Origin of the sequence: Staphylococcus delphini (genome assembly GCF_900636325.1) — a bacterium.
In the GTDB taxonomy this organism is placed as follows: Bacteria; Bacillota; Bacilli; order Staphylococcales; family Staphylococcaceae; genus Staphylococcus; species Staphylococcus delphini.
Genome location: NZ_LR134263.1, coordinates 346,030 through 403,700, shown reverse-complemented (window position 1 = coordinate 403,700; position 57,671 = coordinate 346,030). Strand labels below are relative to the sequence as shown.

Below are 57,671 nucleotides of genomic sequence, written 5' to 3'. Positions count from 1 at the left end.
ACAGCACCTCTTCTCTTTGAACTCGGCCATCCAAAATGTGAATGACACGATCCGCTTGTGCAGCGACTTTTGGATCATGCGTCACGACAATCATCGTTGTGCCTTGCTCTTGATTCAACTCCATAAACAACGCCATAATATCTTCAGACGTTTTCGAATCGAGTGCCCCAGTTGGCTCATCCGCAATAATAAATCGTGGACGGTTCACAATCGCTCTAGCAATCGCCACACGCTGCTGTTGCCCGCCTGATAATTTGTTGGGCACTAAATTTTCTTTATCATACAATCCGACACGGTGTAAAATATCCAACACACGTTGATTGCGTTCAGCTGGTCGCATTCCCGCATACAATAACGGCACACTGACATTTTCTAAAATCGTGTTGTTTTGTATGAGTTTAAAGTTTTGAAATACAAACCCTACTGTCCGGTTACGAATCGCTGCCAATTCATTATCTGACGTTTTTTGGTAATTCTCACCGTTAAACAAATAGTCGCCTTTATAACCGCGATCGATAAAACCTAAAATATTGATAAGTGTACTTTTACCTGATCCTGAAGGGCCCATAATTGCGACAAATTCACCTTGTTCAATCCGCAACTCGATATCTTTTAAAATGTGATTGGTTTCGTTCCCATTTTTAAAATGACGATTGATCCCCTTCAGTTCAATCATTTGGCCACCTCAACTTTCTCACCATCTTTAATTTTAGCGTCAGGATGGTTGATGATACGATCGCCTTTTTTAACACCTTTTTTCACGATTAATTCGCCATTCTTTTCGTCATACGTAATTTTTGTACGATGTGCTACACCAGATTGATCCACAACATACACATGATGATCTTTCGTTAGCACAGATTTTGGAATTTTGAGTGTCTCTAACGGAATCGTCGCCTCTATGGAATAACCGTTACGCGCATCAAGATCAAGTTCACCAATAGTAATTTTATATTTTGACGTTTCTTTATCGCTTTCACCTGTTGGATGTGATTGTACAGGATTATTCGTTGTTAATGAATCAGCGCCTTCACTCGCTTCACCTGCAACGGGTGCACTACCAGCAGCTTCTCCTTTAGCATCTTGTTGATAGCTCGTCGGAAGTTGTGAAATGTGCGTAATTTTCCCTTTACCTTTTTTGCCGGTACTTGTCACTTTAATATTGACCGTATCGCCGACTTTAATTTTCTCTAAATCAAATTCCGAAATCGTTGACTGAATTTCTAACTCATTCGCAATTAATTTCAAAATCGGTTCACCTTCACCGACCTGACCGTTATCAACGAAAGATACTGTTCCGTTAAATGTCGCATTCACACTGTTATACACTTGTCCGTCATAACGATTCAGTTGTTTCCAAGCCTGGTTAATCGCTTGTTGGTCTCCACTTTGTTGCGCGTCCGTCAATTGTTTGACTAACTTTTGGCGTTGCGTTGGGTCAATATCATAATTCAATAATGGCGTGCCTTGAGTGACGGTTTGTCCATCTTTCACTTGAACATTTAAAAAATTCCCCAGTTGTGCATTATTTAAATATGTTTTAATCGTTTCCGGAGAGACCTTCCCCGTCACACGTAGCGGTTTTTCAGTTTTTACAGTATATGTATCGTAAGCATCTTCATTTTTTTGGCCTCCGACATCACCAAATGTTTTCACTAAAAACGCTATTCCTACAAGTAAGATAATGCCAATCACTGATGACACAATCAAAGTTTTTTTCTTCAAAATAAAAATCCTCCTTAATGGCATAAGATACTTTGGTTGTATTATACCATTAAGAAGGATAAATTTTCTTTAATAAATCAATAAATTTTTATATATAGCAGACCGTTTACAATTCTCCAGCCAAGCTGAGGATCGTGTCTTCTAAAGCCGCTGAACCTAACGCAAGTAATATCGTTAATGCGATGGTTAACAAACCTAAAGCTAAAGATTCACGCAAAGACAAACGACTTGTCGCATAATAAACGATAAATGTCACATAGCCTTTGAATATCGTTTGTACATCAAAAGCAGCTAGGTACATATTCCCAGGTAGAAAAATATTCAGGCTTGTGATGTTATATGTAGGAAATGGTAAATGAAAGATCAGTTGAATACATACAAATACTAAAGCAACCGACGTCACAATAAGCGAATGACTGAACGAGGCAGATAATATCGTTTGGGCCGAAACATCGGAATGCAACAGTTTAGAAAACATCATAAATACAACAAATGTAAACAAAAAACTAATCAATACCCCCATCAAACTACTCATCGTATCAGCGAACCAATGAATTTGATGGAACTCTTCAATATCTTCTTTTGAATAACCAAAGCCTTCTAACAGTGTTGTATTATCCGTGTCAATTTTTAACAAAAACGCATGAATGAGTGTGACAACCATCATCAATACTGCTTTCACCTTCCAAGTGGGATGGTTGCGTAAGTCTTCAAAATGTTGGAATAGAGGTAGATTTGTCTTGACCAACTTTGTTTGCCTCCTCAAAAAGATTATCTTAATATTATCACATTGTTAGAGGCTTTTTTATATTTCAAGTAAAAATTCTAAAATATGACAAAAGCTTACACAAATATCGTGATTAAAGTATAAAATTATATTATTTAATGCTATACTATTTTTAATACTTTTATGGGAGGCAGATTTATGACATTTTCGAAACCGTTATATATAGAAGCTTTTAACAGAGATAGAACACACCCTCATTTATGGAAGAAAATTTTATTGTTTTTAGTTTTAATTATTGTCCAAGCTGCACTCGCTGCTTTCACAGTAGATTACACCCAAGAGCTCACTAAACAAGGGTTAACGGATGCACAAGCACAACAAGCCTCACCTATTGTCATGGTGCTCGGCATCATTGGGGTCATCATCGGGAGCATTATTTTTGTCGGTATCACTTTCCTCATCACACTGATCATTTATAAGATTTTCAAGAAAACCCTCTCTAAAAAAGGGATATTCGGTGGTGTATTACGTTACTATAACACGGTATTATGTGCCACGATTATTATCAGTGCCATTCAAGTGTTATTCCATTTAGATATGGCAACAGTCAAAATTGATTCACTTAATATTTTCGCACCCGGAAACACACGATTAAGTGCATTGAGTTTAACCAATGTGTTAGGCGGTTGGCTATTCGCGGTTATGCTTCATTCCAACGGGCATTTGTCTGCTAAGTGGTCTTGGATATTAGGCACTGTGATGTTCATCATATGTGTCGTATTGACCGTAGTCGCTGCATAATACATCAAATTAAAAAGTAAGAGGCTGGGAACTTAAATTCTCAGCCTCTTTTCTTAACTTTATTATGCTTGATTTCGTTTAAACACATGGACGATGCGTGTGATGAGTGTCAATCCGATGACGAGATACGCGAGCCACATGAGCCAAAACGGTATCCCTTCTTTGCCATTTATCGTACCAATCAGATACACCATGTAAAGCACCCACACCGTCAACTGTACGATAACTAAAATGAACAAAACATCTCGACGTTGTGACTGACTTTTTTCAACGGCTTTCCCTTGAATAGTGTGTTCCCATATTGGCGCATAGTGTAGCAACAGAGATAGAAAAGCCCAGATAACCAAAAATATTATCGGTACAATCCACAAATGACTTTTCGAACCCCAAGCGTCTACTTCGCCATTTAAATTCAAATGTGTGCCCACTCGCTCAGGAAGTTGCGCATAAAATAGAGCTAATATGACTATAGAAACGCCCCACAAAACTGGCATCAATCGATTAATTTGCTTCATCTACAATTTCCTCCATCGTTGTTCTGACACTACCTAAATACATCGTACCAAATTTAACCAAATGGACAAGCAACAAATACAACTCGTAAAAGCGAATGCGTAACGTCGCGCCTTCATCTAAAGGATAAGCGGCATCATACGCTTCATAAAATGATGGACTGAATCCACCAAAAACTTTCGTTGCGCCTAAGTCAAATTCGCGGTCGCCGTATAAAGGTGCGGGATCAAACAGCGCGGGACGACCATCTGTTAAAAACATATAATTACCTGCCCATAAATCTCCGTGTAACAAAGACGGTGCACTCTCATGTTGGGCTAACGTGTCTTCCATTAAACCATATACTTTTTCAAATAACGCATCATCCGAATCAGACCACAATTGTCGTTGACGAATCACCTCAGCAAGTGGGTCCATCCGTTGTTTTAAAAATAAGGTTTGCCAATCGTCTGCCCACGTATTATCGAATTGAATATCTCCACCTTCATAAGGCAAATGAAATCCAAATCGACCTTCTCGTTCATGTGTGTGATGTAGTTGCGCAACCAATTTTCCGAGCGCTTCTTGACTACCACTTTGTCCTTCATCTAAATAGCTCAGTAATAAATAGGCATCATGATCGACCTGTCCTTGATCAATCACTCTCGGTGCCGTCACACCCGCTGCTTCAAACGCTTCGAGGCCCGCGACTTCTGCATCGTAAAATGACGCTTCACGACCGGGTTGAATCAGCAAAAAGTAAGACCCATCATTCGTATTGACACGAAAAGCTTGATTGACATCACCCCCGCTGACCGGTTCAATCGATTGGATATCGTCGAGTGGTAATGTGTGATACCATTTTTCATTCATGACATTCAACCCCTTTTCTCTTTTGAAATTGAATCCAAACAAACTATTTTAACGTCGATTTAAAGTCATCTATACTATAATTGTATGACACTACTTAAAGGAGTTGCAACAAATGGAAGATAAACGCCAAATGTTACTAGATACATTTAACTATCGCTTTGCTACAAAACGTTTTGATGCAAATCGTAAAATTGACGACGCTGATTTCGATACAATTTTAGAAACAGGACGCCTGTCACCAAGCTCACTGGGTCTTGAACCTTGGAAATTTTTAGTTATTCAAGATCCTGAAATGCGTGAAGCTCTCAAACCGATGAGCTGGGGCGCTCAAGGACAATTAGAAACAGCGAGTCACTTCGTAATAATTTTAGCACGTAAAAATGTACGTCCAGAAAATGAATACGTTCAAAAATTATTACGTGATGTGAAACAAATGGATACGGACATGATTGAACAAATGAGCGAAAAAACATCCGCATTCCAAAACGACAACTTACATCTTTACGAAAGCGATCGTGCATTATGGGACTGGGCGAGCAAACAAACCTATATTGCGCTTGGAAATATGATGACCTCTGCAGCATTTTTAGGCATCGATTCATGTCCAATTGAAGGTTTCCAATACGATGAAGTATCACGTATTTTAACTGAAAAAGGCTATTTCGATGATGCAGAGTACGCACCATCAGTTATGGTGGCATTTGGTTATCGCGAGGAAGATCCAAAACGTGCCAAAACACGCCGTAGCAAAGAAGAAGTGATTGATTGGGTTTAAGCACCATCAATAACGCACGAGGAATGACTTGTATCAAGATTTACAGCGTTGACAAATATGTATTGACAGCTTAATATTTGTTTATAAGGAATCCAACATAATAAACACCAATCCCCTCACTATTTTTGCGGTTAGTGAGGGGATTCTTATTGTCATCAATTTCTCCTCATACGCTTTTATACAACACGCTTTTATTATTAAAAGCTGCTACCCCATATTCTTTCAAACTTTGATTGATAAGCAAATCCAAAATGATGTTGACAACAGTATATCATTTGAATCCAACCTCTCTAATTCTGAATATTATGATAAAATATAACTAATTGTCACATACAAAGGGGGTATGGAGTTATGCGAAAACTCGTGACATGTTTCATGGGCCTTGTGCTCATTTTGGCAGCTTGTACGAATAACGATAAAGACGACAAACCTCAGACGTCAAGTAGCCAAAAATTTCCTAATCGCACAATAGAGATTATTGCACCTGCTTCACCTGGTGGGGGCTGGGATGCGACTGCACGCGCTATCCAAAAAATTATGCAAGACGAAAAATTGACTGACCAGAATATTACAGTCGTCAATAAGCCAGGGGGTGGTGGCGAGGTGGGCTGGCAATATCTTAGTGAACGCCAACCGACATCGATCGCAATTAATTCAAGTTTGTTACTTTCCAACCACGAACTCGGATTAAGTGATTTGCGTCACCAAGATTTTACACCGATTGCCATTTTAGCAACGGAATGGATCAGTTTATCCGCTTCTAATCAATCTCATCTGTCTTCTGCTAAAGAAGTAATGGAAAAATTGAAAGCCGATCCGAAGTCATTAACGATTGGTGTGGCGCCTGGTTTAGGGAATAACGACCATCTTGCTTTTGTACAAGCCGCAAAAGCATATGGCGTCGACGTGAAAAATTTAGACTTTCTCGTTTATAAAAGTGGCGGTGATTTAGAAACTGCGCTCCTCGGCGGCCATGTGGATATCGCTTCAACAGCCGTTTCTGAAGTGAAAACGCAACATCAAGCAGGCAAGCTTAAAGTGTTGGCAACCACTTCTGATCAACGTGTGAAAGGTTTAGAAGATGTTCCCACATGGAAAGAACAAGGTTTAAACATGGTCTTCCCACATTGGCGCGGCGTGATGGGACCTAAAAATATGACAAAAGAAGAGCGCGCTTATTGGAATGACACCATGAAAAAAGTCGTTCAATCAAAACAATGGGAGACCATTCGCAAAAACAAAAACTGGGATGCATTTTACAAAGACAGCTATGAATCAGAAAAGTTTTTAAACGAACAACAGAAAAAATATGAACAACTGATTCAAGACGCTGGTTTTTAAACAAAGGGGGAATCAAAAATGGTACGACTTATTGCGCCTATCGTTTGTTTCATTGTTGGCGTCATCTACTTACTCCTCTCTCTCAATTTACCGATTTCTAGAATTGGTGATCCGCAAAGTCCAAAATATTTTCCAATTCTTATCGCGAGTTTATTGATTGTGATGAGTATCATTTACTTTTTTCAAATGCTACGTGATAAAAATGTGTCGTTCAATGAATTTAAAGCATTTTTAACACCACTTGTTCTGAAACGCATTGGTCTGACATGTTTATTTATCCTTATTTATACAGTCATTTTTGAACGTATCGGCTTCTTAATTTCAACAGTATTATTTCTCGCAGCAGTGATGTTTCTCGTCAATGGCTTTCAACATTGGCTGAAAAATTTAATCGTCGCTATCGTCTTTTCAGGTGTCGCATGGTATACCTTTGCCCAGCTGTTAGACGTTAGTTTGCCATAAGGAGGCGGTCGTATGGGTATCGATATCAATAGTTTCTGGGAAGGCCTCTCGACTGCCTTCCAACCGATGAATTTATTGTGGATTTTAATTGGCGGCTTTCTTGGCACAGTCGTAGGGATGCTACCTGGTTTAGGGCCTGCGACGGCGGTAGCTGTGCTCATACCAGTGACGTTCGGCATGAATCCAGTCAGTGCGTTGATTTTGATGATTTCGATTTACTATGGGGCAATGTATGGCGGCTCCAGAAGTTCGATTTTGCTGAATACACCGGGAGACGGTTCTGCCATTGCTGCGACATTTGATGGTTATCCGATGACACTCAATCATCAAGCCGGTAAAGCTTTGACCATTTCTGCAGTGGCTTCACTATTCGGCGGCCTCTTTTCAGTCATTGGTTTTATTCTTCTAGCTAAACCACTATCCGAATTTGCCTTGCACTTTGGACCACGTGAATATTTCGTCTTGTTCTTATTCACATTGTCCATGGTTGTCACATTGTCGCTCGGTAAAATGGTCAAAGGGTTTATCGCCATGTCTATCGGTTTAATGATGAGTACGATTGGCGTCGACCTACAAACCAGCGTATATCGTTTCACTTTTGATGTGACGCATTTAAGTGAAGGCGTTGACTTTCTCGTGATTATTATCGGCGTCTATGCTGTCGCTGAAGTTTTGTACAACTACATGCATTTAGATACATTAGCGCCTCCGAAAAGTGATTTAGGCTCGATGAAATTAACGAAAGAAGATTGGAAACGGACGCGCTGGACGATGTTAAGACAAAGTCCTATTGGTTTCCTTATCGGGGTTTTACCTGGTGCGGGCGGATCAGTGGCTTCCCTACTCAGTTATGCGACTGAAAAACAATTTTCTAAAAATGGTAAACAGTTTGGTAAAGGGGCGATTGAAGGGGTGGCAGCACCTGAAGCTTCGAATAATGCCGCTTCAGTCGGTTCACTCATTCCGCTATTAACGATGGGTGTACCCGGTTCAGGAACAACAGCCGTAATTCTCGGTGCAGTCGTGATGCTTGGTTTGCAACCTGGGCCACTCCTATTCGAGAAACAACCCGAAATGGTATGGACCCTTGTCAATAGTATGTTTATCGGCAATATTTTCTTAGTTATTATTAATATTGCGATGATTGGTCTGTTGTTGAAAATCTTAAAAACACCACCGAAAACACTTTATCCAATCATTTTAGTACTCGCCTTTCTCGGCACGTACACCTTGAGTTATAGTGTTATTGACTTCTACATTTTATTAATTTTCGGCATTATTGGCCTATTATTAAAATTACTAGATTTTCCAATTGCACCACTCATTTTAGCATCCATTATCGGATCAGATATGGAACAAAACTTTCGTAAAAGCTTAATTACAAGTCACAACCATATCAGTGACATTTTCTTTGGTTCGCCGATTACGATTGTTTTAACAATCATGACAGTATTAGCACTGTTTTATCCATTAATCATGAAATTGTTGAAGAGAAAAGCATCTTCAAATTGATGTTAGATTGAAAAAAGAGGGCACTCATTGTGAGTTCACCCTCTTTTATTCATGCATTTAACGCTCTAGTAACGAATAAAACTCTTGGATGGTTTCTTCATTGTATGCAACGGCATCAAACTTCGCATAATCTTTGTTCGTACCGTTAATAAATTGCTCTAATCCTTTAGCAATATGAGCTTCATTCTTTTCTACTAACATCCCATACTTCTCATCTTCAAGCACATAGCGGTTAGCGATAATGTCTGATGCGAGTACGTTGGTCCCTACAGTTAACGCTTCTAAAATCACCATCGATTGTCCTTCGTAATGAGAAGTGAGTGCAAAGACATCTGCGCGTTTCACAATATAAAATGGATTACGACGTTGTCCCAAGAAGTAGACATGATTTTGTAAACCAAGCTGCTCGACAAGGCTTTTCAACGTCCCCTTCAATGGGCCATCTCCTAGAATGTATAACTTCAACTGTGGGTATTTCGGAGCCAACTCAGCAACCGCTTTAATGAGTAAATCAAACCCTTTTTCTGGTGATAAACGACCTACCGATACAATTTTGAAGTCATCTTGAGAAAATTCAATCGCTTCCATGCCCTTCTCTGTTAATGTTGGCAATACAGATTTCCCATTTTTTTCAAACAAGTCACCATCATCATCAACGAGCTGATTAATCTTGTCAATATTGATCGTATTTCTTGAAGCAATATGACGGTTTTTCAACTTCAGACCACCAAAGTTTGACTGATTAAGTTTTTTTGTTGCTTCTGAAACACTCACCAATTTATCAAAATAAGGATAAAGTGAAATAACACCTTTCAAATTTTGATAATGTGGACGCTTCCCTTTCACTGTTCTTTCCATATCCGACTTAATATCACTATGCAATAAGATATATTTCTTTTTAGCACCACTCGCTAAAATAAGATTCGACCAAAACATCGCATAGCCACTGTAATCAATCGCATAATCAAATTGAGAGTCTCCAAATATTTTTCTAAATTCACGTTCAAAAAGTGTTTTCGGGTAGATACGTTGTTCAAAAGATTTGTAAACCCCTCTTTGTCGAATAAACTCATTTTGATAAAGCTCTTTAAACGTAGCAATCATCGGCCCTCTTCTTAACACAATCCGTACATTGTCATTTAAACTCTGTAAGTTATTTAGCTGTTCAACGTTATTCGTGTTATTCGTAAACACTGTCACATCATACTTGTCATAGTCGATATTTGCTAATAAGTTAATGACAGAAGTCGTAATACCATTATGTTTCATTCCACCTGGATACAGTAATATTTTTTCTTTTTGATGATGACTAGCATTTTTATATGATGTGTCTTGTTGATTTAAAAACACGCTTTCGATTAAACGTTCCGTCACCGAGCCATTTTCACAACTTACAAAGTCACGCTTAAATTTTGCATATTTTTCTTGAACATCCGCATTTTTGTAACTTTCATTACTAATCAATGTCATCACGTCTTGAATATTATCCGCGACAGGCCCCGGTAATGCGGATGGGTCAATATAAACACCACGCTCATTTTGATACTTGTCTAAATCCGGTACATAAAAGACAATCGGTTTATCTGTTACGAGAAAGTCGAAAAATATACTTGAATAATCAGTAATCATCAAATCAACAGCTGGTATCAATTGATTCGTATCTAAAAAGTCCGGTACTAAATAAGGTTTAAGCGCTTGTATTTCCTGAGCTTGACTATAAATAAACGGATGAACTTTAACTAAAATTTGATAAGGTAATGATTGCTTTAATAATTGAATCTCTTCATAAATATGGGACAGACTATCTTCAGGGTGATTTACATCTGTTCCACGCCATGTCGGACAGTAAAGTAAAATAGGTGCTTCTTTCACATTTAAATGTTCAGATAAATAGTTTCGCGCTTCATTTGCCGACGTATTGATCGTTAAATCTATTCGCGGATAACCGATTTCTAAAATTTCACCGCTATATAAACCATCTAATTTAAAGGCATGCTTAAAAATATGCGTCGTATGCGCATTAGGACTAATCATATAATCTGATGCTAAAAAGTTTTTCATCGTATTTTGAGAACCTTTTAAATTATTTTTAACATCAAATCCCATATGTTTGAGTGGTGTCCCATGCCACGTGTTAATATAGATTTGTTGTGACTTTTTAGTGAAATAAGCAGGGAAAGTCGCATTATTAATCAAAAACTTACTTTCGGTTAACGCTTTAAGGTATTCATTCGATTCCTTAATCACAAACGAGACATTTTGAAACGCTTTAAATTTTTCCTGATAGAAAGTTAAAGTATCGGGTTGATCGACCACCCAAATATGATGGTAATTGGAAAACCCCTCATTTGCATTTAATCCTAGAAAAATTGCGTAAGGACTATCCGTGATGCTTTTACCGTCTCTCACTTGATACAAAATTTGATGCGGTTTGATTGAAGTCGAATGATACAATTGCGCATATTGATTCACTTTTTTCTGATATTTTGACTTAGCCCTTTTTAAAATAGGTGACGCTACAAATTTATATTTTCTAGATAATTGATTCGATAATATTGCCTTGACACTCTTTTTCATCATCTTTTCTCCTTTAAGTAAAATTGTGAATACTGACTATGAGTTACGACAATCCAAACCCATCACGCCTGGCATACAAAAATTCATAAATTGTGATGACTGTCACAGACAAACTGTGCTTCAATAAAAATCAGCCTTAACATTGTAGTTAGGACTGATAAATCACAATTTGATAATCTTATCTACAAATTTATAGAAACGATACTTATGATGATGGATGGTGCATTTCATAATTTAAATATTCTTTAAGTCCCTCTTTTAATGAATACTGCGTTGAAAATCCCAATTGTTTTAACGGTTCAATATCCGCATATGAATACTTCACATCGCCTTCTCTTGGATCTGCAAATTGCGTTGGAATTTCTTTTTGATATAAATGTTTAAAAACTTCATATATCGATAATAAAGATGTTGGATGTGAGGTCCCTACATTGTATACAGCACCATGTGAAGCATGTTGTTGAATCACAATTTGAATAGCTTGAACGATATCTTTAACATAAACAAAATCTCTTGTTTGTTCACCATCGCCAAAGAAGGTAAATGTTTCATCTTGATCAAAACAGTGTTTCATAATGGAGAGTACCCCTGAATATTGAGATTGAGGATCTTGTTTTGGACCGTAAACATTAAAAAATCGGAGTGACGTCGTCGGTAAATGATACAAGTCATGATACAACTTTACATATTGCTCACCACTATATTTTTGAATCGCATATGGAGATTCAGGTTGAATATGACTCGCGATACTTTTAGGTAAAGTCGGATTGTTACCATAAACCGCCGCTGAAGACGCGAAGATAAATTTTTTAAGAGTAGGTAAGTGTTTTCGACTCAATTCAAGTAAATAAACAAGTGCTGAAATATTGACCTCATTGGATGCTTCAGGATTTTCTATCGTCTCTACGACGCTGACGACTGCTGCTAAATGGATAATAATATCGAATTGATGTGTTTGTATCATATGCGCCACTGCTTCATGGTTTCTCACATCTATATGTAAGAAATGTTCATCATCAATAAAAGGAATATTTTCCCGATAACCCGTACTCAAATTATCCATAACATAGACTTCATCATGTTGGTTGAAAAAATGTTCCGCCACATGCGAACCAATAAATCCAGCACCACCAGTAATCAATATCTTCATGTTGTAACCACTTCCTTAATCATATCAAACCAAATTTACTTTATTACTAAAATACGCTTGAAACTAAAACATTTTATTCTTTTATAAATCTATTTTAGAGTGGTTGGTGTTAATTGTAAATAAGGAAATCTTTATAGTCGATTGTTGGTGAATACGAAATGATGCACCAGCCTATGTTAATTATGAAAATGGCTCTGTGTTTATTTCAAAATGAATTAAAGTGCTACACGAAAAGTCAATATCATCGAAAGCCTAACGTATAGGGCGGTTCATATCATTTGTACACCTTTTTTCGTAACCGTGGTCGGTGTACAACAAATAGGCGTCCCATTTTGTTGAGACACCTTAAAACAAATATATTTAAAAAACGAGATTGAGACACCTAACATCTCAACCTCGCTTATTTATAGTATGAAGCGTACAACAATGAGACTTTCATTCAATATTCGTACACTTCATGATTAAGTGATACTATTTTAATTTGATGGCTATTGCATGATTTTATTCCACTGACTGAAGAAGCGCTGCATATTTTTCTGCTGCATGCTGTATGGCAAACCGGTCATCTAACTTCACATCAGTAATAGGGTGCTCCGTAATTTTCATCATTTTATCTGCTAAATCTTCAATATTTTGTGATTCTACGAGATAACCATTTTCACCATTTTTAATCATTTCTCTCGGTCCATAACGAATATCGTATGCAAGTACTGGACATCCATTATTAATACTTTCCATCACAGATAATGAAAAGCCTTCAAATTGACTGGTAAGCAATGATGCGACGTGTTGACTAAACACTTTATCCGGTTGATTCGTTTTGCCATGAAATTGAACTTTATCACCCAAATTAAGCTCACGAATAGCTTGTTCCATTTGCTCTACAGGACGGCTTTCTCCATGACCATAAATATCTAAACCGTAATCATATCCCGCTTCTTGATAAATTTTAAAAGCTTTTAAAATATGTGAGAGTTGTTTATTCTCATCAATACGACCAATATATAAGAAGCGTGGTTTCCTTTCAACGTGTTGCGGTTCTTGAATCGTCATGAAATGTGGCAAGACTGAGATCCGTTGCGCCGATATATTAAAATCTTCTATCATTTCTTGTTTTTGTTGCTCTGTTAATACGACAATTTGATCAATTTCGTCCGCTCTCTGATTAATAATTCCGAAACTTTTTTTAATACTATCATCAACATTTTTATGACTACTGTGAATCATAAAAATTTTTTTAATCGGCTGTGATACGTTTAAAATCGCACGGTCTAACAAACGCGCATCATTGAATACTTTAGCACCAGCTTCAATTACATTTTCGAAAAAATAAGTGAAAAAGTCTTTCTCATCATCAAAGGCATGCGTAATATTTCCATTTTGATATAGGTAAATATGAGAAACTTTATTCCCTTTAAAATGACGAATACAATAGACTTCACCATCACGATCATACAATGTTTCACTTAATTTAAAGTTATCTTTTTTATCATACAAAATAACACGATGTAAATAACCATATTCATTGTATTCTCGACGCTCTAATTTATGTTTTTGACTCGGTATCATCACATCTTCAATATGCAAAATGCCTAACGTAACGTCATAGTATTTCCTATACAACATATAAGTATCCCCTTTGTAGTAACGGAAAACTTTAGCATCTTTTTTACTTTGTTGATAAGTTAAGCCTTTTATTTCAATCGGTATTTCATGATATTTAGGCTTCTTTTTAAATTTCGTATACGGGAATTGCTCAATTTTCCCATTTGTAAACCATTCATAAATGTTCACGACTTTTGTATCTTCACTTAAAATTTGACGTTCTCTAAACCGCTCAATCACTCGCGAATAATTTGGGTTATAATTCGTAGTCAAAATCGTATGTGGTTCTTGGAAATGATTTTCCATAAATTGAATTCTTTTTAATAGTGACTTCGTACGTCCACCATGAACTTCCGGTAGCGTCGATGTAATAGTATAAAGCATAGCCGCCTCCTCATTCTTTTTGTACATAGCGCATTGATAAAATCCAAATCACTCTCGTTAACATGGTTCTGTCATTTGACATCCCTTCCCTATGACATAAAAAGAAAATTGAGTAACAGTCATGCCATTGCTCAATTTATCTGTAGTTTCTGTTATGAATATGTATATCGATATCATGCGTTGCTATCTCCACATACTAGCCATATATTGAATGTGCAACTACAAGTTTTCATTCGACGTTAACACTAGAGCTATGTTTAGTTTTAATCTCATCATCTCTTTAACTCAAAATCCGCTAGTTCCTCTATCACTTTTCTACCTTTCAAAACATCAATAAATATATTCCAAAACTAGAATATTACTTATATAAACCCTATTTTACATGATTTCAAACACGAAACATACAGCCATTTAAAATAATAGTTTACAATTATCAATAATTATTCTATTTTGGATTACAACACATCATTGTATAAAATGATTATTCTATTCATTCTGAGAAATTTTAAAATTATTAAGCTAATTTTGATTTATTGCTACTTTTGATTAAATGTTAATGATATAATACCAAATGTTAAAAGATTACTGAAAGGATGATCCTTATGCATGCACTATCCATTATAGTGCCATTTTACAACTCAGAGGAGTACATCACAGAGTGTATCAGTTATATTAAACGTCAACGTAATCAAGACTTCGAGCTTATTCTTGTCAATGATGGTTCCACGGATCGCAGTGAACCTTTACTCGATGAAGCTTTAGCAGATTACGATAAAAAAGTAAAATACATTAAATTAGAAACAAACCAAGGTCATGCGCATGCGCGTAATGTAGGGATGCAAGCTGTTGAAACACCTTACTTTATGTTTGTCGATGCTGATGATAAATTGGCAACTTATGCTGTTAACTTTTATTTAAAACATATTCAAAGCTTTGACGGCCTCATTGCACCTGTACACGAATTTGCATTGAATATGCCACAATTCGTCGATCAAGACCGTGTGCAAATCAAATATTTAGATACAACAAGTAATCCTAATTCATTTTTAAGAAAAAACACAGCATGTAATATCATCTTTAAAACGGGTATCGTAAAAGGCCACAATCTTCAATTTAACGAATCATTAAAAGTGTATACAGATTGGTCATTTATTTTAGATTATGTTCAATACGCACAAAACTTCATTCGCGTGACGCATTTCCCATTTTATTTCAAAGGTGAAGTGTATGATCCGTTTGAAACGAATACTTTGTCTGAACAAAACTTTGATTTCTTATTTGAAGACTATGCCAAAAGCTTTATAGATGCGTTGTCTCGTGTGAAAAATAAACAAACGCGCACATTTATTAAACAGCGCATGCTCAATACATTACATAACGACTTTTCACCGAACTTACGTGAAACTGCTCAGCGCTTTGCGACACATCAAGATGCACTCGCTCAAGTGGTCCGTCACCTTGGTGTAGACATTCTGAAAGAGCATAAAATATTGTTCACTCTTGAAGCCTTTGCTTTAGCATTCAGAAAAATAGGATGGGCTTCAAGTATTAACCGATTGCGTTTTGTGATGCGTCATGCCAAACGTGTCGTATTACGTCAAAAAGGTAAAGAACGTTCTCAATATTTCTTAACCGATAAAGAAGAAAATGTGAATAAAAAAACAGTTGTCTTTGAATCGTTTGGTGGAAAAAATTATAGCGACAGTCCAAAATACATTTATGAATATATGAAAGACCATTATCCTGAACTGAACTACAAATGGGTGTTCAAACAACCAGAATATAACGTTGTCCCAGGAGAAGTTGAGAAAGTTGAAAAAAATTCAAAAGCGTATTATCAAGCGTATTCAGAAGCAAAATTCTGGGTGTCTAATGCACGTATTCCATTGTTCTTAAATAAAAAGCCAAACCAAATTTACATTCAAACTTGGCACGGCACACCTTTAAAACGTCTTGCCAATGATATGAAAGTTGTCAGAATGCCAGGTACAACAACTGCACTGTATAAACGTAATTTCCATAAAGAATCTTCACGTTGGGACCACTTAGTGTCACCGAACCGTTATTCAACAGAAATTTTCCGTACTGCATTTTGGATGCCACCGGAAAAAGTGTTAGAAATCGGCTACCCACGTAACGACATTTTAGTGAATCGTGCAGATGATACCGCGTTACAACAAAGCATCAAAGAAGAACTCAACATTCCTGAAGGCAAAAAAATCATCATGTACGCACCGACATGGCGTGATGACGAATTCATTAAAAAAGGCCAATATACGTTTGAATTGAAAATTGATCTGCCCCGTTTACAGCAAGAATTAGGCGATGAATATGTCATTTTATTACGTATGCACTATTTGATTGCCAACGCCCTTGATTTAAACGGTTATGAAGATTTTGCGATTGATGTGTCGAATTATAATGATATTTCGAAGCTGTACTTAATTAGTGACTGCTTGATTACAGATTACTCTTCAGTGATGTTCGACTACGGTATTTTGAAACGACCACAATTTTTCTTTGCTTATGACATTGAAAAATATGATAAAAATTTACGTGGTTTCTACATTGATTACCATAAAGATTTACCAGGTCCAATTTATACAGAACCGGGTGCATTGATTGAAGGATTAAAGCAATTAGATGCGGTTAAATCGGAGTACAAAACTCGAATTGACGCGTTTTATAATCGTTTCTGTTCAATTGAAAACGGACGTGCGTCACAATATATCGGCGACATGATTTATAACGAAATTCAGAAAAACTTAGACTAATATTCAAAAGATGGAGTCATTGCGATGGCTTCATCTTTTTTATTTAGGAAATGCTTTTATGTCTACATCATTCTATCATTTTCCGTTCTTTTAAAATAATAATGATGTTTCATTTTAAATTTAGTATTGCAATTGTTTATTGTGCTAAAATAAGTCTATATAGCCACACAAGATTCGGAAGGATGATTGGATAATGAAACTGAGTATTATAATTCCGTTTTATAATGAATCGGATCACATTACAGATTGTATCAATGCGATTAAAAAACAACGTAACCAAAATTTCGAATTGATTCTGATTAATGATGGGTCAACAGACAGTAGCGAAACATTGTTAAATAAGGCATTAGCTGACTATGATAAAAAAGTGACCTATATCAAATTTAAAGATAACCATGGCCATGCGCATGCACGTAACGTGGGGATCCAAGCTGTGACAACGCCCTACTTTATGTTTGTTGATGCAGATGATCAACTTGCGAGTTATGCCGTCCACTTTTATTTAAAATATTTACAACAGTTTGATGGCCTCGTTGCGCCGGTGGATGACTTTTCACTTAACCCACCACAATATGTGCATCAAGACCACGTGAAAATCAATTACTTAACAGTAGAACGTGAACCACAGGCGTTTTTGCGACAAAATACTGCATGTAACATCATTTTCAAAACGAGTATTGTACACGCACATCAAATTCAATTTAACGAAAACTTACGCTTCTATGTCGATCAATCGTTTATTTTAGATTATCTACAGTATGCTGAACGTTTTGTTGAAATCAGTCATTTCCCATTTTATTTTAGAGGTGAAGTGTATGACCCATTCAATACAACGACACTTTCCGAACAAAATGCTGACGTTCTTTTTGAAGATTACTGTCACAGTTTTAGCGATGCACTTTCACGCGTACACAACAACACATTGCGTCAATGGATTAAGCAAAATATGATCATGCGCCTACATCAAGAATTTAGTCCCAATGAAAGCGACACTGTTGAGCGTATCAAAATGCATCAAGACAACCTTTCACAAGTCGTCCATCAGCTCGGTTTCTCACTTTTAAAAGAGAAAAAGTTGTTGTTCTTAGTCGAAATGTTAGGTTTAGCGATGAACAAATCAGAATTCGCATTAAAAGTGAACCATTTTCGTTTTATTACACGACATGTAAAAAATATCGTCCGACGTCATCGGCTTCAAGACCGCTCACGTTATTTTCTCACTGATAAAGTTGATAATGTGAACACAAAGACGGTTGTTTTTGAATCATTTGGTGGTAAAAATTATAGCGATAGCCCGAAATACATTTATGAATATATGAAAGATCATTATCCAGAATTGAATTATCGTTGGGTGTTTACAAATCCAGAAACAAACCGTGTGCCTGGTGAAGCGCTCAAAGTGAAGAAAAATTCAGCTGCTTATTATCAAGCGTATTCAGAAGCAAAAGTTTGGGTTTCTAATGCACGTCTCCCACTATTTTTGAATAAAAAAGAAAATCAAACTTACATTCAAACTTGGCACGGGACACCTTTAAAACGGCTTGCGAATGATATGAAAGTCGTCAGAATGCCAGGCACAACAACGCCATTGTATAAACGGAATTTCCATAAAGAAACGTCACGTTGGGATTACTTAATCTCACCGAACCGATATTCATCTGAAATTTTCCAAACTGCATTTTGGATGCCACCGGAGAAAACTTTAGAAATTGGTTATCCTCGCAATGATATTTTAGTCAATCGTGCGGATGATGTTGCATTACAAGCTGAAATTCGTGAAGAACTCAACATTCCAGAAGGTAAAAAAATCATCATGTATGCACCGACATGGCGTGATGATGAGTTTGTTAAAAAAGGGCGTTATACTTTTAAACTTAAGATTGATTTGGCCCGTTTGCAAGAAACGATAGGCGATGACTACGTCGTTCTTTTACGTATGCATTATTTGATTGCCGATGCTTTAGATTTAAAAGGTTTTGAAGATTTTGCGATTGATGTATCGAATTATAATGACATTTCAAGGCTGTATTTAATTAGTGACTGTTTGATTACGGATTACTCTTCAGTCATGTTTGATTACGGCATTTTGAAGCGACCGCAACTGTTTTTTCCTTATGATATTGAAAAATATGCGTCAGAATTACGTGGTTTTTATATCGACTACCATACTGATTTACCAGGCCCTATTTACACAGATTCAGACGCATTAATTGAAGGGTTGAAAAATATTGAGCAACTTCGTGAAACATATCAAGACAAGATTGAAGCGTTTCATCAACGTTTTTGTTCAAGCGAAAATGGTCGTGCATCACAGTATATCGGTGACATGATCTATAAAGAAATTCAGAAAAGTTTAGATTAATACAAAAAAGATGAAGCCATTGCCTTGGCTTCATCTTTTTTAATACATATTAATAATATTACCGTCATGGACCCATGTTTTGTGACATTTCTGCATTACTTCTAACTTCTCGCTAAACAGTGCTGGCAGTCGCATTTTCACCCCAAGCATGTGCATATGAAAGCATCACCTGCTAACATTTCCTTCAATCATATAACGACAACAATGTCTTCGTATAAACATCCCGCGCTTCGTCAAACAGTTCAACTATCGGAAATGCATCGACGACACGACCTTGACGCATCACCACAATGCGTGAGACCCATTTTTGTAGAAATGCTAAATCATGGGAAATGACGACCATGGCGCATTGTGTCCGTTCGGCATGTCGTTTTAACTGCTGAGCCATTCGATCTTCTGCAATAACATCTAAATTTGCGGTTATTTCATCACAAATTAACAAGTCTGGTTGCAACATCAATGTGCGGATGACGTTGAAACGTTGCAATTGTCCCCCGCTCAATGCATTCGGATACCGCTTCATCCATTCATGAGACAATCCCATCGATGTCATCAATTCATCGCGATAATGTTGATGTGCTTGACGCTGTGATGCCTCATAAGCTAACGCCTCATTTAAAGCACGCGCGATGGTCATCTTAGGGTTAAACGCATAGCTCGCATGTTGTAAAATCGGTAGGACACGTTGAAATGTGGATGTCACTTGACCTCGTTGGGCACGCAATTCACCTAACATCACATGCGCCAATGTAGATTTTCCAGACCCACTTTCACCGACGATGCCCACGATTTCATGCGGTCCGATTTCTAATGACACATCATCTAACGCGGTGACCTCTTTATACTGTACGGTGATATGCTCTAATTTAATCATTTGACTCACCCTGTTTTAACTGACTTCGATGTTCAAATAATAGTGCACTGTACGGATGGATATTGGTCGATTTGAAATAAGCATCATCACCCTGATCCATGATACGCCCACGTTGCAGCACATACAGATAATCGCTGAACCGTTTCACATGGGTTAAATTATGCGTCACGACCAATAACGTCACGTCGTGTGCTTCAGCAAGATGGTGCAGCAACGTCATGATTTGGTGACCTGTTACAGCATCTAATGCAGCAGTAGGTTCGTCCGCGATAATAAGTGTCGGTTCTAACATCATGACGCTCGCAATAAGGACGCGTTCCAGTTGCCCTCCTGACAGCATGAAGCGATACCGTTTACGCAAATCGAGATGGTCTAATCCTACCCATTGCAGTGCTTTTTGAACTTGGTGCACCGCTTCTTGACGAGATACCTTGTAATGCTGACGATAAATCCCAATGAGCTGCTTCTCAATCGGCGTATGGTCATTAAAACTATGCGTATAATCTTGTGAAATATACCCGACTTGTTTGCCTAAATAGGGCTTCAATGACGTGACACTTTGTCCATGATAATGCCATTCATCGTACGTCATCTCAAAATGCTCCGGTAAAGCACCGAGTAGCGCCTTAATTAATATACTTTTCCCCGCACCACTTTCACCAATCAAGACATTTACTTTTGAAGCATAAAGGGTCATATCGAGACTTTCTATGACATGACGTTCACCTTGAGATACCGTTAAGTTGTGTAGGTCTAATATCTTATTCATGTCTACGATGCTCCTCTTGTGTAAAATGATCGCGTAACGCATCGCCAGTCAATTGGAAAATTAAAATCGTCACGGCTATCATCACGGCAGGCGTAAACAACAATATCGGATTGGAAGTCATAAAGTCCCGACCTGCATTTAACATCGCGCCCCATTCCGGTGATGGCGGTTGTGCCCCTAATCCTAAAAATGATAACGATGAAATATAGAGAATGTTTTTCCCGAAATCCACTGTCGCTACCACTAAAATAGATGGCAAAACATGTGGAACAAAATGACGTAACATCATGCGATACGTTGGAACCCGATACAATTTAGCCATACGAATATAGTCCATTTCACGAATACTCGCCACAATCGTACGGGTCAATCTTGTATACGTCATCCAACGTAACAACACCATCGCCCAGACAATATTCCAAATACTCGGCTTCAACAAACTTGCCATTGCAATAATGAGCACAAATTCTGGAATACTGAGACCGATATCGACAATGCGCATGATTATTTTTTCGACCTTCCCTTTAAAAAAGCCCGCAATCATACCGATAGGCACACCGATAACGACCGTCATGACGAGTGTCACCAAACTCACAAGTAGCGTATAGCGTGCACCGATAATAAGGCGTGCGAACAAGTCCCGTCCATAGTCATCTGTCCCTAACCAATGCATCGAACTGATCGGTAAAAACTGGTCGCTCAACTTCACTTCTAACGCAGCTTGTGTGGAAACAAAAAATTGTGCAATGATGAGTACCACGACGTATAGTGCACATATCCATACCATTTTCGGTAATTGTCGTAACTGTTTCATCATTGCGACACCTCGTATGTTGACGTTGGCGTGTGTGTATCACCTTTGTCAGTTTTCAGATAGCGCTGTTTCGGATCTAAAAAGAGGACAATCGTGTCGCTCACCAAATTTGACAGCACTACGATAATGCCTAACATGAGCACAATCCCTTGAATGACGGGATAATCTCTTGCCCGAATACTATCGACTAAAAACTGCCCAATCCCTGGAATACCGAACACATTTTCAATAACGACTGTACCACCGATTAAGCTCCCAATAGAAAGGCCTAAAATGGTGACCACAGGGACGAGTGCCGGCTTTAAAATATTAGTCATAAAAATATAGCGCGCCGATAAACCTCTTAAACGTGAGGCGGCCACTTCACGACTACGATATAAATCCATCACATTAGCACGCATTAAACGTACGTAATAGGCACTCATTCCGATACTCATCGCAATGACCGGTAACACCAATTGCGCGGGCGAACCGTAACCTGACACGGGTAAAAGTTTAAAATGTAACGCAAAAATGTGCAGCAGTATCATCCCTAAAAAGAACGACGGAATACTGACGGTCACCGATGTTACAGCGCGTATGGTCCGATCGAGCTTACCGTTCGGATGACGTGCTGCCACAACCCCTAAAGGAAGGGCAGTCGCCATCACCACAATAATGGTCAATATCGCAATCATCATTGTCGGTGGTGCATAAAAGCCAATTTCTTCCAATACTGGGCGTCCTGTTTGATAACTTGTCCCAAAATCGAACTGTACAATTTGGCCTATCCAACGAAAATATTGAACAAACCACGCATCATTCAAACCATAAGCCGCACGTGTCGCTTCTATCGCCGATTGTGAAACATTCGATTCCCCAACATGCAAAATTTGATTCACTGGGTCCCCAGGTGTCATTTTCATTAAAATAAATGTTATCGTCGACAGCACCCAGAGCACCACAATCATTTTCACGATAGCAAAAACAAACCGCTTAATCCGCATTTTTCATATCAACCTTATCATCGACTAAATAAATGCCGTCAGGGGTCGCTTTGAAGTTTGTGACCTCTTTGTTTAAGCCCTCAACGGTATCGTTATACGTAATGTAACTTGCTGGAATGTCTTGTGCAGCTTTATCAATAATGTCATTTGAAAGTGATTCACGTTGCGCTTTATCTACAGTATGATTCAATGTGTTAATCATGTCTGTCACTTCTTTATTTTTGTAGTCGCCTTTATTGCTTGAACCCTCTTCATGAAACGCTTGATTGAAGAAGTAACCTGTATCCCCGCGCGGAATCGTACCAAAGCTATACATTGTCGCATCCCATTGTGAGCGGTCTGCTAAGTAGCCTTCGATATCGTCAACATTGCGAATTTCAATATCAATATGTGCTTTTTTCGCATCAGATTGAATCACTTGTGCCATTTTAGGAAGTTCTGGACGGCCTTCGTATGTCGCGAGTTGAATTTTGAGTGGATGTGCATCACTATAACCGGCATCTTCCATCAACTTTTTCGCCCCTTCAATATCTTGTTCTTGGACTTTATGTTGTTTAATAAAGTCTAAGCTATCATTGAATGGACCTGTCGCCGGTTTGGCATAACCGTTTGACACGTCTTTTGCCAGTCCTTTACGATCAATGATTTTATCCAATGCTTCACGGACATCATGCGTCATTTTGGCACTATCTTGATTGTAGATCATCATTTGCGTACGGTAACCGGACACATGCGACACTTTTGTATCACCTTTCTCCTCGAGTTGTTTCACTCGATTCACAGGCACGTCCGTAATTAAATCCGCTTCACCAGATTGTAAATGACTGACACGTGCATTCCCGTCTTCTTGATAAGTCACAGTAACGCCATCAAGTTTAGGTTGACCGTTCCAATATTCATCATTACGATCAAGCGTTATTTTTTGAGAACGTCGATAATCTTTAATTTGATATGGTCCTGTTCCCACTGGCTTTGCATCGATATCTGTTTTTGCATCCGCATCAAATATAGCGACATACGGATTGGCCAATTCCGAAGCAAGCTCTGGATAGGCCTCTTTCGTAGTAATCGTTACTTTTTGACCATCCGCTTCAATAGATTTAATTGGTAACGTTGATTTTACAAAATCGCTCTCTTTCAATGCTTGTTCTAAACTTTCTTTCACTTTCTGTCCTGTTAATTTTTCACCATTTTGGAACTTCACATCATCTTTAACCGTTAATTCCAATTTTTCAGGAGTAACCTGTTTAAAGTCTTTAGCCAACCACGGCTGTACTTCACCCTCTTGAGATACTTTGAATAAAGACTCTAATGCGCCTGCTCTAACAGAGACATCGGTTTCATACGGAGCAATCGATGTCGTCTTCAAAGGCATCTCAATATCCAACACCTTATGATTGGCATTGCGGTCACCTGACCCCGTACCACAACTTGCCAACAATAATGATATCGTTGTTAAAACAGCGAGTGAACATTTCAATTTCATACGATAAACGCCTTCTTTCTCTATAATTAGCCTAACTCACTATTAATGCTAATATTATATCAGAAAAATATTCATCATATAAAACCGTTTAGTTTGGTTGCCCTTAATTTTTATTTTCTAATTGTTCTAAAAATAACTTTGCTTGTTGGTTAATCGTTTTGAAATCAATACCTTGTTGTTGTGCAGCAAACACACAGCCACAATAACATTGACGGAAAATGTCATAATCTTGACACATCGTAATTGAACGTTCATAGCCTTTATTTTTCTTAAAGTCACTCGGTAAATATTTCACATCATACAATTGTTGCACGTCTAAACCAATTTCATTAATCAACTGTGCATTTTTCTTTGGAGATAATGTAATCGCACTGCCAAAATAATCATAGCCAAGTTCTACCGCCGCTTCTGCCACCATTTCTAAACGCATACCAAAACATGCCGAACATCTCGCACCACCCTCAGGTTCTTCTGTCAAACCCCGAGATTTCGCCATTTTCATAAATTCATGCGGCTCATATGGTGCTTCGATATAGCGGACATTGTTGCCTGTTCTTTCATTAAAATCACGTACAAATTGCTCTTGAACACGCGCACGTCGCAAATATTCATTTTTCGGATGAATGTTCGGATTCGCAAAATAAATGGACACATCCGCGTATTCCGTTAAAAACTCTAACGTATACGTACTACATGGTGCACAACAACTATGTAACAAAATTGAAGGACGCGCGTTTTCACGTTCCCAATTGACAATCATCTTACGTAACACTTTATCGTAATTGATCTTTTGATTTTTCATTTTTTCTAAAATTTGTTCCGCTTGAATCATAGGACTCCCCCACTTCGAAATCTTATCTCTTTTCAATAAAACCAATATATCACAAAATTTCTTACAATGTATGACGATTTTCACCAATAAAAAAGCAGCCATCCAACATCGGATCACTGCTATAAAGTATCATCTATAAATGAATCACTTATTCAATACCCTCATTCACAAGACTTTTTCTAATTTTAGCAATACTACAAATACAAGAAAAACAAACTATCATTTGTAAATAATGATTCACGTATATTCTTATCTTTCTAACTCTAAAATTTCAATCTTATTGTTTTCTTTCATAACCTTGGCTATATTAGCTACAGGCATAATAAAAGTATCGAATGAATTAGCTTTCGAAGTAATATCAGAAACTAAACTACGTATATAAGGATATAGTATTGCAATTGCATTTTGAGAAAGTAATTCCTTGAGTTGCTCTATATCTTGTTCATCATCTTTTTCAAATTCAATATCAAATACACCAGTTAATTCAACATTTATAATAAACGGGCAACTAATATCATCATTACCTATTTGACAATCCATAATAATGTAAGCTTGATTATCTTCAAAAGCTATTTTTGCAGAAAAATCACTTTCAACTTCGAATCTGTCAATGTTCTCAATCTCCAAGTTTTCATTAACTCTATAACTGAAATTTCTGAAATTGTAATTTTTAAAACCTATGCTAGCCATTATGATGCTACTCCTAATCCTTTATCAATATCAAATTTGCTAAAGTCTTTAATGTCCTTTTCATATCTTAAATCCCTAGTCATTTCATTTATTCTTATTTTATGGTTAATCGTCAAAGAAATGGATGAAAAATGTTTAGGTTGATTTAAATATGATTTTTCACTATTATTAATTAGTTTAGTAAAGTCAACTTTTAACAACTCAGATGGAAGTATATTGAGTAAATGCTTTCTTATAGTTACCTTATCTAATTTGATGTTCTGGTCATTAATATAGTTATTTAATTTCAAACCCATACCATATCACTCCAATTCAAATTATATTACCATAATTCTTTACAAATACTTTTTTTCTTTATTGCACTGTATTCTCTCAAACATAACTCTTTATCATTTGGAATATTAGACCTTTTTCTCTGTTTGCTCATATCAAATTGAGTGTATGTTTCTTTCATAATGGCTTTCACATCAATGTCATACGCCCTTATCATTATTTCAAGCACTAAGCCATCTATATTCCCTCTATTTTTAGTGTTATTCTCGATAAGATGATCTAGTTCATTATATATGTCTTCTTCATTTTCATCAATAAACAAGTTGAAAATATCTTGATTAACTTGGTCATCTAAATCTAAAACTTTATCCTGCTCAAGGTCCAATTCCATTTCAACAATTATTTTATTTTTGTACTTCGGTTTCCACCTAGATAAGTATTTCTTTGCATTTTCAATCGCCTCTCCTGTTTTGTTTACCCTATCTATAAAGAAATAAAGTCCATTTCCTAAATCACAAGGCAAAGTCTGAGAAGAGAATTCTTTATCTTTGTCTAAAGAATCAAAGTGACTCTTATCCGTACCATGATAACCTCTAAAATTTGTTTTGAGACACATAGTATTACTCCTTATAACACAAGTGAACTACTCACCACTTAGCTAAAACCTAAAAGTTCTTAACGCTTGAAGTGGGAGCTTCTTGGGAATAGAGCGTACTTGTAAGTGTATTTCTTTACTAACAGAGGTTTCTCTTATTGACCAAGCTATCCCCGTAGCCCCTACGGTTATCGGTCTTTTCTAAGCTAATGTTTGCATTCGTAGCCCTTCGGTCAAAATATTGATGCTCGCGTTGATATCTCGGTCATGGTGAGCATGGCAAATAGGACAAGACCATTCTCGAATTTTGAGATTTTTCTTGCCATCATTATGTCCGCACTCTGAACAGACTTGACTTGATGGAAACCATTTATCAATCTTGACTATTTCACGTCCATACCAGTTAGCTTTGTATTGTAGCTTAGTCACAAAGCTAGACCATGACACATCAGAAATGCTTTTAGCCAGTTTATGATTTCGCAACATACCTTTTGTGTTTAAGTCTTCAATACAGATCATATCGTGATTTTTGATAATCTCTGTACTCAACTTGTTTAGAAAGTCAGTGCGTTGATTCATTACTTTTTCATGTAGTCGTGCAACTTTCTGTTTTTGTTTCTGGTAGTTTTTGGCTTCAAAGAGATGGATCCCCTTCTTTTTGGCTAACAGGGCACGTCTCGACAACTTACGTTGTTCACGTTTTAGTTTCTGTGCCATTTTCGAAGTGAACTTATTATTATCAATCTTTTGACCGTCAGAAAAAATGGCAAAATGAGTGATTCCAAGGTCAATTCCAATTGCAGAATTAGTTTTAGGAAACTCGGCAACTTCTTCTTTGCACAACAAAGAAACATAGTATTTACCGCTTGAACGGCGTGATATTGTAGCTGATTTGATCATACCTTTAGGTTGTCTATGAAGCTTTATTTTAACTAATGACTTCAACTTAGGAACTTTGATGAATTTATTATCAATCAAGGAAATTGTGCCATTTTGATTATTAGTGGTATAACTTTGAACGGGATTCTTCTTACTTTTGAACCGGGGAAATCCAACAGATTTATTTCTAAAGAAATTCTTATATGCCTTGTCTAAATTGAGTTGTGCATTAGCCAAGGCAAGGCTATCTACTTCCTTCAAAAATGGGAATTCATTCTTATATTTAGCTGGTGTCGGGAACTTCATTTTTTTAGAAGAAACATGCTTAGTTTCTTCATAAGCTTTCATTCGATCATCAAGCATGAGATTGTAGACCTTACGGACACAACCGAAAGACTTAGCGAAGAAAATTTTTTGTTCTTCAGTTGGATAGATTCTAAATTTATATGCTTTGAATCGTTCCATAAGCTACCACCTCTCTATTTATGATTATAACCTTGATTATGAATATATTTTTTTATAACGTCAATTGGCACTTTTATAGGTATTGATGAATTTTGTCAATTCTGTTTTTGGTTGTGCTTTGAACATAATATGAACATGGTCTTTATCATGATTCCACGCAACTAGAGTCATATGATAAGACACTGCAATTCGTACAAAAGTTGTTTTAGCAAATTCAGAAATTTTATCATCAATCACTTGTCTACGGTATTGAGTGACCAACACAAGATGATAATAGAGAAGAAACACCGAATGATTATTAGTATCTCATTTCATGTTATATCAACTCACTTCTTATATAGACTGAGTATAACATAGAACAAAACAAAAAGGAGATGAGCCTTGCATGTCGGTTTTCGAGTTACCAACGGCATTCATCACCCATCTATAGAGGATGGGAGACTCCTGCCTGAATTAAGTTAAACAAATGAAATATATTTTCTATTTCTCATTATTTTTTCAATATTCTTATTCACCTTTAACAACGTATAATTGTGTAATAAAAAATAAATTACATTATAGTTCGGATTTCTATTGATTTTCACCAATAAAAAAGCAGCCATCCAACATCGGATCACTGCTTTACTGATAAATTGAGATATGCCATACAAACCAGTTCAAATCTTTATATCAGGCAACGTACTAAAACGTGATGCGCACACGCCATGCAAATGTATTCAATTGCTCAAATTCAACTTTGCCACCTACGGACTCAACAATTGACGCAAGCTCATCTTTAAAAGGATAGTATTCCGTCTCTAAATCCTCGACTAAATTGATATGGCCCTTATCACGATATTTCTTAATCATACGCGCTTTGTCCGCCTCAGACTCAAACAGCGTATCAACGAGCATCACTTGACCCTCGTCTGTTAAAAATGATTTCAAATATGTCAGCGCCTCTCGTTTACTATCATGATTTAAGTGATGAAAGGCAAATGTAGACACGATTGTATCGAAGTGTGCGTCAACAGGAATATTCAAAAAGTGGCCATCCAACACGTGTAAACCTTCTTTTTGATTGGCAATCATCCGCATGTCTTCTGAAGGATCAATGGCTGTGACATCGAACCCCTGATGGATAAGCCGCTGTGTTAAATTACCTGTGCCGGCACCAATCTCAAGTACACGGCCCGATGATAATGCAACCACACCTTCTAACATTGTTGTGTAACCGTCAAACACATCTTCATACTCATTATCATTGCCAGTGTTAAATACCGTTTCATCATAACGCTCTGCCCATTTTTCAAACACGTCCATAAACTCCATGATTATCCCCTTTTCAATTCCTAGTATTTCGATATGTATTATATACTAATCAACAACTATTGCCAACCTCAAAAAGAAGAAAATACAATTAATTACAAATTCTAAAAATAAAAAGCACAGTGCAAAAGGGCGTCACAACCTTTGCACTGCACTTGATATAATGACTCATTGACTACTCAAAAAAGAAATATGCTTTTGATAGTTACTAAAGCGTTAAATGTCTGAATTGACGTCTTTTACATTTAAATTGAGTTATACTTCTTTTAATAAGTGTACGTCGAGTTCATTTCACTGTTTCCAAAATTATTACTTCTTTTTATTAAAATACATCAATGTAATGACAATAGAGTACACAAAAAGAAATATCATTATAAACATTGTCATGTAATCACCTTTCCTATTTACAAATGTAGTTCGTTGCACCAGTACAACCAAGAGATGTTATTAGACCACAAATTGCGGCTAATGAAAATCCTCCCCAACCGGTAGTGATAGCTAATGCAACAGCTACTGCCCAACATCCCCCTGCTCCGCCAGTACCACATAACGCACCAACTGCCCATTCACACCAGCCACGTTCTTTGGGTGGTAGGTTTTTAAAAGATTCTTCTTCAATTTTATCTTTAGATGTAATTTTAAAATTTTTATCATAGTAGTGACCTCTTTGATCTATATTAAACTCATAGTATGGTTTATTATTTAAAATACCCTTCACATTAATATATTTTTTATTACCATGTTTAACGAACTTTGAATACAACATGTGATTATAAAAAACCTCTTCGTTCGCCTCATTATATTTCAATTCAATCAAGCGTTAGTTAGTTGAGAGATCAGCACCTCGGAAAGCGTAGCACGGTTGAGCAATCGCAAATGTTAACACCAAAAACAATATTCAAAAAACATTCCTGATTTCAAAATCATTATTCCAACACGTCGCTCTTCTCGGCCTTCTCTGCCAATCCTTGTGCTAATGGGTCTAAATACGGTTTTCCTATCAAGCCCACCAAGAAGAAGCCCACACCAAATAAAGTAAGCATCGTCAACTTATACGTTAAAATTTGTGGCACAGGTCCACCCACTGCTTCTCTCAATGCATCAATACTGTAAGAGAATGGCAAGAATGGATGAATACTTTGGAAAAATTGCGGCGTCACTTCAATTGGGAATGTTCCGCCACCCCCAGCAATTTGTAATACAAGTAAGACGATAGCCAATGCTTTACCTGGATTTCCTAATACTGAAACTAATGTATATACAATCGTTGTAAATATCAGTGCGGAATACATACTAATCGCAATAAAGAGTGGCTCTGATTCAATGGATGCTTTTAAAATCACAATATCTCCAATAGAGACGATCGTTGCTTGTGTGATATTCATTAATAAGAAAAGTCCCATTTTACCTAGATACGTTTCGCGAATGGTCAAATACGGTTTTAACTCTTGATGTTTATTGTGTACTGACAACAAGCTGACAAGTAGCAATGCGCCGACCCAAATCGCTAATGCCGTATAGAATGGTGTACTCGCTGATCCATAATCTTTAACTGGGAAAACATCCTCTTTTTGTAAATCGACTGGACTCGCAATGACACCGGCTTGTTTTTTCAAGTCATTACGCAATAAGTCAATTAAATCTTCTATCGTATTTTCTTTATCAAGTTGTTTAAAAATACCGTCTGCCTTTTGTAAATCTTTTTCAACTTTGGGTAAATCATTTCTCGCAAATTCCGCTAAACGATGTAATGTTTCTTTCGCTTTCGGTTGATTTGTATCTAAAATATTACGCAAACGGTCATATTGTGCGAATGCTTCTGGTAATTTTTCATTTACTGTGGCAGTCGCATCAGAAACACGTCCTTCCACTCTTGGCAAGTCATTTTCGACAAAGTTGGATGCTTCAGCGACCTTTTGACGAAATTGTGGAAAATACGCTTGGGCTGCTTTCATAGCGTCAATATATGCTGCTTCCACGCGAGGCAACGTGTCACTTAATTGGTGTAGGCGTTGTTGCCCTTCAGTTAAAAATTGCTGTCCTTGTTGCATCGCGCTGTTCAACTGGTTCAGACGCTGCTGTACATTGTCCAAAGTCGTTGCCCCTTGATTTAATGCTGCGCCTAATCTGTTAGAAATGTCGTGTAATGTTTGCGCAAAATCTCCACGAAGGTATTTTCCAACAGCGTTTAACTGATCTTTTGCTTTCGATAGACTATCCAATACGTCTGCAGCTTCTGCTTGACCAGAGTTACCTGCTGAGATCGCATCCTTTAATGCATTTAACCGCTTTGTTCGTTGTTCAATATCTTCTTGCACTGTTTTGAGTCGTGATTGGGCATCAGATAAATCGACACCTTCACTTTTTTCAATGTTTGCTAAATAAGCTCTATAATCACGAATCGTTTTCGTCGCGTTATTCATGCGTGCAATGAGATGATTTAACGGCGATTCAAATTGTTTCGGATCTTTGGCGCTCAAAATACCATAACTTAAGTGTTCTGCCGTGTCTAAATCTGCAGACGTTGCATTTAATTGCTTTTCTACTGCTTGATTCACTTGTTGCAAAGTATCCCCATACGCCGTCGTCATCGTTTGCGCATCTTCAGGTGAAATGATGTGACCCGCTGGAACGTTGGCACCGTCTCCTTGTGTCGTCGTACTCATTGCTGCGGTACGATATGCCATACCTTGTGTGCTTTGCGGTGCTGTTGCAGTCGCATTTTGCGCATTTTCTCCTACTGCTTGATTCACCGCACTTGCACGGTCTACGCCATTTTGAAGCACGTTCACGCGTTGTTCTACTGCAGGCAATAGCTGTTGAATTTCGTTCAGTTTCACAAGTGCTTGATCTGTACCTGCAATGGCATGGTCCACCCCATCGTTAATCTCTGGGAAATGATTAGGCACACCACTCGCCACTTGGAGCACACGCTCAATGTCTGGCATCGCTTGATTGAGTGACACAATGAGTTTGGCACGCTCGTTAATGGCTGGGATGCTCGCGTTCAGTTGATTTAAACGCTCTGTTGCTGTCACTGCATCATCTTTATATTGATCTAGCGCTCTAAATTTGTCCGCGTATTGATCGATTTGGTCTTGGTTTTCATCTAAATAAATCAATGTTTTACGGAACTTTTCGATTTTTGGCAATGCGTTATTTGCCGCATAAATGCCATCTCTGACTTTATGATAGTTTGGCAATTGGTCTTCAAGTTTAATGCCGATACGATTGGCTTCATCTAATAAAGCTTTCGTCACCGTCTCGTTAAATTTTTTGTTCGCATTTCTCACTATTTCACTTGAGCCTGCATCCGTCATTTTAGGTGCAATCGCGTTCAACTTCTGATTCACTTTATATTCGACTTCAGCTTGTTGAGGGTCTTTACGCACAATTCCAGTCACTTGATGTGTGAATTTTTCTGGAATATAAATCGCTGCGTAATATTTCCCCATTTTTAATTCGCGATCCGCCTTTTCTCGACTCACCATTTGCCAATCAAAATGGTCGTCTTTCCGCAAAGTCTCTTCTATTTGATTCCCGACATTAATTTTTTTATTGCGTACTGTATCGCCTTTATCCTCGTTGACAACTGCAATTTTAATGCCGTCTGTATTCGAATACGGATCCCAAGTTGCTTCGAGGTTGAACCACGCATAAAAAGAAGGCAGTATCGCTAACCCTAAAATCAGTACCATCGCTCCAGGTGTTTTAGCAATTTTTTTAATATCCGTCAGAAAAAGTTTGATGGCATTCTTCATTTTTTCACCTCAATATTTTGTGAAACACTTTATTATTTACTTTCATTCATGTAATATAAAATATGTATAACAATTGCAAAATTTCGTTATTTTTATTTTTAAGTTAACACGCATCAACGAAATGCAAGACATCTTTTAGTATAACAAGTTCTTTAGCATTTTGCATACCTTTGTATAAACGGAATGCCTTTGATAATGATGAATCAAACACGTTAAACTCACATCATGTCACTTCCCCTTGTGACCCGAGTCGTGCCATTATCATTGTGCATTTCAACCCTGTTTTACACATCAATTACTGCGCTTTTTTAAGAAAGGAGTCTTAACTTGAATAAGAAATTCATTTATACAGGGTTGTTAAGTACTGCATTGCTCATCCCTTCTGTCACACCTCAATGGGCTGTTGCAGCAACACCTCAAACTGAAGATGTACCTAAAGATCAAAAAGTGGATGATCATGATCAAGATGTCGCGTCAGACGAAACACGTGACGACCACAAAACACAATCTCAATCATCAGATAAAAAAGAAACAGCAAAACGCAAATCATCAAAAACAAGCGAGAAAACGACTTCACAACGACATGATTCAAAAAAGGTTAATCTTTTCGACATCACATCCCCTTTGCATTCACAGTTGAAATCGTCTTCATCGTCTCATACAGATTGGTTTGGCCAACTGTTTCACTCTACATTAAGTGAAACAACAGACGCGGCTCAGCATACATATCCAGCGCCAACTAATGATGCGACATCAACACCAACACAATCATCGACGCCTGAAAATCGAGACTTTTTCGAGCAACTTCAAGCGATACTGAGCGGTGATGAAGACAGCAAAAATGATACGACAACTTCAACTGATGACGCACCATCATCAGAACAAGCAACGATCGAATCACCTTCAACTGAACAGCGAGACAGTGCTGAAGAAAATGAACCACCTTCACACAACACGGAGACTTCGAATGAACAGCCCTCAACTGAAGATGCGACAACTTCAAAAGGAAACGAGGCTACATCAGAAGACACATCCGAAGCACCACCTGTGAATGACGATAGTACAACTGAAAAGTCATCAACAACGGAAGAAGCACCAGCTACAGAAGATAAACAAACAGAAGAGCATATGCCATCAAATCGTGACGACACGACTTCGAATCAACAAACTGAAAACAATCAAAATGATGCGATGATTGATGCATTGTTAGACGAATATAGCGAAAAAGCTGAACAAACGCATCATGGGCATCAACAACAAAAAGAGGTGAATGAGCCAACTTCAACGTCAAAATCGGAAAAACACGAAGCGCAAATCCCTGATCCTGACACTTTCAAGTCGTCACGAGAACAAGCGCCGACACAATCCTATCAAAACGAGGCAGATAGAAAGCAAACGCGTCAAACGACACTGTTTGAAACAATGCCCGATTCTGATACGGCTACAAATGACTCAGGAACAATGCGTGTCGTCCCACAATCATCAACACGTGAGTTCATTAATGACATTGCGAAAGATGCACATGATATCGGTCAACAAGAAGACATCTATGCCTCTATCATGATTGCTCAAGCGATTTTAGAATCTGACTCTGGTAAAAGTGAATTATCACGCGAACCTTATTTCAACTTGTTTGGTATTAAAGGCAGCTATCAAGGGGAATCCGCACATTTCAAAACTTTGGAATCAGATGGCGAACAATTGTATGAAATCGATGCTGCTTTTAGAAAATATCCAGATCACAAAGCGTCCTTACAAGATTATGCCGATTTAATTAAAGGAGGCATTGACGGTAATCCGAATATCTATGAAGACGTATGGAAAAGTCATAGTTCAAGTTATCACGATGCCGCTTCAGCACTCGTTGGTACATATGCGACAGATCCACAATATGACCAAAAGTTAGAAGCTTTAATTGAAGCGTACGATTTAACACGTTTTGACCAAGATGACATGCCAGATTTATTAGATGAGAACGATGACAACGAAACTGCGAAAAGCGATGGCAGTGCCTTCAAACCATTTGCGATAACTGCAGACTCACCATATCCTTATGGTCAATGTACGTGGTATGTGTACAATCGTATGGCACAATTTGACATTCACATTTCAGGTATGATGGGCAATGCCGCTGATTGGACTTATTCTGCACTGACACAAGGTTATAGCGTATCAAGCAAACCAAAAGTACACAGCGCAGTCGTCTTTAATCCGAATGAATTAGGTGCAGATCGTTATTACGGTCACGTCGCCTTCGTTGAGAAAGTGAATCGTGACGGTTCTATCGTCGTATCAGAATCTAATGTCAAAGGACTCGGTGTCATTTCATTCCGTACAATTGATGCAAAAGATGCCACACAATTGGATTACATTAGCGGTGACTTAGCAACTGAATAAAAACTTTTACTCTAAGAATGGGGATGGGACATTAAAGTTTCCTCAGCTCCTTTACTATATTTTGTTGTGTATACCAAGGGATGGGGCTTGAAAAAATTAAGCCTCAAGCCATACATAGATTGCATATTCATTAATGACTTTAGAACAGTCGGAAAATGATGGCTAATGGGATAGAAAAAATTGATGCTATTGTTTTCTTGATTTCATACACTTGCCCTCAGTTTCGCTGTATTTCATATAAGATTGTCCAGAGGGCTGAGACTCCTGAGGGATCAGCTGGTCCGGAAAATCCAATTCGGCATCCATTTAGTGTACACTTCAATCAAGCCGAATTTAGTTGAAGGGCCAGCCCCTAGGAAAGCGAAGCCACGATGGCAATCAAAAGCAGAATTAGTGGAGAGAGGGCAAGTTCAACAAAAATATTGCATCAATAGCATCAAAAATTTTAATGTCCAATCTTCTTTATATATGACTTATTGTTTGCGTGTTTTTTTATGAAATCTCAACGTTAAGATCAGTACGCCGATTGCAACGACTAAAACACCCAATGGCAGCCAAGTCCGCTTCACTATTTCACCTGTATTCGGTAAATTGAAATCACCATTTTGATCAAACAAACCATCTAAAAAGCCGTGTGATGCCGTTTGACTATTAATCGCTTGATATGGATCGATATTCGGCTTTGGCGCAAAATCATGTTTGAATAAGCCACCATCTCGATCTAACAATGAATGATCACGATTTAATAGTTGCTGCAATTTGTCATTCGTACGACCTGAAGATTGCATGTCGTCACGATTCAAACCACTACCGAGAATATTCGCAATACGACGCAACGGTGCAAACAAGTCATTCATATCTGTTTTCGTATTGTAACGGATTTGTTGCAATTGCTTCCGTAAAGTCAACAATCGATTCGCTTGCGCACTGAGTTCGTCTTCAATCGCCTTTAAGTTTTGATGTGTCTTCTTTTTCTCTTGCTGTACACGGTCGGCAATCAATTTTGCATTTTCTGCGTTAAGACGCCCACCTAGAATCGATTCAATCACTTCAGTATCTGCGTCTGTATTATTAATCAACGCGTTTAAAATATCATCTCCACTTGCCTTACCATTCGCTTTAAAATGGTCTTTCAAACGGTCGAGTATCGTTGTATTTGACGGTTTGCCTTGCATGATTTCGCCAGCAATTTTGTGCGCTTCTTGTTCGTCAAAGCGTGTTCGTAAAATGCTTTCCACTAAACCTTGTGTATTTGAATTATTTTCCAACATGCCTAACAATAAATCATCACTCGACGTTTTGATAAGTGTGTCCGCTTGTTGATGAATTTGGTTTGCCAATTGTTGGTCTGTTTTACCTTTAACATCAATCTGTTTCGCACGTTGAGCCGCTTCTTGTGCATTAAAAATCTCACCTAATATCGCTTCAACTGCTGCACGTTTGTCATCACTTTGTTGAAGTTCCGTTAAAATCGTATCATTTTGCGCGTTCAGTTGATTCGCTACCGTTTTCGCATCCTCAAGCAAAGTCGCCTTTTCAGTCCCAGAAATGTCCGTACGTTTTTTAATGTCTTGTTCAAAGTTTTGTAGATGTTGACGTTTTTCTTCAAAATAATTGTCAGACTTGTTTTCCACGTTTTCTGAAACGAAATGGTCAATGCGTGTGATTGCACTGTCAATGCCTTGGAGTGGTGTCAGTTGGTTGTCTCGCGCTGCATGTTCTTGTTTAAGTGCATCGACATCGTTCTTAATATGGTCTTTCAGGGCACTTGCATCTTGTTGATCATGATGGGGTGCTACGATTGTTTGTGCTAAAGAAGATTGCTTTACTTTGTTCTCGTCTTCTGTTGATGTCGCTCTTTTTTCGGTTTCAGCAGTCTTTGTCTCTGTTGACGTTACATTTTCACGCGCTTCAGTTGATTCTCGTTGACCTTCATCAACCTTTGCCTTTAACGCGCTAATTTTTTCATCAATGGCATCTAATTTAGGTTGTATTTCATCATCCGATTGAGCATCATGCGCTAGACGATTAGCTGTTTCTGCTTCGTCAACAATCGCTTCAATATTTTTTGATGACGTATCATATTCACGAATTAACGAGAGAAAGTCATTTTTATAATCCGTATTTAAATATTGTAACGCCTTCACTTTTTTATCTGCATTTTCACGTAATGTTTTCAAATCATCAGTCGTATCTGTCTGAGCTATCGCTGTCATATCGTGTGACAATGTTGAAGGCATTTGCAGTCCACTACCGACCAATAAAAGGACCGTACCAGCTTTGACTAAACGATGACGCATGTTTTGAGATGAAGGGGATTTTCGTTCTGTCATGCCATCATTCCTTTCTATAACATGACTCTATTATAGCGCGTATTGAATACTTTTTAAATAAAGATAAGATATATTGCAAATTGAAAATAAGTAAAAAAGGAAGAGACTGAGCACTAACACCCAGTCTCTTTCAAGTTTCAGTTATGCATTAATGATACGTTGTAATGTCTCGTATAATTCCGTTTCATTCGTTGTATCTAACAATTGTTGTCGTTTGTCATCATGCATTAAGTTTTTCGACAGTTGTTGCAACACTTTTAAATGCGTATCATGACTTTGTTCCGGTACAGCGATTAAAATGACGAGTTGTGGCAATGTCCCGTCTAAACTTTCCCATTGTACCCCTTGATCATGTTTAAGTACGCCAATAATCGGTTGACGTACCGCGTTGGTTTTCGCATGGGGCATGGCGATGTGCATACCAAGGGCCGTCGTTGATTCTGCTTCACGTGCTAGTACGGCTTCTTTTAACACCGCAGCATCTGTCACATAGTTTGCGTGCACTAAGCGATCAATCATCGTATCAATGGCTTTGTCCCTATCCATTGGTGCTGCTGTTTGAATCATCACTTGTGGATTCAACATGTCTTCTACGTCTGTATCTTTAGTCACCTTCACTGTAGATGTTGGTGCGCCAGTTACCGCTTGCGTGGCTGTCGGATGCTTTTTAAATGTTAATACGAGTGCTGTCGTGACAAAACTACCGGCTAATACAGCGACGATAAACATGAGCACCCCCTCGATACCACCTAATACTGCAACAATCGGTCCACCGTGCGCGACTCTATCACCGACATGACCAAGCGCAGCAATAACCGAAGCCACCATCGTACCGATCATATTAGCTGGAATAATACGTAATGGATCCTGTGCCGCAAATGGAATCGCACCTTCTGTAATCCCGAAAAGTCCCATCGTAAATGAAGCCTTCCCCATTTCAATTTCATTGCGGTTGAATTTACGTTTTTGAATAAATGTCGCAAGGCCAAGTCCAATCGGTGGTGTACAGACTGCTACTGCGACCATTCCCATGACGCTATAGTTGCCTTCCGCGATTAAAGCCGAACCAAACAAAAAGGCAACTTTGTTCACTGGACCGCCCATATCAAACGCAATCATCGCACCGATAATTAAGGCTAAAATGACAATATTTGCGCCTTGCATTCCTTTCAGCCAAGTTGTCAAAGTTTCAAAAACTGCTGCAATGGGCGCACCTAAAATGAAAATAAAGATCATGCCGACGAGAACCGACGCGATAATTGGAATAATAATGATCGGCATAATTGGTGCCATCGCTTTCGGCACTTTAATATTTTTAATCCATTTCGCAATATAACCTGCTAAGAAACCGGCAACGATACCGCCTAAAAAGCCAGCCCCCGCCGTACTACCGTAAAAACTACCGTCCGCTGCAATCGCACCACCGATCATCCCTGGCACGAGACCTGGCTTATCGGCAATACTCACCGCAATGTAACCGGCCAATATCGGCACCATAAAGCTAAACGCTAATGCACCAATTTTTTCGAACGGTTTCCAAAATGAATCATCGGGAATCACTAAACCTTGTGTCGCTGTTTTTTCACCACCTAATGACAATGCCAACGCAATCAGTAGCCCTCCGACAACGATAAAGGGCACCATAAAGGAAACCCCATTCATTAAATGTTGATAGACCATTTACATGCCCTTTTGCTTATTTTCGCTTTGATGTGAAGGTGTCCCAGTTGTTTCAGCTTGTCCTGTCGCATGATACACCGGTGCTTCCCCTTGCACTACACGTTGGATTAAGGCTTCCGGTTGATGAATGCCTGCTCTGACACTTTCTTTCACGAGCGGCTTACCATTGAACCGTGATAAATCCACTTGTCTATCCGCAGCAATAATAATACCGTCTGCAGCTGCGATTTCTTCAGCTGTTAACACATTTTCTGCACCGACACCCCCTTGCGTTTCTACTTTAATCTCAATGCCGAGTGACGTTGCGGCTTGCTCTAACTTTTCTTGTGCCATATATGTATGCGCAATACCGTTTGGACAAGATGTAACTGCGAGTATTTTCATACGAATGCTTCCTCTCTTCATAAAATTCATACACCTCCATCTTATCCGCTTCACCCATGCAATTCAATGTATTCTTGAAGCGCTTACAAATCTTCAGTCTCTTCATTTGAAATTTAAACCAAAAAAGCACGTAACAGCAATTGAACTCGCATGTCACGCACTTTACTATCGTTTTATGATTGGATTGATGCATCGTAAATTTCTGTACAATATCCTTTGAAGCCACAGTTCGGGCAAGTCAACAGTCTTGTTTGAGACGTATGAGGTGCAAATAACCATGTTCGATATGGCGGTTTAAACTGCTGCTGGCAATTCGGACACATGTAACTGACTTGCTGATAGTACGTATGTGTCATTTTTTGTGCTACTGTGATCGCACTTCCAAATCCTAAAACAGCTGGCCATACTTGACGAGATTTCCAACTTAGTCCAATCCCAATCACTTCAAATAAAGTGGCTGTCGCTCCCATCCATAACATATGTTTCATAAGACGTTGATGTTGTGGTTTTTGTTTCATCGCATCTTCAATGTCAGAAAGGTTTTTAACAGGTGCACGTGATGAATCCAGTATCATCTGTTGCATTTGCTTCATTTGTTTCAGTTGCAGTTGTTGTTGGCGAATTTCTGCCTCAGTTTCTTCCACTTTACGCGTTAATAATGTACGCACCGTTTGAAGTGTGCCATCCGCTGACAACATCTGCTTGATTTCTTTAAGACTGAGACCTAATGACTTCATCACTAAAATCAAATGCAACTGTTCCACCTCACGCTCCGTATACATCCGATATTGGTTATCGTCCGTGAAAGCAGGTTTTAAGATGTGCTGATGATCATAATACTGAATGGTTCTTTTTGAAAGTCCAAACATATTCGCAAGTTCACCTGTCGAATAATGTGACATCGATTTCACCTCCATACTTCATGTATAGCCTATGACGTCACGTGACGGTCAACAATTTCATGCATTATTTCGATCATTTTTTCAGGCTCATCGACAAACGGGGCATGTGCCGTATCTTGAAACGCGTAAAAACGTTTCTCTACAGACCCGACATGCTCGAAAAAGGCTTTACTGTCTTCGTATGTCGTCTGCATATCGTGTACCCCTTGTAAAATATAAAATGGCACCTTTATTTCCTGGGCAATATCATTTAAATTCGTATGTGCCATTTCGCTCGTTAAATGTTCAAATGTAGATAAACTGCCTCTGACAATATTAATTCTTTCCATTAAACGGTAATACGGCGTCTGCATCATCACACGAAACATGCGCCAAACGGAATAGCCACGACTTGAAAATCCGACATGATAACGTGCAGTATAGCGTTGTCTCGCCTTTTCATATTGGCAATCTTGGTTAAAATCACGTGTTAAATGAATCGCGTTTAATTGTTTAATCGCGCGTTGATTGCGTTCTTCATGTGCTAAAAAGCGTAAATGGTGCAAAATACACTGTTCATTACGAAAAACGTCCCCGAGCTGTCCCATACCAATATAGGCGGCAATATATTCAGGATAACGATGCGCGGCGTGTGTGCCAATAATAGTTCCAAATGAGTGGCACATCAAATACACTTGGTTTTGTTGAAAATGATGACGCAAAAATTGAATCAGCTGATACAAATCTGAAATCAAGTCTGCCATTTCAACTGTTTCACGCGTGTAAGACATCCCCGTCCCACGCTGATCCCAAAATACAACGGTGTAACGATCCGTCAAGTCAATATGATGAGCTCTAAAAAAGGAATAAAGTGGAAAACCTGGCCCACCGTGAACAACGAGTAATATCGGTTTATCTGTACCTCTTGATTCAATAATGACACCTTGGCGATGACCATTTAAAGTCAAATAGTGTTTCTGAACTGTGCGTCCATCTTGTTCTATGTAAGTTTTCATTTCTACACCTCGCATCTTTCGATAACATTATAATCTATTTTGAGCGATTTGTAGTCTTTCTAGGCTAAGGAAATGACAATCATACAAAAAATCAAAACACAAAAACAGGCCCCGCGATACAGCCGAGACCTGTTTTCATCTATCTATGCATGTGCTTTTTCATAATGATAACCAATTTGATATGTAGACACTTTATTGTTCAAAATCGGGCTTTCCTTCTCTTCATGATGCTGTCTGACATTTTTATGTGACGCTTTAAACACATCTGACCCTAACCATTCACGAAATGCAGCTTCAGATTGCCAAACTGTTAAAATTTTCACTTCATCGTATTCTTTTAAACCATTCGTCTGCGTCACGTACATTTCGATAAATCCATCAATCGTCTCAATACCTTGACGACGGTGGAATCGTTCCATCGTAGCCTCAGCTGTCCCTTTTTGTAATGTCAATTTGTTTTCTGCCATAAACATTGGACTTCATCTCCTTTTACGCATTCGCACTGATCGCGACTGCACCCTTATTGTATCTATCTCCAAATGAGGTACCTTGATTGTCAATACAATACAGACCCACTGTTCAATTGATAACTTCTTTCATTATAATTGATAAAGATTATCATTATCAACCGAAATTATGTCATTAACCCTTTTTATACTTTTTTGTGAGATAGTGCAACCTAACCCAAGTTAAAATGATAAAGCATATTATACCTCCAATAAAAAGAAGGTCGTTACGATAATAAAAAGTGAAGATTGTTGTCCAAATGGCGAGAACAATCACCAACATTCCCGCCCAAATGAACCATTGTCTCCGAACAGTATCATGATAGCGTTCATCAATTTGTTCAAAGTCGATATTGGCAATTAAAGGATCTAATTTGAATACATGAATCACGAGTAAAAATAAAAAAATAAAACCAAAAACGACAAGTGAAATAATCATTGAGTTGCTCCTTTTTTATATGATTTTAGTTAATAAAAGCATAACATAAATAAATGATTTAAAGGGGTGTTCGATAATAAAAGGCAAATTGGCTTATAAAATGAGCGTGAAAGATTTTCAAGATATTTATAACGTCTATAGTGCTTATATATTGTTTTTAGATTATAATAATTTACAAGAATTTGAATAAAGGAGGGTTAATATGGCTACATTTGATGCTCACAAATTAAAAAAAGAATGTTTTGATTGGTACAACCAAGAATTAGCGTTTTCTAATTTGTCAAACAATGTAGTAAGAATAGACTCTCCTTTTAAAGATCACACTTTAGACAATTTGATTATATATGCTATATACGATCAATCTCGGGACATCATCACTTTAACAGACGATGGCTATACTATATTCGGATTAGAAAACAATGGGGTTTTCATAAACAAATCGAAAAAGCGCAAAAAAATCTTTGAAGAACATCTTTCAGCATATGGCATTAAATATAATGATATGACTCATGAAATTTTTGTTAAATCTAATTTAAAAAACTTCAATAAATCTAAACATAATCTATTACAGTGCCTTATATTCGTGAATGATATGAAAAAATACGTTGATTAACTTAATTTTTCCAAGGTGCTCCCACGTACCCTTGTTTTTTACTTTCTTGCGGTTAAAGAAGTGCCTATCATGTTCCTTGAAAAAGAGGAAAGAAACATACCATATAGATGATGGCTTAATATATTTAGCCCGCTACCTTCACTCAATAAAAAGACCGGGAGATGATGATATGCTCCCAGCCTTTAGTTGATTCAATCAATCGTTATTTTGTTTTTGTACCGATTGAAAGATATTTCGTTTCAAGATAAGGTTCGATACCTTCAATACCACCTTCGCGTCCGTAACCACTTTCTTTCACACCACCAAATGGCGCATGTGGTGCGGATGGTGCGCCGTCATTCCAACCCACGACGCCGTAATGTAAGTTATTGTAAATATAAAGTCCTGTGCGATAATCGTTCGTGAAAAAGTAAGAAGCCAAGCCAAATTCTGTATCATTCGCTAAATGAATCGCTTCATCAATATCTGAATAACGCATCACTGGTGCGACTGGGCCAAATGTTTCTTCATGCATACATTTCATATCGTGGTTCACATTGGTAATGACGACTGGCTTCAAGAAGTTGCCTCCGAGTTCTTGAATATCGTCTAATTCACGTGATAATCGACCGCCATGTTCCACCGCATCTTGAATGTGATCGATCACTTTGTCGACCCCTTTTTGATTGATGAGCGGTCCGACTTTCACATCTTTTTCCATACCGTCCCCTACTTTTAAGGCGTGGACTTGTTCAATCAGTTGTTTTTCGTATTCTTCTGCAATATCTTCGTGTACATAAATACGGTTGGCACAAATACAAGTTTGGCCTGCATTTCTAAATTTTGTTTTAATCGTTTGTTCGACTGCATGTTCAATGTCGGCATCTTTATGCACGATGAGTGGTGCCAGACCGCCGAGTTCCATTGTGACATTTTTAACGGATGCCGCTGATTGTTCGATCAACTTTTTACCGACTGGTGTAGAGCCTGTGAAAGTCACCTTGTTAATCAGTTCATGTTCAGTGAAAATTTTCCCTGCTGTTTTACCACTCGCTAAAATGTATGAAATCGCATCTTCAGGAATGCCCGCTTCATGTGCTAATTCGACTAAACGAATCGTCGTCATTGGCGTTTGTGTCGCTGGTTTACATACAATCGTACAACCTGCTGCGAGCGCGGGTGCCATTTTACGCGTAATCATTGCAGCGGGGAAGTTCCACGGTGTAATTGCCCCTACCACACCAACTGGAAATTTATCCACTAAAATTTTCTTATCTGGCGTGTTAGCTGGAATCGTTCTACCGTAAATGCGCTTCACTTCTTCGGCATACCAATCCACGTAGCCGACTGCGTAATCCACTTCACCTAATGCTTCTTGATAAGGCTTGCCCCCTTCAAGTGTAATCAGTTCTGCTAATGCTTCACGGTTCTCTTTAATTAAAGTTGACCATTGCCATAATAAACGTGAACGCTCATGCGCATCGACTTCACGCCATGATAAATACGCTTCGTACGCACGTTCAATTTTATGGTGAATTTCAGCTTCTTCTGTAAATGCATAAGTTTTAATGACTGCTCCTGTTGAAGGGTTTTCTACATCAAACTTTGTCATCTTCCATCCCTCTTTCTTTAAGTTAGTGACCGTATGACACTTCATTGCGTATCATACAATTATCGTAACACGTCGTTAAATTTGTTACATACTTTTCACTCAGAATGTGTTAGATTAGATTTATATTTTTAATGAAAGTAGTTGATTCTAACATGACAACCGCAATCCCAAACTGTCCGCAGTGTGATTCTGAATATACTTACGAAGATGGCGGACTTTACATTTGCCCGATGTGTGCGTATGAATGGACAAACGATGCACTCGAGGCAGCTGCTGAACAAGCCGTCATCCGTGATGCAAATGGTAATCCACTTCAAGATGGTGACACGGTGTCAGTCATTCGTGATTTAAAAATCAAAGGCAGTTCTCAAATGATTAAACAAGGTACAAAAGTAAAAAATATTAAACTCGTTGACCCTGAAGACGGCCACGATATCGACTGTAAGATTCCTGGTTTTGGGCAAATTGGTTTAAAATCTGAAGTTGTGAAAAAAATTAAATAACGTTAAAAAATAGGACAACATTGTCGTGCGATACGCGCTCATGCTGTCCTATTTCTATAGATGTTATTAAAATGCTTCGTCGACAGATGCGATGGCTTCATCTATCGTTTGACCTGTCGACAAGGCAACTGCCGCAATGAAACTGCCTTCTACAATTGGGGCATCCACTTTTTCAATACGATGTGTCCCCGTATACATTTCAATTGCCATATCCAAATTCATTTCCGATGAGCCGATATCAAAAAAACAAATCGCATCATCGTCTATATCATTTAATACTGCAGAAATGTCATCAAAAGATGTACCGATTTCGCCTTCAATGCCACCAATTGCGATGACAGTTACATCTTGTGCCATTTGTGCAAGGAGTTCTTGCGTACCTTCTGAAATTTTATCACTGTGACTTACTAAAACGATTTGTGTCACGCTTCATCAGCTCCTATCAGTGCATTTAAAATGTAAACACTACTTTGTGCACCAGGATCAATATACCCGATTGAATCTTTTTTAAAATATGATGCCCGGCCTTTCGTCGCTTCGATATCACGTGTCGCATCGGCATAAGATTGTAACGTTGCTAAATCGACAGTCTCACCTTGTTCTACTGCTTCTCTCGCACGTGCAATGACGTCATACATTGTTTTTTCATTCAAAGTCACTTTTCCGCGTTGGGCCACAGCTTCTTCAAATGCTTTTAACAATTCGACTAAGTTGTCATGATCAATCTCATCTTTTGAGACTTGCGCCATTTTAACAAAACTAAAACCGTATAATGGTCCAGACGCGCCACCCACTTTCGACATGAGCGTCATCCCTGTCGTTTTGAATAAAGCTTGCATCGAGCTGTCGTCTAATTGGTCAGGAAGTGCTTCAAAACCACGTCGCATATTCACACCGTGGTCCCCGTCACCAATCGCACGGTCTAACTCTGTCAAAGCCTCTTCTTCTGTTTCAAATGTTTCTTTTAATGCAAGTAATCGTTCTTTTAAAGTTGCTACGTCCATCTTGGAAACCTCCTGGATTATGTTAAAAAAATCGACTTGTTGTAGGTGCGCGAAATGCTGATAATACGTGTTCGTCATAAGGAACAAAAGTTAATGAGAAGCCTTGCATATCGAGTGATGTCATATAATCACCTACAAACCATCCTTTTACAGTTTTTCCTTCTTGTTCTAACTGTAATGCGACATATTTCGTCACAATATCTAATTCTGATAATGGTGTACCGCCCATACCATTGACCATAACAATCAATTCATCGCTTGTCACTTCAGCTTTCAATTGTTCAATCAAACGTTGCACAATTTGTTCAACCGGTTCAACTGGCACACGTTCTAACCCACGTTCACCGTGAATACCAATACCGATTTCCATTTCATGATCTTCAATATCGAAACCATACTTACCTGTCGTTGGTACAGCAGGCGGTGTTAAAGCCATCCCAATTGTACGAATTTGCTCAATCAATGCTTCGACTTCAGTTTTCAGCTCTGTTAATTTCTTGCCACGCTCTGATAAATAACCGGCATATTTATGAACAAAGACCGTCCCTGCAACACCGCGACGTTTTTCAACATCATCAATCGCAATGTCATCACCTACGACGACCATTTCTACTTGAATGTCTTCCATCGCTGCCATATCTTTAGCCATTTCAAAGTTCATGACGTCACCAGCGTAATTTTTAACAATGAGTAACACACCGTCTCCATTGTCTACCGCTTTAATGGCTTCTAACACTTTGTCCGGTGTCGGTGAGGTAAACACTTCACCACATACCGCAGCATCCAACATACCTTCGCCGACATAGCCCGCATGTGCAGGTTCGTGACCACTACCGCCACCAGAAACTAATGCGACACCAGACGTTTTTTTATGCTGACGTACAACGACCGTATCTGCAATCACATCAATGTTCGGATTAGTCATTTTCAACCCGTCTAGCATGTCTTGCAAAAAGTGCGTTTTATCCTGGATTAACTTTTTCATTTGCTCACCTTCTATCCTAGTTTCTTCTATTATAAGTTTTAAAATGAAAACGTTCACGCAAAAACTATTGTGATATATTTGACAATTCTGTATACAAAAAAGTTGTACAGACGCGCATTCCAACTTACACGTGCTGTACAACATTTTTATGCTATTGATATTGTGTCTAGAAGAAGATCAGTGTCAAAATCGGAACAACTGCTACAACGACAACCCCAACCAGTACAATCGCGATGCTCGCCATTGACTCCTCTACTGGTCCTAATTCTTTTGCTGCCGCTACACCTAACGTATGTCCGCTCGTTCCTAAAGATAAGCCTCTCGCAATCGGATCATCAATGTGGAACCATTTCAATAATTTATTACCTAACGCATAAATAATGACCGCATTTAAAATAACCGCTAATGATGTCAACTCTTTAATACCGCCAATGCCTTCTGATACAGGTAGTGCAATCGCTGTTGTTGCTGCTTGCGGAAGCATTGATGCGATAATGTCACTACCGAATTGAAGTGCTTTTGCGACAAAGAAAATACCAACAAGTGCCAATACAGTACCAATTCCAATACCGCCGATAATACGATGCCAATGTTTCACCAAGACATCACGCTTTTTGTATAAAGGAATCGCAAATGAAATCGTCGCTGGTCCAAGGAAGAAATTAATGATGTCCCCACCAATTTTGTACTTTTCATATGGAATACCTGTAAAGTGTAAGAACGCTACTCCGAAAACCATCGCAACAAAGAGTGGTGCGAATAAGAAAAAGCCATTTGTTTTCTTAAAAAGTACAGTTGCGATTAGAAATGGAATCACTGATAATAAAATACCGAAATACGGTGTGTCTATAGCGAGATGATTAACCATGTGAATGCGCTCCTTTCACTTTCGCTTTCGTACGCGGCGGTGTTGCTACTTTATCTTTCGTCGTCATACGCATTAAAATTTGTGACGCAAAGCCTGTAAATACAAGTAGTAGAATTGTTGAAATAATAATCAAGCCAATAATGAGAATCGGACTTGCACTAATAATGTCTAATGAATTTACAACTGAAATCCCAGCAGGCACGAATAAAAAGCCGATATTATTCGTTAGCGCTGTCCCTACTTTTTCAACTTGACCGAGCTTGATGACACCTGTACATAATAAAACGAACAGTAATACGAGCCCTATCACTGATGCCGGCATAGGAATCGGCATAAATGATTCAATAATACTTGAAACAAACAACACTGACGCTATGACCAACACTTGATGTAAAAAACTGTACGTTTTCTCTTCTTTTTGTTTCACTTTTACAACCTCCCGTGCATCTCTGATTGACTTCATTATATTATGAAAAAATTCACATAGATCGTTTTCATCCCGAAATGCAAAAAAAGAGGCGTGAAATACAAAATCACACCCTTGTCGAACAATCACATGATTTAAATGTCAAATTGAGAAGCAAAAATACACTTTAGGTTGATACAACTTCCCAATTTTCAGCAACCTGAACCTATTTCGTTTCAATCACATCAACCCACCATTTGTCATTTCGAGGCACCCCATCTATCCCCCCAAAAACTGAAGGATGATGTGATGAAGTTTGTTTCATGATGCCATGTGGATGTTTCAAACACAACACTTTCTACAGTTGAGACACTCGCTCCGACTGCAAGAATCGTGCAAGACTCCTGAGGGGATGCGTGCGTACCGCTGACAGTCGACTCTTTACTTTAATAGTGGTTGCTGTTTATCGCAGTAGCTGTCTGACTTCTCAATGTTTGCACTTTTGAGAAGTCTAGTCAGCCTTGCGGGGGCAGTACGACGAAATCTTTGTTACACATGAAATTTCTGTACTGCTCCCAAAATCCACAATGAATGGGTGCGCTGTGAATCAATAAACGGTGTTCCAAAAGCAGGATTTTCGACAGAACTCCCGCGATTTCGGCAAAATTTGGAAATCAATTTTGCTCATCGCTCGGTTCTGCTCAAATCCTGAGCGCTTTTGTCACAACCTCCCCTCAGCCCCTATGAAAGCGCAGCACGATTCAGCAGTTATCAATTGCCTATGCTGACAATGTATCTTGAAATGTTCTATAAAACTTCATGAAATAAAAGAGTGAGACACATCAAACACGCCGTCTCACTCCTCATCATTCCATTCACAACCTTAAACCCATCACCTGCTTAAACTTCTTCATATACGACCGACTCACCTGCATCTTCACGCCGTCCGTCAACGTCACCATATACGTCGAATTAAACCAATGCTCAATCGCCTCAATATGTTGTCGATTGATGACATTCGAACGATGAATCCGAATAAACTGCGCCTCATCCAAACGTTTCTCATACGCACTCAAAGGCTCATGCGTCTCATACTCCCCTTGCGTCGTATAAATCGTGGTCACACCTTGATTGACCGAAATACCAATTACATCAGCAGGGTTCAACATATGAATTCGCTCGCCAATTTCAATCGGTAAAGGTTGCGTCACTTTCACAGCTGAATGTGGCACATGCATGTCTTCGTACTTTTCCTGCTGTGCACGCACTTTTGCCACAGCTTGCGCAATGCGAGATTGATCAAATGGCTTCATAATATAATCTGTCGCATTCAGTTCGAACGCCTGTACCGCATATTGGTCATGCGCTGTCGCAAATACAATCGCAGGCGGTGCTTTCATCTTCTGTATTTTTTGACCTAATTCAATCCCATTTTCATTCATTAAATTAATATCTAAAAACACCAAATCATATTCGTTTACTAACAACGCTTCAATCGTTTCGCTCACATTTTCCGCTTCATCTAAAACGTCAAATCCGCCGATACGATTCAATAAATATATCAATTCATTACGCGCGAGTGGTTCATCGTCAACAATTAATGCACGCATGATTTAATCCTCCTTCTGTTGATAAGGTAACGTACACCATACGCACGTTCCTGTGTCATCACTATCAAAATGTAACGCGGCTTGCTCACTGAACAAACCTTTTAATCTTAAATTTAAATTTTCTAAAGCACTACCTGTTCCTGACTCTGACTCGACCACTTTTTTGCCCAATTGTGTCAGTTTATCTGGTGGAATCCCACGCCCATTGTCACTCACTTCAATACAGAGCTGTTGCGCATCTTTTAAACGCGCCCCGACTTTAATTTTGTTGCCTTTTTTACGGTCTGGAAACGCATGTTTGACAGCATTTTCCACTAGGATTTGAATTAAAAATGGCGGGACGGATGCTTGTTTCACCTTTTCTGGTACATCAAAAGTCACATCGAAGCGTCCTGGAAAACGCGCTTGTTCGAGTGATAAATAAGCCGTCACTTGACTTAACTCTTTCTCTAAAGTAATCGTATTTTGACGCGAACCTTGTAAATTTGAACGAAAGAAATGGCTTAACTCAAGCAATAATTCCCTCGCTTTTTCGCTATCGATACGCACTAATGCTGAAATCGTGTTCATCGCGTTAAAAAAGAAATGCGGGTTCACTTGTGCTTGAAGGGATTTTATTTCCGCATCTTTCAACAACTTACTTTGCATCTCAGCTTCTCCCAATTCGATTTGACTACTAAAAATTTCTGCCAAACCTTCCGCTAACTGCCGTTCAACAAACGTTAAATTAGTCGGATTCGTAAAGTACATTTTTAACGTTCCTGTCACTTTCCCATGCATTTTAAGCGGAATCACCAGCGCGGCATGTAGCGGACAATGCGGATGTGTACAACCAATTTCCTCTTTCGTATGCACTTCTTTAAGCTCACCAGTTTGTAATACTGCTTTAGATAAATGCGTAATAATCTCTTTTTTAGGAATATGATGGTCACTCCCTGCTCCCACATGCGCTAAAATGTCATGTCGATTCGTAATAGCGACGGCGGATACTTTCATCAAATCTTTAATAATCATTGCCACGTGTTTTGCGGAGTCTTCATTGAGCCCCTCTTTAAAATAAGGCAATGTTTGATTGGTCAATTCCAATACATCGTGTGTTTGAACCGCACGCATTTGTTCTTCTTGCTTCAAAGTTGAACTAATAATTGACATAAAAATCGCTGTACCAGCACTATTAACGACAATCATCGGCAGTCCAATCAGAGCAATCAAGTCCATCGCGTACTGTTTATCTTGGGCAAACGAAAAAATACAAATCATCTGAACAATTTCCATCATGCCACCGATCAATGCACTTTTCGCAATCGTTGGATATTGATGTTGTTTAAGCGCTTGACGTCCATAATATCCAGAAATGAGTCCAATAAACAGGGAAGAAATTAAATATGTATACGCTTCTGCACCACCCATATAAAGGCGGAAAATACCAGATAAAATGCCGACAAACACACTGACAAAAGGGCCTCCTACCAGTCCTGCGACACCGATTGTCAGCACACGTGTATTCGCTAAAGAAACATTATCATCTAATTGAAAATAAATGCTCCCCGCTAAAATATCCCCATTTTTAATGACGATACCCGTAAAGTTAGACAACAGCGCAAAGAGGCTAAAGACGATACACAACTGCCACTTTGATGCCCATGCTTGTCGCTGTTGCATCGTATGCTTGAAGTATTTTGAATTCATTAAAATATATGCCAATATAATAATGAGTCCGACACGCTCCAAAAGTAATATCGTTAAATTAAACATCGATTTTGGCTCCTTTTGCAATGATGAGACTTTTTGAAACTTTATTCTAGTTTATCACAACACAACAAACATGCCCGATAGATAGAATGACTAATTTTTTACAGTTACAATGATTTAATATAGAAAAACACCGCCACGACCTAACTTTTGCCAGAAAATGACGGTGCTGTATGTGTGAGTGCTTTTTATAACAGATGATTAAGCAGGGATTTCTGCACGTTTTGCACTGTGACGACGAACGATTGCCGCCATCATAGTAGATACAATGCCAAAAATCATAAAACCAATCAACATCCACATCGTACTATTCAATTCAATACCTTCATTTAAATACAAAATACTTCTTAACATATCTGCATAATGCACGAGCGGATTCCAGTCTACCATATATTTTTGGTAAAACTCTGGCAACATTTGTTTCGGTAATGTCACCATTTGCATACTAAAGAACATTAATAAGAAGAAAATAGGTACAGATTTCATTCCGAGCCATGTCATTGTACCTAAGATCAAGCCAACAAAGCCCATCATCGCAAGTGCAATAAACGTTGCTGTCGCATTGACATCATTAAAGTTGAAATCCAGTACACCTTGCATAAAGTAGACAAACGCAAAGGCGCCGATAAATGCAGTGACTGCTGTCATCACAACTTGACCTAACGCTGCAGTCAGACGATGACGTATAGAAATATTGTTGCTCGTTCTAAATGCGAAGAACAATAAAACAGAAATGACGATAGATCCCATCCATACAGGCATGAACATTAAAAATGGGCCATTACCGCCTGCTTGGTGGTCACCAACTTTATTCATTTTTTGTTGCTCAGCTTTAACGGGTTGTGTTAAACCTTGAATATCTGACGCTTTCACTGTCACATTTTGGCTCTCTAACGTTTTTAAACTTTGTGCTGTAATGTTTTGGTTCACTTGATTACTCATACTATTAAGAATTTGTGATACCATTTGAGAAATCTGTGTCCCCGCACCTTCATTAACAATCGTTTTGAATGTCGCTTGTTGTGGCTTCATATTTTGCGCACCACTCTTTTGAGCCATTTGTTGCGCAACTTCTAGAGGGATTTCACCTGATTTCACTTTTGCTTCCATCTCTTGTTTTTTAAAGTTCCCCACAACACTTTGCGTGTGACTCATCGCATGTTCAGAAAAATCTTTTTCAATGACAATCGCACCGAAATAATCTTTATTTTGCATCCCTTGTTTTAAGTCTGCTTCACGATCGACTTTAATCCATTTTACTGTATCCGAATCACTTTTCATCAACTTAGATTCTAAATTTTTAGCGATATTCATTTCTTTATCTTGAATTTTGATTCCTTTATCCGCATTTACTACGGCAATTGGAATGTTTTTAGGTTTTGGAGTGAACTACTCACCACTTAGCTAAAACCTAAAAGTTCTTAACGCTTGAAGTGGGAGCTTCTTGGGAATAGAGCGTACTTGTAAGTGTATTTCTTTACTAACAGATGTTTCTCTTATTGACCAAGCTATCCCCGTAGTCCCTACGGTTATCGGTCTTTTCTAAGATAATGTTTGCATTCGTAGCCCTTCGGTCAAAATATTGATGCTCGCGTTGATATCTCGGTCATGGTGAGCATGGCAAATAGGACAAGACCATTCTCGAATTTTGAGATTTTTCTTGCCATCATTATGTCCGCACTCTGAACAGACTTGACTTGATGGAAACCATTTATCAATCTTGACTATTTCACGTCCATACCAGTTAGCTTTGTATTGTAGCTTAGTCACAAAGCTAGACCATGACACATCAGAAATACTTTTAGCCAGTTTATGATTTCGCAACATACCTTTTGTGTTTAAGTCTTCAATACAGATCATATCGTGATTTTTGATAATCTCTGTACTCAACTTGTTTAGAAAGTCAGTGCGTTGATTCATTACTTTTTCATGTAGTCGTGCAACTTTCTGTTTTTGTTTCTGGTAGTTTTTGGCTTCAAAGAGATGGATACCCTTCTTTTTGGCTAACAGGGCACGTCTCGACAACTTACGTTGTTCACGTTTTAGTTTCTGTGCCATTTTCGAAGTGAACTTATTATTATCAATCTTTTGACCGTCAGAAAAAATGGCAAAATGAGTAATTCCAAGGTCAATTCCAATTGCAGAATTAGTTTTAGGAAACTCGGCAACTTCTTCTTTGCACAACAAAGAAACATAGTATTTACCGCTTGAACGGCGTGATATTGTAGCTGATTTGATCATACCTTTAGGTTGTCTATGAAGCTTTATTTTAACTAATGACTTCAACTTAGGAACTTTGATGAATTTATTATCAATCAAGGAAATTGTGCCATTTTGATTATTAGTGGTATAACTTTGAACGGGATTCTTCTTACTTTTGAACCGAGGAAATCCAACAGCTTTATTTCTAAAGAAATTCTTATATGCCTTGTCTAAATTGAGTTGTGCATTAGCCAAGGCAAGGCTATCTACTTCCTTCAAAAATGGGAATTCATTCTTATATTTAGCTGGTGTCGGGAACTTCATTTTTTAGAAGAAACATGCTTAGTTTCTTCATAAGCTTTCATTCGATCATCAAGCATGAGATTGTAGACCTTACGGACACAACCGAAAGACTTAGCGAAGAAAATTTTTTGTTCTTCAGTTGGATAGATTCTAAATTTATATGCTTTGAATCGTTCCATAAGCTACCACCTCTCTATTTATGATTATAACCTTGATTATGAATATATTTTTTTATAACGTCAATTGGTGCGCCACCAGTTGTCAAAAGGCAAAAACTTCTAGACCAAAACATTTCTTTCCAAAGAAACTGTCTTACTTTTGGAAAGTCTCGTTTTATCAAACGCTAACTGGCACTTTTATAGGTATTGATGAATTTTGTCAATTCTGTTTTTGGTTGCGCTTTGAACATAATATGAACATGGTCTTTATCATGATTCCACTCAACTAGAGTCATATGATAAGACGCTGCAATTCGTACAAAAGTTGTTTTAGCAAATTCAGAAATTTTATCATCAATCACTTGTCTACGGTATTGAGTAACCAACACAGGATGATAATAGAGAAGAAACACCAAATGATTATTAATATCTCATTTCATGTTATATCAACTCACTTCTTATATAGACTGGTTATAACATAGAACAAAATAAAAAGGAGATGAGCCTTGCATGTCGGTTTTCGAGTTACCAACGGCATTCATCACCCACCTATAGAGGATGGGAGACTTCTGCCTGAATTAAGTTAAAATATTCATATAATGACCTCCCTTTAAAACGCGTCTTACATTTTTGATTACTGTTCTATTCTAATCGGTTTGTCACAACATACAACATGCAATATATGGCAATTTGTTTGTTATTCGACATTTTGTAGTACATTGTCGTAGTATCTTGAATCATAAAAAAGACTTGCCCCCATTAGAGAGGACAAGCCTGTTCATTGCCTTATTCATGATTGAATTGAGAATTGTAGCGCGGTGTTGATTATTTGTCTTCTTTTTCTTTACGACGTCTGCCGATTAAGAATAAGCCTCCAAGTGCTGCAAATAATCCACCTAAAAGTGCACCATTTTGTGTGTTGCTCTCACCTGTGTCTGGTAATTGTTCAGACTGTTGTTTGTGATTTGCTTTTTCTGAAGTTGAACCTTTTGCATTCATGTCATCAGAAGTTGTTTGGCTACCACTTGGCATTGGATCCATGTCTGTCGCAGATGAAGTCGCATGATTGTCACCTTGTTCAACCGGCGTATGGTCGACGTTTGAATTTTGTTTTACATTGTCGTCATGATCAGTAACACCATGTCCTTCATCTGTGCCTTGATTCATGTCACCGCCGTTGTTTGTATTGTTATCCGTTTCATCTGTACCTGGTGTCATATCGCCATCATTATCTGTAGCACCGTTATCTTCAGTTGGTTGCTTACCGATAGTGACTGGTACGGTGATATGGTCTGTTGTACCGTCTGGATATGTGATAGTCACGCTCACATCTGTCGTACCCTCTTTTGTACCATCAGGTAATTGATTTGGGTCATCAATCGTAATCGTTGGTTGATCACCATCTGTTGGGTAACCTGGAATTGTGATTGAACCTTTCACTTCATCTTCCGTTACTGGCGTACCATGATCTTTGTTGACACCTTCTGTTTCTGGCGTGTACTTATCATTATCCGCTTGCTTACCAATTGTCACTGGGACTGTGATGTGGTCCGTTGTGCCGTCTGGATATTTTACTGTTACATCGACATCCGTTGTACCTTCTTTTGAACCATCTGGTAATTGACTTGGATCATCAATTGTGATTGTTGGCTGGTCTCCGTCTGTTGGGTAACCTGGAATTGTAATTGAGCCTTTCACATCATCTTCCGTTACAGGCGTACCATGATCTTTGTTGACACCTTCTGTTTCTGGTGTGTACTTATCATTATCCGCTTGGTCACCGATAGTCACTGGTACGGTGATGTGATCCGTTGTTCCGTCTGGATATTTTACTGTTACATCGATATCCGTTGTACCTTCTTTTGAACCATCTGGTAATTGACTTGGATCATCAATTGTGATTGTTGGTTGATCACCATCTGTTGGATATCCCGGAATTGTGATTGAACCTTTCACATCATCTTCTGTTACTGGCGTACCATGCTCTTTGTTGACACCTTCTGTTTCTGGTGTGTACTTATCATTATCTGCTTGGTCACCGATAGTCACTGGTACGGTGATGTGATCCGTTGTTCCGTCTGGATATTTTACTGTTACATCGATATCTGTTGTACCTTCTTTTGAACCATCTGGTAATTGACTTGGATCATCAATTGTGATTGTTGGTTGATCTCCGTCTGTTGGATATCCCGGAATTGTGATTGAACCTTTCACATCATCTTCTGTTACTGGCGTACCATGCTCTTTGTTGACACCTTCTGTTTCTGGTGTGTACTTATCATTATCCGCTTGGTCACCGATAGTCACTGGGACTGTGATGTGATCCGTTGTGCCGTCTGGATATTTTACTGTTACATCGATATCCGTTGTACCTTCTTTTGAACCATCAGGTAATTGATTTGGGTCATCAATCGTAATCGTTGGTTGATCACCATCTGTTGGGTAACCTGGAATTGTGATTGAACCTTTCACTTCATCTTCCGTTACAGGCGTACCATGCTCTTTGTTGACACCTTCTGTTTCTGGTGTGTACTTATCATTATCTGCTTGGTCACCGATAGTCACTGGTACGGTGATGTGATCCGTTGTGCCGTCTGGATATTTTACTGTTACATCGATATCCGTTGTACCTTCTTTTGAACCATCTGGTAATTGACTTGGATCATCAATTGTGATTGTTGGTTGATCTCCATCTGTTGGATATCCCGGAATTGTGATTGAACCTTTCACTTCATCTTCCGTTACTCC

General features: G+C 38.3%; 43 protein-coding genes and 7 pseudogenes (2 of these 50 only partly in view). 10 read left to right on the top strand and 40 right to left on the bottom strand.

All coding sequences use genetic code 11. The features are described 5' to 3' along the window. The 3 genes from EL101_RS01705 to EL101_RS01695 form a co-directional block, all read right to left on the bottom strand. Nucleotides 1-676: the 5' portion of an ABC transporter ATP-binding protein gene (locus EL101_RS01705; RefSeq protein WP_096596421.1), read on the bottom strand. It extends 20 nt beyond the left edge of the window; only the first 676 of its 696 coding nucleotides appear in the window; it begins with the start codon at nt 674-676; its stop codon lies beyond the left edge, outside the window. Further along, nucleotides 673-1,725 (bottom strand): efflux RND transporter periplasmic adaptor subunit, encoded by a 1,053-nt coding sequence (locus tag EL101_RS01700; RefSeq protein ID WP_096596420.1) that lies wholly within the window; start codon nt 1,723-1,725, stop codon nt 673-675. Before EL101_RS01700 ends, EL101_RS01705 begins: the two co-directional genes overlap by 4 nt. 106 nt (nt 1,726-1,831) lie before the next feature. Beyond that, nucleotides 1,832-2,473: a hypothetical protein gene (locus tag EL101_RS01695; RefSeq protein ID WP_096596419.1), complete on the bottom strand. Its 642-nt coding sequence runs from the start codon at nt 2,471-2,473 to the stop codon at nt 1,832-1,834. A 177-nt stretch (nt 2,474-2,650) separates the two neighbouring features. On the opposite strand from EL101_RS01695, the gene EL101_RS01690 reads away from it, so the two are divergent. Next, the gene (locus EL101_RS01690) at nt 2,651-3,253 is read left to right on the top strand and encodes a YIP1 family protein (protein ID WP_096596418.1); all 603 of its coding nucleotides are present in this window, start codon (nt 2,651-2,653) and stop codon (nt 3,251-3,253) included. A 62-nt stretch (nt 3,254-3,315) separates the two neighbouring features. On the opposite strand, the gene EL101_RS01685 is transcribed toward EL101_RS01690, so the two are convergent. Then, complete coding sequence (locus EL101_RS01685; protein WP_096596417.1) at nt 3,316-3,768, bottom strand: DUF1648 domain-containing protein; 453 nt, start codon at nt 3,766-3,768, stop codon at nt 3,316-3,318. Continuing rightward, entirely contained in the window at nt 3,755-4,618 is an 864-nt protein-coding gene (locus tag EL101_RS01680; protein ID WP_096596416.1) for a fructosamine kinase family protein, read from the bottom strand. The genes EL101_RS01685 and EL101_RS01680 overlap by 14 nt, the downstream gene beginning before the upstream one ends. Before the next feature lie 112 nt (nt 4,619-4,730). On the opposite strand from EL101_RS01680, the gene EL101_RS01675 reads away from it, so the two are divergent. The 4 genes from EL101_RS01675 (at nt 4,731) to EL101_RS01660 (ending at nt 8,708) form a co-directional block, all read left to right on the top strand. Then, complete coding sequence (locus EL101_RS01675; protein ID WP_096596415.1) at nt 4,731-5,393, top strand: NAD(P)H-dependent oxidoreductase; 663 nt, start codon at nt 4,731-4,733, stop codon at nt 5,391-5,393. Between the two features lie 351 nt (nt 5,394-5,744). After that, nucleotides 5,745-6,734 carry a tripartite tricarboxylate transporter substrate binding protein gene (locus EL101_RS01670; RefSeq protein WP_096596414.1) on the top strand — a complete coding sequence of 330 codons (990 nt, stop codon included), beginning with the start codon at nt 5,745-5,747 and terminating at the stop codon, nt 6,732-6,734. Between the two features lie 18 nt (nt 6,735-6,752). Then, nucleotides 6,753-7,196, top strand: a complete 444-nt coding sequence (locus EL101_RS01665) for a tripartite tricarboxylate transporter TctB family protein (protein WP_096541907.1) — start codon at nt 6,753-6,755, stop codon at nt 7,194-7,196. A gap of 12 nt (nt 7,197-7,208) precedes the next feature. After that, a complete protein-coding gene (locus EL101_RS01660) occupies nt 7,209-8,708 on the top strand; it encodes a tripartite tricarboxylate transporter permease (RefSeq protein WP_096596413.1) in 1,500 nt (499 codons plus the stop codon). Nucleotides 8,709-8,765: 57 nt separating this feature from the next. On the opposite strand, the gene EL101_RS01655 is transcribed toward EL101_RS01660, so the two are convergent. The 3 genes from EL101_RS01655 to EL101_RS01645 form a co-directional block, all read right to left on the bottom strand. Next, complete coding sequence (locus EL101_RS01655) at nt 8,766-11,288, bottom strand: glycosyltransferase (RefSeq protein WP_096596412.1); 2,523 nt, start codon at nt 11,286-11,288, stop codon at nt 8,766-8,768. 202 nt (nt 11,289-11,490) lie between these two features. Beyond that, nucleotides 11,491-12,435: an NAD-dependent epimerase/dehydratase family protein gene (locus EL101_RS01650; RefSeq protein ID WP_096596411.1), complete on the bottom strand. Its 945-nt coding sequence runs from the start codon at nt 12,433-12,435 to the stop codon at nt 11,491-11,493. Nucleotides 12,436-12,936: 501 nt separating this feature from the next. Next, the gene (locus EL101_RS01645) at nt 12,937-14,424 is read right to left on the bottom strand and encodes a glycosyltransferase (RefSeq protein ID WP_164715557.1); all 1,488 of its coding nucleotides are present in this window, start codon (nt 14,422-14,424) and stop codon (nt 12,937-12,939) included. A gap of 602 nt (nt 14,425-15,026) precedes the next feature. Between EL101_RS01645 and EL101_RS01640 the strand changes: the two genes are divergently transcribed. After that, on the top strand, nt 15,027-17,198 hold the full coding sequence (locus tag EL101_RS01640) for a bifunctional glycosyltransferase/CDP-glycerol:glycerophosphate glycerophosphotransferase (RefSeq protein WP_096596409.1): 2,172 nt from the start codon (nt 15,027-15,029) through the stop codon (nt 17,196-17,198). Nucleotides 17,199-17,388: 190 nt separating this feature from the next. Further along, on the top strand, nt 17,389-19,560 hold the full coding sequence (locus tag EL101_RS01635; protein ID WP_167706557.1) for a bifunctional glycosyltransferase/CDP-glycerol:glycerophosphate glycerophosphotransferase: 2,172 nt from the start codon (nt 17,389-17,391) through the stop codon (nt 19,558-19,560). 184 nt (nt 19,561-19,744) lie between these two features. On the opposite strand, the gene EL101_RS01630 is transcribed toward EL101_RS01635, so the two are convergent. From EL101_RS01630 to EL101_RS01565, 14 genes and pseudogenes are all read right to left on the bottom strand, one after another. After that, nucleotides 19,745-20,434 (bottom strand): ABC transporter ATP-binding protein, encoded by a 690-nt coding sequence (locus EL101_RS01630; RefSeq protein WP_096596407.1) that lies wholly within the window; start codon nt 20,432-20,434, stop codon nt 19,745-19,747. Continuing rightward, on the bottom strand, nt 20,427-21,203 hold the full coding sequence (locus EL101_RS01625; RefSeq protein ID WP_096596406.1) for an ATP-binding cassette domain-containing protein: 777 nt from the start codon (nt 21,201-21,203) through the stop codon (nt 20,427-20,429). Before EL101_RS01625 ends, EL101_RS01630 begins: the two co-directional genes overlap by 8 nt. Next, nucleotides 21,196-22,020 carry a nickel transporter permease gene (nikC, locus tag EL101_RS01620; RefSeq protein WP_096596405.1) on the bottom strand — a complete coding sequence of 275 codons (825 nt, stop codon included), beginning with the start codon at nt 22,018-22,020 and terminating at the stop codon, nt 21,196-21,198. The genes EL101_RS01625 and nikC overlap by 8 nt, the downstream gene beginning before the upstream one ends. Further along, nucleotides 22,017-23,003 carry a nickel ABC transporter permease gene (gene nikB, locus EL101_RS01615; RefSeq protein ID WP_096596404.1) on the bottom strand — a complete coding sequence of 329 codons (987 nt, stop codon included), beginning with the start codon at nt 23,001-23,003 and terminating at the stop codon, nt 22,017-22,019. Before nikB ends, nikC begins: the two co-directional genes overlap by 4 nt. Continuing rightward, nucleotides 22,993-24,489, bottom strand: coding sequence for a nickel ABC transporter substrate-binding protein (gene nikA / locus EL101_RS01610; RefSeq protein ID WP_096596403.1), 1,497 nt, complete (start codon nt 24,487-24,489; stop codon nt 22,993-22,995). The genes nikB and nikA overlap by 11 nt, the downstream gene beginning before the upstream one ends. A 103-nt stretch (nt 24,490-24,592) precedes the next feature. Continuing rightward, nucleotides 24,593-25,321: an epoxyqueuosine reductase QueH gene (locus tag EL101_RS01605; protein WP_096556831.1), complete on the bottom strand. Its 729-nt coding sequence runs from the start codon at nt 25,319-25,321 to the stop codon at nt 24,593-24,595. A gap of 249 nt (nt 25,322-25,570) precedes the next feature. Continuing rightward, nucleotides 25,571-26,011, bottom strand: coding sequence for a protein-export chaperone SecB (locus EL101_RS01600; protein ID WP_096541881.1), 441 nt, complete (start codon nt 26,009-26,011; stop codon nt 25,571-25,573). After that, on the bottom strand, nt 26,011-26,307 hold the full coding sequence (locus tag EL101_RS01595; RefSeq protein ID WP_096541879.1) for a transcription termination factor NusB: 297 nt from the start codon (nt 26,305-26,307) through the stop codon (nt 26,011-26,013). The genes EL101_RS01600 and EL101_RS01595 overlap by 1 nt, the downstream gene beginning before the upstream one ends. Nucleotides 26,308-26,333: 26 nt before the next feature. Next, complete coding sequence (locus tag EL101_RS01590; RefSeq protein ID WP_096596402.1) at nt 26,334-26,900, bottom strand: hypothetical protein; 567 nt, start codon at nt 26,898-26,900, stop codon at nt 26,334-26,336. 180 nt (nt 26,901-27,080) lie between these two features. Continuing rightward, on the bottom strand, nt 27,081-28,223 hold the full coding sequence (tnpB, locus tag EL101_RS01585) for an IS200/IS605 family element RNA-guided endonuclease TnpB (RefSeq protein WP_126489869.1): 1,143 nt from the start codon (nt 28,221-28,223) through the stop codon (nt 27,081-27,083). Nucleotides 28,224-28,237: 14 nt separating this feature from the next. Beyond that, nucleotides 28,238-28,511, bottom strand: a pseudogene (gene tnpA, locus EL101_RS01580) (IS200/IS605 family transposase). A gap of 393 nt (nt 28,512-28,904) precedes the next feature. Beyond that, nucleotides 28,905-29,534 (bottom strand): class I SAM-dependent methyltransferase, encoded by a 630-nt coding sequence (locus tag EL101_RS01575; protein WP_096596401.1) that lies wholly within the window; start codon nt 29,532-29,534, stop codon nt 28,905-28,907. A 397-nt stretch (nt 29,535-29,931) separates the two neighbouring features. Next, nucleotides 29,932-30,348: pseudogene (locus EL101_RS01570) on the bottom strand (halocin C8 precursor-like protein); the annotation flags it as partial. A gap of 109 nt (nt 30,349-30,457) precedes the next feature. Continuing rightward, complete coding sequence (locus EL101_RS01565; RefSeq protein ID WP_096596399.1) at nt 30,458-33,292, bottom strand: YhgE/Pip domain-containing protein; 2,835 nt, start codon at nt 33,290-33,292, stop codon at nt 30,458-30,460. 327 nt (nt 33,293-33,619) lie between these two features. On the opposite strand from EL101_RS01565, the gene EL101_RS01560 reads away from it, so the two are divergent. Further along, complete coding sequence (locus EL101_RS01560) at nt 33,620-35,689, top strand: amidase domain-containing protein (RefSeq protein WP_096596398.1); 2,070 nt, start codon at nt 33,620-33,622, stop codon at nt 35,687-35,689. Between the two features lie 473 nt (nt 35,690-36,162). Here EL101_RS01560 and spsA read toward each other — a convergent pair whose 3' ends face one another. The 6 genes and pseudogenes from spsA to EL101_RS01530 all read right to left on the bottom strand — a co-directional run bounded on the left by spsA (nt 36,163) and on the right by EL101_RS01530 (nt 42,928). Next, nucleotides 36,163-38,022, bottom strand: a complete 1,860-nt coding sequence (gene spsA, locus EL101_RS01555) for an LPXTG-anchored surface protein SpsA (protein ID WP_096596397.1) — start codon at nt 38,020-38,022, stop codon at nt 36,163-36,165. Between the two features lie 141 nt (nt 38,023-38,163). Continuing rightward, nucleotides 38,164-40,086 (bottom strand): annotated as a pseudogene (locus EL101_RS01550) (fructose-specific PTS transporter subunit EIIC). A gap of 173 nt (nt 40,087-40,259) precedes the next feature. Then, entirely contained in the window at nt 40,260-40,988 is a 729-nt protein-coding gene (locus EL101_RS01545) for a MerR family transcriptional regulator (protein ID WP_096596396.1), read from the bottom strand. 29 nt (nt 40,989-41,017) lie between these two features. Further along, the gene (locus tag EL101_RS01540) at nt 41,018-41,983 is read right to left on the bottom strand and encodes an alpha/beta fold hydrolase (protein WP_096596395.1); all 966 of its coding nucleotides are present in this window, start codon (nt 41,981-41,983) and stop codon (nt 41,018-41,020) included. Between the two features lie 143 nt (nt 41,984-42,126). Next, on the bottom strand, nt 42,127-42,456 hold the full coding sequence (locus EL101_RS01535; RefSeq protein ID WP_096596394.1) for an antibiotic biosynthesis monooxygenase: 330 nt from the start codon (nt 42,454-42,456) through the stop codon (nt 42,127-42,129). 169 nt (nt 42,457-42,625) lie between these two features. Next, nucleotides 42,626-42,928 (bottom strand): hypothetical protein, encoded by a 303-nt coding sequence (locus EL101_RS01530; protein WP_096596393.1) that lies wholly within the window; start codon nt 42,926-42,928, stop codon nt 42,626-42,628. Between the two features lie 202 nt (nt 42,929-43,130). Here EL101_RS01530 and EL101_RS01525 point away from each other — a divergent pair. Further along, a pseudogene (locus tag EL101_RS01525) lies at nt 43,131-43,523 on the top strand (DUF1828 domain-containing protein); the annotation flags it as partial. Nucleotides 43,524-43,743: 220 nt separating this feature from the next. On the opposite strand, the gene EL101_RS01520 reads toward EL101_RS01525, so the two are convergent. Continuing rightward, nucleotides 43,744-45,132 carry an NAD-dependent succinate-semialdehyde dehydrogenase gene (locus EL101_RS01520; RefSeq protein WP_096596392.1) on the bottom strand — a complete coding sequence of 463 codons (1,389 nt, stop codon included), beginning with the start codon at nt 45,130-45,132 and terminating at the stop codon, nt 43,744-43,746. 152 nt (nt 45,133-45,284) lie between these two features. On the opposite strand from EL101_RS01520, the gene EL101_RS01515 reads away from it, so the two are divergent. After that, nucleotides 45,285-45,635, top strand: coding sequence for a zinc ribbon domain-containing protein YjdM (locus EL101_RS01515; protein ID WP_019166494.1), 351 nt, complete (start codon nt 45,285-45,287; stop codon nt 45,633-45,635). A 66-nt stretch (nt 45,636-45,701) separates the two neighbouring features. On the opposite strand, the gene dhaM is transcribed toward EL101_RS01515, so the two are convergent. From dhaM to EL101_RS01460, 11 genes and pseudogenes are all read right to left on the bottom strand, one after another. After that, nucleotides 45,702-46,061, bottom strand: coding sequence for a dihydroxyacetone kinase phosphoryl donor subunit DhaM (gene dhaM / locus EL101_RS01510; protein ID WP_096596391.1), 360 nt, complete (start codon nt 46,059-46,061; stop codon nt 45,702-45,704). Then, complete coding sequence (dhaL, locus tag EL101_RS01505; RefSeq protein WP_096596390.1) at nt 46,058-46,639, bottom strand: dihydroxyacetone kinase subunit DhaL; 582 nt, start codon at nt 46,637-46,639, stop codon at nt 46,058-46,060. The genes dhaM and dhaL overlap by 4 nt, the downstream gene beginning before the upstream one ends. 22 nt (nt 46,640-46,661) lie before the next feature. Continuing rightward, nucleotides 46,662-47,624 (bottom strand): dihydroxyacetone kinase subunit DhaK, encoded by a 963-nt coding sequence (gene dhaK, locus EL101_RS01500; protein ID WP_096596389.1) that lies wholly within the window; start codon nt 47,622-47,624, stop codon nt 46,662-46,664. A 166-nt stretch (nt 47,625-47,790) separates the two neighbouring features. Further along, the gene (lrgB, locus tag EL101_RS01495) at nt 47,791-48,492 is read right to left on the bottom strand and encodes an antiholin-like protein LrgB (protein ID WP_014612909.1); all 702 of its coding nucleotides are present in this window, start codon (nt 48,490-48,492) and stop codon (nt 47,791-47,793) included. Then, the gene (lrgA, locus tag EL101_RS01490) at nt 48,485-48,919 is read right to left on the bottom strand and encodes an antiholin-like murein hydrolase modulator LrgA (RefSeq protein WP_014612908.1); all 435 of its coding nucleotides are present in this window, start codon (nt 48,917-48,919) and stop codon (nt 48,485-48,487) included. Before lrgA ends, lrgB begins: the two co-directional genes overlap by 8 nt. A gap of 854 nt (nt 48,920-49,773) precedes the next feature. After that, on the bottom strand, nt 49,774-50,508 hold the full coding sequence (locus tag EL101_RS01485) for a response regulator transcription factor LytR (protein WP_096541850.1): 735 nt from the start codon (nt 50,506-50,508) through the stop codon (nt 49,774-49,776). A gap of 3 nt (nt 50,509-50,511) precedes the next feature. Continuing rightward, the gene (locus EL101_RS01480; RefSeq protein WP_096596388.1) at nt 50,512-52,263 is read right to left on the bottom strand and encodes a sensor histidine kinase; all 1,752 of its coding nucleotides are present in this window, start codon (nt 52,261-52,263) and stop codon (nt 50,512-50,514) included. A gap of 198 nt (nt 52,264-52,461) precedes the next feature. After that, a pseudogene (locus tag EL101_RS01475) lies at nt 52,462-53,649 on the bottom strand (ABC transporter permease); the annotation flags it as partial. A 153-nt stretch (nt 53,650-53,802) separates the two neighbouring features. Then, nucleotides 53,803-54,944 (bottom strand): annotated as a pseudogene (gene tnpB / locus EL101_RS01470) (IS200/IS605 family element RNA-guided endonuclease TnpB). 14 nt (nt 54,945-54,958) lie between these two features. Then, nucleotides 54,959-55,351: pseudogene (gene tnpA / locus EL101_RS01465) on the bottom strand (IS200/IS605 family transposase). Nucleotides 55,352-55,748: 397 nt separating this feature from the next. Beyond that, on the bottom strand, nt 55,749-57,671 hold the end of the coding sequence (locus EL101_RS01460; RefSeq protein WP_126489868.1) for a Rib/alpha-like domain-containing protein. Its footprint extends 4,074 nt past the window's final position; the window shows 1,923 of its 5,997 coding nt (coding positions 4,075-5,997); its start codon lies beyond the right edge, outside the window — the gene reads right to left on this strand; it ends in the stop codon at nt 55,749-55,751.

Excerpts from the sequence above, each read along its gene's own strand:
- EL101_RS01600 (WP_096541881.1), bottom strand. The coding sequence starts at position 26,011 with ATGGCTAGCATAGGTTTTAAAAATTACAATTTCAGAAATTTCAGTTAT.
- EL101_RS01650 (WP_096596411.1), bottom strand. The coding sequence starts at position 12,435 with ATGAAGATATTGATTACTGGTGGTGCTGGATTTATTGGTTCGCATGTG.
- EL101_RS01535 (WP_096596394.1), bottom strand. The coding sequence starts at position 42,456 with ATGTTTATGGCAGAAAACAAATTGACATTACAAAAAGGGACAGCTGAG.
- nikA (WP_096596403.1), bottom strand. The coding sequence starts at position 24,489 with ATGAAATTGAAATGTTCACTCGCTGTTTTAACAACGATATCATTATTG.
- EL101_RS01485 (WP_096541850.1), bottom strand. The coding sequence starts at position 50,508 with ATGCGTGCATTAATTGTTGACGATGAACCACTCGCGCGTAATGAATTG.
- dhaK (WP_096596389.1), bottom strand. The coding sequence starts at position 47,624 with ATGAAAAAGTTAATCCAGGATAAAACGCACTTTTTGCAAGACATGCTA.
- EL101_RS01515 (WP_019166494.1), top strand. The coding sequence starts at position 45,285 with ATGACAACCGCAATCCCAAACTGTCCGCAGTGTGATTCTGAATATACT.
- EL101_RS01680 (WP_096596416.1), bottom strand. The coding sequence starts at position 4,618 with ATGAATGAAAAATGGTATCACACATTACCACTCGACGATATCCAATCG.
- EL101_RS01590 (WP_096596402.1), bottom strand. The coding sequence starts at position 26,900 with ATGTGTCTCAAAACAAATTTTAGAGGTTATCATGGTACGGATAAGAGT.
- dhaL (WP_096596390.1), bottom strand. The coding sequence starts at position 46,639 with ATGGACGTAGCAACTTTAAAAGAACGATTACTTGCATTAAAAGAAACA.
- EL101_RS01670 (WP_096596414.1), top strand. The coding sequence starts at position 5,745 with ATGCGAAAACTCGTGACATGTTTCATGGGCCTTGTGCTCATTTTGGCA.
- EL101_RS01645 (WP_164715557.1), bottom strand. The coding sequence starts at position 14,424 with ATGCTTTATACTATTACATCGACGCTACCGGAAGTTCATGGTGGACGT.
- EL101_RS01540 (WP_096596395.1), bottom strand. The coding sequence starts at position 41,983 with ATGAAAACTTACATAGAACAAGATGGACGCACAGTTCAGAAACACTAT.
- EL101_RS01520 (WP_096596392.1), bottom strand. The coding sequence starts at position 45,132 with ATGACAAAGTTTGATGTAGAAAACCCTTCAACAGGAGCAGTCATTAAA.
- EL101_RS01665 (WP_096541907.1), top strand. The coding sequence starts at position 6,753 with ATGGTACGACTTATTGCGCCTATCGTTTGTTTCATTGTTGGCGTCATC.
- EL101_RS01575 (WP_096596401.1), bottom strand. The coding sequence starts at position 29,534 with ATGGAGTTTATGGACGTGTTTGAAAAATGGGCAGAGCGTTATGATGAA.
- EL101_RS01565 (WP_096596399.1), bottom strand. The coding sequence starts at position 33,292 with ATGAAGAATGCCATCAAACTTTTTCTGACGGATATTAAAAAAATTGCT.
- EL101_RS01605 (WP_096556831.1), bottom strand. The coding sequence starts at position 25,321 with ATGATTCAAGCGGAACAAATTTTAGAAAAAATGAAAAATCAAAAGATC.
- EL101_RS01480 (WP_096596388.1), bottom strand. The coding sequence starts at position 52,263 with ATGTTTAATTTAACGATATTACTTTTGGAGCGTGTCGGACTCATTATT.
- EL101_RS01690 (WP_096596418.1), top strand. The coding sequence starts at position 2,651 with ATGACATTTTCGAAACCGTTATATATAGAAGCTTTTAACAGAGATAGA.
- EL101_RS01655 (WP_096596412.1), bottom strand. The coding sequence starts at position 11,288 with ATGATGAAAAAGAGTGTCAAGGCAATATTATCGAATCAATTATCTAGA.
- spsA (WP_096596397.1), bottom strand. The coding sequence starts at position 38,022 with ATGACAGAACGAAAATCCCCTTCATCTCAAAACATGCGTCATCGTTTA.
- EL101_RS01640 (WP_096596409.1), top strand. The coding sequence starts at position 15,027 with ATGCATGCACTATCCATTATAGTGCCATTTTACAACTCAGAGGAGTAC.
- tnpB (WP_126489869.1), bottom strand. The coding sequence starts at position 28,223 with ATGGAACGATTCAAAGCATATAAATTTAGAATCTATCCAACTGAAGAA.
- EL101_RS01530 (WP_096596393.1), bottom strand. The coding sequence starts at position 42,928 with ATGATTATTTCACTTGTCGTTTTTGGTTTTATTTTTTTATTTTTACTC.
- EL101_RS01630 (WP_096596407.1), bottom strand. The coding sequence starts at position 20,434 with ATGATTAAATTAGAGCATATCACCGTACAGTATAAAGAGGTCACCGCG.
- nikC (WP_096596405.1), bottom strand. The coding sequence starts at position 22,020 with ATGATGAAACAGTTACGACAATTACCGAAAATGGTATGGATATGTGCA.
- EL101_RS01595 (WP_096541879.1), bottom strand. The coding sequence starts at position 26,307 with ATGGGTTTGAAATTAAATAACTATATTAATGACCAGAACATCAAATTA.
- lrgB (WP_014612909.1), bottom strand. The coding sequence starts at position 48,492 with ATGGTTAATCATCTCGCTATAGACACACCGTATTTCGGTATTTTATTA.
- EL101_RS01660 (WP_096596413.1), top strand. The coding sequence starts at position 7,209 with ATGGGTATCGATATCAATAGTTTCTGGGAAGGCCTCTCGACTGCCTTC.
- EL101_RS01545 (WP_096596396.1), bottom strand. The coding sequence starts at position 40,988 with ATGTCACATTATTCGACAGGTGAACTTGCGAATATGTTTGGACTTTCA.
- EL101_RS01625 (WP_096596406.1), bottom strand. The coding sequence starts at position 21,203 with ATGAATAAGATATTAGACCTACACAACTTAACGGTATCTCAAGGTGAA.
- nikB (WP_096596404.1), bottom strand. The coding sequence starts at position 23,003 with ATGCGGATTAAGCGGTTTGTTTTTGCTATCGTGAAAATGATTGTGGTG.
- EL101_RS01675 (WP_096596415.1), top strand. The coding sequence starts at position 4,731 with ATGGAAGATAAACGCCAAATGTTACTAGATACATTTAACTATCGCTTT.
- EL101_RS01685 (WP_096596417.1), bottom strand. The coding sequence starts at position 3,768 with ATGAAGCAAATTAATCGATTGATGCCAGTTTTGTGGGGCGTTTCTATA.